Raw genomic sequence first — 57,671 nt, 5'->3', positions numbered from 1 at the left:
GACAACGTAACAGCTTATATAGATGGAAACGAGCAGCGTACGGAGGAAATCAAATTTAAAGCCGATTCCTTACAGAACATTACCATGAAGCTCCCCGCTGGCGTGGTTTTCCATAACGTAGATACAGGAGAAGCAAGTGCTGCCGGAGTCAGTATAAAATTATATGGTGGAACTACTTTTTACTTATCCGCACCGCTTGACCAGGCGGCAAAGGTAGCGGGATCCTGGAAGTCTACGATGAAAGGTTACATTACGAAAGACTTTTCGGCGTATAAAGTAACGACCGGTACCGATACCCAGAACCTTGCCCTGGTATTTGGTGAGGGCGTCGACGATGAAAAATTCATAGATTTTTCCGTCACCTGGCTTCAGCAGGCTACTATCGAGATCATCAAAAAAGATAGGGGCTCCAATGCCCTGTTAGCAGGTGCGGTCTATGGTGTCTATAGCGACGAGGCATGCCAGAACCTGATTACAGAAATGCCGCCAACGGATGCAAATGGCGTTTCTTCTGTGACAATTGACAAAACCCAGGATGTGGTTTACTTAAAAGAGATCACAGGTCCCTCTGGCTACCTTGTGGATGCTACCGCCCACGGCGTGTCACTTGTGATGGGAAGTAAAGTTACACAGGAGCTGTTTGACGATGAGAAAAAGGCTTCCCTTACCGTTTACAAAGAGGGTGAGGTATTAACAGGGGCAGATGTGACTGAGGAAAAGGTAACCTTCCGTTATGAAACAAGAAAACAAAAAGGAGCCGTGTATAACGTCTATGCAGGCGCTGACATTGTGGCAGCAGATGGCTCTACCGTTTATAAGAAGGGTGACCTTGTAAAAGAAGGTCTGATCACCGGGGAAGATGGAAGTGCAACCCTGGATAACTTAAATTTGGGAACCTATGTGGTAACCGAGACACAGGCACCGGACAAACTCATCTGCACTGGGGAATCCAAGACGGTAACATTATCCGCTGCTGGCGAAAACGAAGAAGTTTCTTTTAGTACCGTTACGTTTACCAATGACCGGCAGAAAGCTTCTGTATCCTTAGTAAAACAGGACGGGGACACCAAGCAGCCGTTACCTGGAGCCATCTTTGGCCTGTACGCGGGAAACGATATTGTATCAGAGGACGGTAGCGTGATCGTAAAGAAAGATACCCTGATCGAAAAGGTGGCAACTGCTGCGGATGGAACCGGGCATTTCAGCGCGGATCTTCCGGTGAATAACTCCTACTATGTAAAAGAGCTTCAGGCTCCGCAGATGTATGTGTTAAATGCAGCGGATGTTTATTCCTTTGCATTTAACTACGCTGGGGACAAAGAGGCAAACGTGGAATTTACCCATATCTTTACCGATGAGCGTGTACGTGTGAACCTCCATCTTTCCAAGGAAGACAGTGAAACAGGAAAGAGCGCACAGGGAGATGCCACTTTAGAAGGCGCGGTTTACGGACTGTATGCAAGGGAGGTGGTCACTCATCCGGATGGTGTCAGCGGTGTCCTGTATCCCAAAGATGCACAGGTGGCAACCCTGACAACAGATGCAGATGGAAATGCAAGTGTGTCCGATCTCTATCCTGGAAAATACTATGTAAAAGAGATTACCCCTCCTGAGGGCTACGTCCTTGACGAAAGAGAGCATGATGTAGAGGGCACCTATGAAGGTGACCAGGTAAAAGAAATCGAGTGTACCATCACGGTTACTGAGGATGTAAAGGAACAGCCGTTCCAGCTGATTAAAGCTGCGAACAATGGAAAAACAGATGCAGACCTGTTAAAGGGTGCCGGATTTTCAGCCTATCTGGTGAGCAGCTTAAATACAAAAGAGGATGGCTCCTATGATTTTGAAAATGCAGTTCCGGTCGTATTAACTGAAGATGGAAAGACGGAAATCTTTACGGATGAAAAAGGTTATGCCTGCACCATTCCCCTTCCCTATGGAACTTATATCGTAAGGGAAACCACTACCCCTCATAATTTCAAACCTGTTGATGATTTTACGGTTGTGATCAGCGAGAACAAGTCAGAACCCCAGGTTTGGAGAGTGTTATTGGACGATGAATTTTCAGCAAAATTAAAAATCATCAAACAAGACGATGAAACCAAGAAGCCGGTCCTTCTTGCAAACACCGAGTTTAAGATCTACGACCTGGATGCAGGAAAATATGTGGAGCAGACCACAACCTATCCAAGTACCGTAACCCATAAATCTTATTTCACCGATGAAAACGGTTATTTAATCCTGCCAAATGCTCTTAAATGCGGCAACTACCGGATTGAGGAAGTAACTGCCCCGGATGGGTATATCCAGAATACCAATTTCGTTGAGATTAAAGTAGACAGCAACACTGCTTACCAGATGGATTCCACAACTGGGGATGCGATCATCACGGTTGTCTATGAGAACCATCCGGCAAAAGGAAAGCTCATCATCCATAAATCTGGGGAAACCTTAAAATCTTTCAAAAAAGATTTTATCTACGAGGAAACTTCCCTTTCTGGTGCTGAGTTTGCGGTTTATGCCGCAGAGGATATTTATACCCCGGATCACCAGGTGGATGAAGCGGGCAACCGCACTGTCATTTACCCAAAAGATACGCTGATCCAGAAGGTTACCACAGATGAAAAAGGAGAGGCCATTCTAAATGATCTGCCCCTTGGTACCTACCGTGTTGTGGAAACCAAAGCACCAACCGGGTTTGTCATTAACTCGGACAGCCAGGAGCTTACCTTCCTGTATAAAGATCAGAACACTCCAGTTGTGGAAGAAACCGTGGAATTTTCCAATAAGCGCCAGAAGGTAGAACTTAAAGTGGTGAAAGAGGATGCCGAAACTGGTAAAAAGCTGGAAGGTGCCGAGTTTGGAATTTATAACAATAATGATATTTATTCCGGCGATAAGGTAATTGTAAAGGCAGATACCCTGCTTCAGAAGGTAAAGAGTGACAAAAATGGACTGGCACAGATTACCCTGGACCTGCCGCTTGGCAAGTATTATGTGAAAGAGCTTCAGGCACCGGATGGCTATGTTTCCTCGGATGAAATCCTGGAATTTGATGCCAGCTACCAGGGACAGGATGTAAAAGTAATCAAATTAAAAGCCACCAAGAAAAACCAGCCAACCACCGTGGAAATCACAAAGGCAGATGTAACGACCGGCGTGGAACTGGACGGAGCTTCCTTAATTATCCTAAATAAAAAAGGCGAAGTGGTAGATTCCTGGACATCTGTAAAAGACAAGCCGCATGTAATCAAAGGCTTAAAGGTTGGAGAAATCTATACTCTCAGGGAACAGATCGCACCATACGGCTATTTACGCACCACTGATATCAGCTTTCAGATTTCCGATACCGCAGAGGTACAGAAGGTAAAGATGGAAGATGATGTGCCGATTGCACGCCTGCTGGTAAATAAAAAAGGGGAGTTCATAGATGATGTTACCCTACTTGACAATGCAAAAGGTGTGGTAGAGCATTTCTTTAGTTATGTAACCGGAAGCCTGATGGATGTTTCCTTTAACGTGTACGCAGCTGAGGATATTAAAGCAGCGGATGGTGTCAGTGAAAATTACTATACAAAAGATCAGCTGGTGGGTACCATCACAACCGACGGAACAGGTATCGCAGAGCTTGACAATCTGCCTCTTGGTAAATATTACATTATCGAAAAAGAAACTTCCTATGGATATGTATTGGATGATGAGCCAAGATATGTAGACCTTACCTACCGCGACCAGGACACCCCGGTGGTAACCTATAGTGCAGACTGGCAGAACCGACGCCAGAAGGTGCAGGTAAATGTTCTGAAAAAAGAAAAGGACAGTGAAAAGGTTCTTTCCGGAGCCATTTTTGGACTGTTTGCAGCGGAAGATATTGTATCTGCAAGCGGCAAAATCCTGATTGAGAAGGATACCATCATTGAACTGAAGACCACAGATGAAAGCGGCTGGATCCACTTTATGGCAGACCTTCCAATCAGTGCAAAGTATTACCTCAAGGAAATCTATGCACCAAACGGGTATGTGCGTGGAACCGAAACACAGGAGTTTACCTTTGAGTACCAGGGAGATAAAACCACCCAGGCAGTCTATGAATTTACTTTTGAGGATGTGCAGACTTCTGTGGAGCTTTCCAAGGCGGATTTAACAGATGGAAAAGAACTTCCAGGCGCGTCCTTGCAGGTTTTAGATTCCAATGGAACTGTAGTAGAAGAATGGATTTCTACCGATGAGCCACATCTGATCCGTGGCCTGCTGGTAGGCGAAACCTACACCATGGTAGAAACCAAACCGGCAGATGGCTACACCACCGCAGAAAGTATTGAATTTAAGGTGGAAGATACGGCCGAGGTTCAAAAACACCAGATGCTGGATGATGTGACAAAAGTAGAAATTAGTAAAACGGACGTGACAGATTCCAAGGAAGTACCTGGCGCAAAATTAACCATCCTGGACAAAGATGGAAAAGTGGTGGAAAGCTGGGTATCAAAAAAAGATCCGCATATGGTGGAGAAGCTTCCAGTTGGAACCTATACCCTTCGGGAAGAACAGGCACCAGATGGTTACCTGGTTGCAGAAGAGGTATCTTTTGAGGTCAAAGATACTGGAGAAATCCAGAAGGTGGAAATGAAAGATGCCCGCCCAGTTGGAAAACTGGTTCTTAAGAAAACCGATGCAGAAGATGGCTCCCCTCTTGCTGGAGCAGAGTTTGAACTTCGGATCAAGAAATCCGGAAAAGTTGTGGCAACCCTTGTCACAGATGAAGAGGGCGTTGCTACAAGCGGAGATATTCCAATCGCTTCTTATAAAGATGGAAAGATGAAAAAAGAAATCGAGTATATCCTGGTTGAAACCAAAGCGCCGGATGGCTATGTGAGAAGCGAAAAAGAGGAATCCATTGTATTTACCTACCAGGACGATAAGACAAAAGAAATCGAGATCACAAAAGAACTTACCAATGAGCGGATCCCGACTGGTGACTATGTAAAATCCCCGAAAACAGGAGATGACACTAACATTTGGCTGCCAATCCTTCTTCTTGTTTTATCCGTTGGAGGAATAGCCGGAATCTTCTGGTACACCAAAAAGAAAAATCACGAGGAATAAGAAAAATGGACTGTCACGTTTGTGGCGGTCCTTTTTTCTTGCAAAAAAATTGGAAGTGGAGGAAATTTATGAAGCAGGTAAAAGAAATGGGGATTGTAGCGGTGTGCCTTTTGCTGCTTGGGTTTGGTATCTGTATGGGAGCTGGGACGTTTCTCATGTATAGGGACGGAGAGCAGGAATATGACACCCTGCGGGAATACGTTGCCGTGGAGGAGCCAAAAGAAAGGAAAGATGGAGAAACACCGGAGGAAAACCAGGAAGAAACGGTTACCGTGGATTTTGAAGCCCTAAAAAAAATAAATCCAGAGATCATTGCCTGGATACGGATCCCGGACACCAGGATTGATTATCCGGTTGTGCAGGGAACTGACAATGAATATTATCTGAAGCATACCTTTAAAAAGACGGAACATGTGGCAGGAAGTATTTTTCTGGATAAAGATAATAGTCCGGATTTTACCAACCGTAAAACTATTCTATACGGGCATAACATGAAAGATGGCAGCATGTTTCAGGGGCTGCATAAATATGAAAGTGAATCGTATTTACAGGAGCATAATAAGGTATATCTGTATTTACCAGATGGGGAAGCCTTAACCTATACCGTCATAAAATGTGGCTATGTAAAAGCGGATAGTGATACCTTCTGGCTGGGAGAACAGGTGGAGACCAGGACACTTTTGTTATCCACCTGCGGCTCTGATTCTTCAAAACGGCTGGTGCTTTTTTGTGAACTGCCAGAGAAAGGTGAAGAGTCAGAGACAAATGGTGAGGATATAAGTATAGAAGTCTTTTAATTGCAGGAAGTTAAAATGCCATCTTTGATAGCAAAATTATCAAAGATGGCATTGTTTAGAAAGTGAAACTTAATTCGAGTTATTATGGCGTTTCCATATTTGCAGAAAAGGAAGTTATGGTCTCTGATTGCTTTGTGTGAAATTTTAACTGATTTTCAATATCACGTCCAGCGTACATTACTCTAAGAATTGTTACGACTTTCTTATTGGAATCAGGAATATAAAATATCACATAATTATCTACAGGTAATACACGAAGTCCACGACTTTTCCATGGTTCATTTTCATATTTTCGATACCGTTCTGGCATAATATCCAGACTTAAAATCTGTTCTTCAAGACGATCAAGCTGTCCGCTTGCATTTTCAGGGGATTGCAATTCAAATGCAATATATTCAAAAATCCCTCTTAAATCGTTGTCAGCCTGTTCAGATAATTCAACCTCATAGATCATATGCCATAATCATTGCGGATATCTGCAAAGGCTTTTTTCGCATTTTTAGCCCGTCCAGCTTGCATATCCGAATATCCTTTCTCCAATTCTTCATTGAATTCTGTTTCAGATAATGTATGAATGTCAACTGGTCTTGAAGATGGTAATTTCACTTCAAATGGAAGTCCCCTCTGTAAAATAATCTGTTTATAAAACATATTAATAGCACTGGAAGCTGGAATTCCAAGCGTAGACAAAATGTTTTCTGCTTTTTCTTTTACATCTGGTTCGATTCGTGCATATAAATTTGCTGATTTTGCAGCCATATAGATCCGCTCCTTTCAAGAGAAATAAGATATCTATAGTTATTATACACAAATGTCAGTACAATAGCAATACAATCTTGGGATTGAATCAGGTATAAATGGTGAATAGCTACTGTTCTGGAGACGATAAGATATATAGCAGAATATCTTCTTGACTATGATATATATCGCGATATGTACTAAACATAGAAAAGGAGCTTTGCTATGATGACAGCAAAATTGTTTGAAGATGCAGTGCATAGTGCAATGGTGGAATCTGTTCATGCAGATTATATCATTACAAGAAATTTGAAAGATTTTACCAAAAGTAAAGTTATGGCATTTACACCAACCGAACTTTGGGCAAGAATTTGACTCTTGTGGTAAAAATGAAAAACATATTGTTTATAACACAAAATACAGAAAATGAATTGTTGACGCATACTATATCTTGTGTTATTATGATTTTGAGATTTGTATTTGTGCCTGTAAAACAGGTAAAAAAATTTGGTTTCGGAGAAGCCCGAAAGAAAAATATGAGGAACATGGTTCCTGCCTTTTGTGAGAAATTAGGTCATTTAGAATGAAACGTTCTAAGTGGCCTTTTTTTATTGCAAAAAAACAAATACGAATCAACATCTTGAAAGGAGGAAAAATAAAAAATCCAAAAGAAAGGAGACCGGAAGAACTGGTAAAAGAAGGAAAATGATAACGGACATTTGGGATTCATTCTGAATGTTTTTTGTTATCGAATCAAAAACAACAAGGAGTGTGCACATGAATAAGTCTATATTTATCGGACGGATGGCAACGGATCCAAAGGTGATGTCTTCAGCGGGAAAAAAGACAGTCGCGTATTTTCGGATTGCGGTTGAGCGAAATTTCAAGCAGGAAGGAGCTCCGAATGCTGATTACTTTAGCTGTGTCACATTTGGGGAAAGAGCTGAGTTTGTAGCAAAGTATTTTTATAAGGGCAAAAAAATCGCTTTAGAGGGCGAGATGCATAATGATAACTATACAGGTAATAGTGGCGAAAAAGTATATGGTATGAGACTTCTTGTAAACGACATTGAGTTTGTAGACAGTAAGGACGAAAGTGAAAATGTGAGCCAGAACGGACGTACCAATCGGAATTCCTCACAGCCCTCACGAAATAGTGGATCAAATTCCAATGGACGATCCAGCCAGAATCCAGGAAATTCCTATCAAAATTCGCCATACTACAAAAACACGAACCAGGGGAAAACAAACCGTACAGGAAGTAAACCACAAAGAGCCCAGTCTTCACGCCAGACTTCACAAAACCGCTACAACGTAGACGAGGAATTTATGAATATGGGAAATGAAGAGATGGGAGATTTTTGCTGATAACAAAGGAGAAAAAAATGGAACGAGTAAAAAAATGGTGCCAGGCACACCAAAAAGCCTGCCTGATAACTGGAATTATAGGAATGCTTTTGTCACCCTTTTTATGGCCACTGTTTTTAGCAGTGATTGTACAGAGCCTGACACTGGGCCTTCCAATTGCAGCAGGTATCTATTGTTACAAATATCTAAATGAAAAAAAGGAGAATCCGAATGAGAATGATGAACAAAAACACAGCCACCCTGAAACCAAGAAACCAGCTCCCGGTAAAGTACGCGGTCATGCTGAAGCGCCCGGTGGCGTTCAAAAGAGTCCGGATGAAACGCGGTCAGAACCGGTAAAACAGAGGAGAAAGCAAGGAAGAAAACAGGGAAGAAAAAGAGGCGTTTCCGGAGGTGATGGACCAAAATGAAATGTAAAGCAGTCCGGTGTATCTATTACAATGCAGGAAATGGATACACCGTTGCCTCCTATGTAACGGAAGAAACCCTTCCCAAGGAAGTAAGCAGCCAGAAAAATGGCAGATATGGCATGTTTATGGCAATTGGAAATGAGCTTCCGACTGAGGATGGCCTTGAAGTAGAACTGAACGGAACCTGGAAAGACGGAAAATTTGGAATGCAGTATAAGGTTTCTTCTTTTCAGATTGTATTACCCACGAGCACAGAAGGAATCAAGGCATACCTGGCCTCTGACCTTATTAAGGGAATCGGGCCAGTGCTTGCCGAGCGGATTGTAGACCGTTACCAGGAAAATACGTTTGAAGTTCTTGAAAAAAATCCTGAGAAGTTACTGGAAATCAAAGGCATTACCCGAAAAAAGCTCTCAGAGATTCTGGAAGGATACCGTGGCAGCGAGACTTTGCGGCAGTTAATGGTGACCTTATCTCCCTTTGGGGTGACACCAAGGAAGGTGGCGCAGATCCAGGAACACTTTGGAAATGCAGCCCCACTCATCATTCAGAACACGCCATTTCGTTTGTGCGAGATTCCTGGGTTTGGATTTCTAACGGTGGATCCGATTGCGGTAAAAGCAAAGAATTTTAAGCCAGATGAGCCTATGCGGATCAAAGCGGCGATCCTTCATATTATGTCGGAAGCAGAGGGCGAAGGCCATCTATACCTGACTTGTGAGGAAATCTTAAAGCGGACAGCCCTGCTTTTAAACCATAAAAAGGAAACCGGACTGGTGCCAGAAAGAGCCATCCGGGATGCCGGAAATGAAATGATCCGTAAGGATGGGACCCTGGTGTGTAGTGATGGCGGATTTTATTTAAAGAATAGTTTTCGTGCAGAACTTGGAGCCGCTGCATCTCTAGTTAAACTGATCCTGCGAGGTGGGACACAAAGTTATCAGGTGGACTCCATTATAAGCAGCATTCAGAAAAAAGAGAAGATTCTACTAAATGTCAGGCAAAAAGAAGGAATTTTAAGAGCATTTCAATATCCGGTTACCATCATTACCGGAGGACCTGGACGTGGAAAGACGACAGATATCAGCTTTATCATTGAGGTAGAGAAAATTCTTCATAAGAACGCGGAGATACTGTTATGTGCTCCAACTGGTCGTGCCAGACGAAGGATGAGTGATTGTACTGCTTATCCCGCTCTGACGATTCATAAAGCAATTGGGTTAAAAGGAGAAGCGGGTGAGGAAGAATGGGACGAAGAGAGTATGCTGGAGGCATCTCTTATCATTGTGGATGAGTGCAGTATGATCGACATGCCACTTATGGATAAGTTTTTGTCTCGGGTTCCTATTGGAACCCGCCTGGTATTCTTAGGCGATAAAGACCAGCTGGAATCAGTGGGACCGGGAAACGTATTTAAAGAGATGATCGAATCTGGTGTGATCCCAGTTACGATACTAACAGAGAGCTTCCGGCAGGAAGGAAAATCCACGATTATTCAGAATGCGGATAAGATAAACGAAAGGAAAACCAATCTGGTTTTTGATGATACATTCCAGTTTTATCCGGCAAAAGATGATGAAGAAGCTGCTGAAATTATCCAGAAACTCTACCGGGAAGAACTTCAAAAAAACGAAAACCGGGTAGAAGGGGTTCAGGTACTCTCCCCACTTCGAAAGGATACGAAGGTAGGTGCAGATGCATTAAATCCTGTTCTTCGGGATATCGTGAATCCGAAGCGGTACGGTTATCCGGAAATTAAGAATGGATCGACTACATATCGGGAGAGAGATCTCGTTATGCAGCTGAAAAATGAGGAAGATGTGGCAAACGGTGACGTGGGAGAAGTCCTAAATATCTATAAAGCAGATGGGAAAAGCAGGATGCGTGTAGATTTTGGGGATGGAAAAATCATGGAATATACCGAAGGGGATATATGGCCATTAAATCTGGCTTATTGTATCACAGTCCATAAGGCACAGGGTTCGGAATATCCAGTGGTGATTCTGCCAATGCTCACCTGTTTTTATCGGATGCTGCGGAAAAATCTTTTCTATACCGCAGTCACAAGAGCAAGGCGTGGGGTGAAAATAGTAGGAAGTAAAAAGGCAATGGTAATCGCAATCAAAAACGATACGGTAAGTAAACGAAATACCATGTTTGGTTACCGGATCAAAAAGATTTACAAAGCCTACCTGGAACAGGAAAAGAAATCAGCATAACAAACAAAGATCAGCAGGATATGAGACGCGAAATGCTCATACCCTGCTTTTCCATATGGAGGAATCAAAATGCCAGAAATCTGTTTTTATGAACCATAGACCTATCAATTGGCATTGCCAGAAAAAATTGAGGCATATTTAAAGTTTGCAAAGAAAAAAAGAATCAGCTATGAAGCGGAAGACTGCTCCAGATATAATACGCGGACAAATGGAAAATCTGCAAAGCTTCATCCGCCTACTTTGGCTGCTATTTTTAAGCTTTTTGGAATGAAAGAGAAAGAAGAAGGTGCTGCCGGAATTCAGCTGGCAGAAAAGTCTGTTCGTTATTTTTGCCTGGAATACCCGGTGGAGCAGGAACTTTGTGTCATGACGTACAATTATCAAAACGGAAGATTCTGTGGAATTAGAAAGAAAAATGATCCCGCAGGAGAAACAACAAAGATGCCTGGCGTTTTAAAGGGAAAATCTACCGGGGAAGAGTATCTTGCAATGCTTGTCCTTGCAAGTATAGTTCCCGAAAGCCAGTATTACGACGATGAGTTTCATACCTGCTTTGATGAACTGAAACGTGCTGTAAAAGCAGGACTGGCGGGGCAGGCGCTCAAAATGTCCTTTCGCTGCTGCGATAACCTGTATCTGCGGATGACTGCCACAACGGAGGATGCCATTTCTTTTGACCGGAACCAGTTTGCGGAAGGAAAACTGAAGGATAGTTTTCACCCCTTTGACCTGAACTCCGGAATTTATGCGCCAAATGCCTGTATAATTGGTACTTTTAAAGTGCTGGGAGTAAAAGGAAGGAAGAAAGGTGCTGCTATTTCGGAGTTAAAGATGGAGTATGCAGGACATTTTAACTGCCGGCATAGTGAAAAAGAGAGGATCCCCACGCTTCCAGAGGATTACATTGTGAGCCAGGAGGTGGAAGAAATCCTGGAAATGGTCGTTCATACCCCGGCAAGGCTTTTTATGATGACGGGGGAAGCGGGAACTGGAAAAACCACAGATGCCAGGATGATCGCACAGATATTAGGTCTTCCCTATTATGTATTTACCTGTGGGCCTGGTACAGATGAGCTGGAGCTTCTTGCAAGTACGGTACCAAACATGGGAACGAAAAAGAAAACGCTTCCAGTGCTTCCAGCCTTTTACGACCTTCAGATGGATCCAGCTTCCGCACTTTGTGTACTTAGCGGAACCTATGAAGAGGGCATTTCAGAAGAAGCTGCATTTGAAAAACTTTTGCGCCTTGCTTATGAAAAAGGATATGAAAGTGCAAGGGCAGAGAAGGATTTTTTGTTGCGGGAATCAGAGATCATAAAAGCGTGCCGTCTTCCTTCCGTTTTGGAAATTCAGGAGCCGTCCATGATTGAAAAACCAGGGACGCTTACAAGACTGAACTCTCTTTTTGATGATGGAGCGGTGACAGATCTGATTAATGGGGAAAAAATAAAGAGAAATAAAGATACCATTGTGATTATGACTACAAACCTGGATTATGTGGGCTGCGGAAATTTTAACCAGTCGGTCTTATCCCGTATGAGCCTGATCCAGCCCAAGCAAAATCTCACAGAAGAGGAAATGAAGCGGCGGGTTATTGCACGTACCGGATATGGGGATGAGAAAGGCTTAAACTTTATGGTTTCGGCCATTCAAAAAATCCATGCTTATCTGAAGGAAGAAGATCTTCAGGATGGTGTGTGCGGCTATCGGGAACTGGAAAACTGGGTGCGTACCTTTCAGGCAATTAAAGATGTCAGGCGCGCGGCACAGGTTGCGGTTATCAGTAAAGCCACAATGGATCCGGAGGAACAGGAACATCTGATGAAGACCTATGTGGAACCGTATTGTTAGAAACAGGAGAATCGAAATGAAGGATACTTATAGAGAGCGGATCAAGGAAGAACAAAAAAAGTTAAGCCCCAGTCAGGTCTTTTTTTCAGAAGGTTACCGGAAACTTTTTCGGGACCTTGCAAATGAAGTGGCAGGGGAAAAACTGGAGCAGCTGCTTTTGTACCAGAGTACAGAAGACGGACTGGCAGGCTGGAATGATGGGAAACGAATCGGCATCAACATTGGCAATCTCATCACAGGCAGCTTTTTAGAACTGGAACAAAAAAGTGACAGCCTGATCGGGATATTAGGACATGAATGCGGCCATGCCAGATTTACGGATTCTGTACTTCGGAAAGTCTATGTGCAGAACATGCTGGCAGGCGTCTGGTATCCGGATACACCAGAGCCGGAAAACGAGGACGAAGAAAAAGCCCTGAATGAGATGGATACCTGTCTGGCCGGGAAAAATCCAGTGGTGGTTCCCCTTCTGACAGAATGTGCGTCTTATATCAGCAACCTTTTAAATGATGTGTACATAGAGGAAAAGATGTGCAGCCTGTTTCCTGGAAGTATCAAAAAAGGAATTCTGATCAACCGGAGACGAAACGTGGAATGGATTCCCCAGTTAAAAGAACTGCTAGAGGGAAATTCAGATCCGGTTTCTGTTTTTTTAAAGGTACTTGTACAGTATGCCCTCCGGGGATATGCCAATTCCTGGAATATGGAAAGCTGCGAGATGCTGGATACCTTAAATGAAGTGAAGCAGTTTGTGGATCTGTCGGTGACAGCGGACAGTGATCTTATACGTTACCAGGCCACCAACCAGATCCTGCTTAAGATGTGGAAGTATTTTCGGAATCTTTTGGAAGAATTGAAGCAGGAATGTCAGGAACCAGAAGAAAACGAGGAAGAGCCGCCGCAGGAAGAAGAACCGTCGGAGGCAGAAATGCCTCAGGAAGAACGGTCAGAACAAGAGCCGCCAGAAGTGGACGAGTCACAGGAGAAACCGTCGCAGAAAGAACCACCGCAGGAAGAACCGGCAGAAGAAAAATCAGCAGAAGAAAAATCAGCAGGGGAAGAAAATTCTACAGAGGAAGATAGAAAAGAAGCATCCCAGGGAGAAGGGAAATCCGTGGGAGAAGATGAAGAGGAAGAAGAATCCCCCACAGAAGAAACGGAATCCAAAGGGGAAGCGGAACCCGTAAAAGAAAGGAATACTTCTGGGGATAACAACCGGGAAGCTTCTAAGCAGACCGGGGATGAGGAGTCTCCAAAATCTTCAGAGGAGGAAAATAAATCAGAAACGGTATCTGAGAAAGCTTCTTCAGAAGAGAAATCTAAGGAAGCTGTAGGCGGTAAAGAAGGTCCAAAAGATTTTTCTTCGGATTCCTCTGATGAGGATCTGCCGACAGATACATCCGGAGATAGTGGGGATGAGGCGAAAACAGGGAAACAAACAGAAGAGCTGACGGAAGAACAACTAAAAAAGATGGAAGCAGCCATGGGGGAGTATCTAAAAGAACTGACCGAAGATCTTCCAAAATTTATTCAGGAATCGGAAGTAGATGAGACTGCCTTACCGGAACTTGATAATGCCACTGTGGTCCAGGTTTCAAAAGAGAATAAGGAAGAAAGGGAAGGCGCAGATGAAAAATCCGATCTTATACTGCAAAAAATCCTTTTGGATTTAGTATCAGAAACCGTGGATCAGGACATGGGAATAGAAGCCCAAACCCGTCTGCAGGAGGAACTGGACGGGATGGAATTTGAAGCAGCCCATGACATGGTAAAAAAAGAGGTCCTGTATAAGAATACCTTCACAGAAACAGAAAAAAGCTGGCTGTCTGCATATGAAGCTTCGGCAAGAAAGGTAGAAAAAAGGCTTCGGACCAGGCTTCTTCCAATCCTGGAAAACCAGAAGGAACGGACGGAACGTCGGATGTATCTTGGAAAAAAGCTGGATATGCGTGCCATTGCTGATCCAGGCGGTGCCGTATATAAGCGGACATTTCCCGGAAAGAAAACAGATGCGGTGGTCTGCGTGTTAGTGGACAATTCTGGCTCCATGATAGGCCATCGTATAGAAGCAGCCAAGGTAGCAGCCCTCACCTTATACGATTTTTGCAGGAAAGCCGGAATCCCCATTCTGGTTTACGGGCACCATACGGATGGTTACGATCATCGTGATCCAAGTGAGGAAATCGTTTATTTTCACAGTTATGCAGAGTTCGAGGAAGACAGAAACGACCGTTTGCGGATCATCACTATGGAAAACGATGGCAGTAACCGGGACGGGGCAGCCCTTCTATTTATGGCAAATAAGCTTTTAAAACGTCCGGAAAAACAAAAACTGTTGTTCCTTATCAGTGACGGACTGCCAAATGCAACCCGTTATTTTGGAAGCTATGCCACAGCAGACTTAAAAAAGATTAAGGAAAAACTTGGAAAGAAAGGAATTTTGTTTCAGGCAGCAGCGATTGGATGGGATAAAGAAGCTATCCGGAAGATTTATGGAAATGCCTATCTTGATATATCAAGCTTAGAGCAGCTTCCCATCCGACTGACAAAGCAGCTGGCAAAATTACTTCGAAGAGTAAACTAAAAAAGGAGGAGCATGATGCAGCATAAAAAAAGAAAGAAGATTTATTCCGAACAGTTGTTACAGATCCATGAGGATGGCGGAAAACTGAATCCGGGAAAGGAAATCTATGCGACCGGGTACGTGATAGAGCTGAAAAAAGACTGTTATTTTGCAGGCTTTCAGGATGGAAAAATTCTGTGCCGCTCATTTGAGTATGCCCGTTATTTTTCTAACACCCACAGTGCGGAACAGTTTGTAAAAGAATATCTTGGATATGCAGGATTAAGATGCAATCTTTGCAAGGTGGCCTGGGGGCTTGCCGTTCATGGATTGGAGCCCGGATGGAAGGAAAACCTGAAGCCCTATAAAAATAAGGAGCAGATCCTTTATTTCTCGTCTTACCACGATGGCGTAAACTATCAAAAAGAAAACCATCTGGAACAGACGACCTATGTTCTGCCTCTTGTGGACAGGGAAAAAGAACTTTATATTGCAGCGTAACTTTTTGGGGGACAAGTCGTCCCCCTCCTTATTTAATAGGAAGAAATAATTTTAAATGGAGGCGATAACATGACCGTAAGGGAAGCTGGAAAAGGAATCGTAAGAAGCGGAGGTGGAACTTACCGGATTGGATATACCGACCTGTATGGAATGGAACAGGAAACGGAACTTAGTGCATTCGGGATGAAGGATCTAGAAGAACTGTGGAGCTCCTTGTGTCCAGAATTTGAATGCCGAAAAAACAGTATCTGCTATATAGAAAGAGCGTGAAAAGAATAAGGCAGGGCTTGGTGCCGGCAGAAATGGAGTGAAAAATATGGGAATGTATCATAAAAACCACCTGGTAGGACCTGGATTTAAAAGAATGGCAAAGCGCCAGACTTCGAAAGGCATGAGAAGGGCAGCGAAAAAAAGCTGTCAGGAACATTTTGAGGACAGTATTACACTGACCAGAAAAAGCCATAACCTGCATGGGATTGATGCATTTAAGTTTAGTTGAAAAAAGGAGAAGTAAAGAATGGAATGGAACATCTATAAAGACTGGCTGGATCCCGTCTTGTACCGGCAGATGGTGTCCATGATCTATCAGCTGTCCTCAAATGCGGACAAAGAAGCAGTTTTAAAACAGGAGAGAGAAAACAGCCTGTTTTATGGAATCTGTGAGCACAGCATGGATGAAGAATATAATCTTCATTATCCTGGAGAGGTATTAGAGCGTATGAAAGAGCGACGGACCATGACAAAACCCGTCTACCGGGCGCTTGGACTTGCACTTGCAGGAACATCCAGTATTCAGGAGCCGTGTATGTTTAATGGCACCCAAAAAAGCGGCTTCTGGAAACAGTTTGATAAGGCACTTGGGGAAAAGGATTTGTGTTACCTTGCAGTCCGGTGTCTGCTTGCAACAAAAGATCGCAAGCTCTGGGTGGATGCCCTGCACCAGTATCCATATGAAAAAGTGGAGGAAATGATCTTTATCCTTTCCGTTTTTCCAGAGTCGGATACGTTATGGCAGAAGTTAAAGGGAAAGATCGCGGCCTGCTTTGGACAGAAACGCAGCCTGTCTGTTTACGACGACTGGCATCTTTATGCCTGGATCGCCATGAAATATGGGAAACGGCTGAAAAATGACCGGACAAAAGAAACGGCGGTGTTAAAACATCTGGAAAAACTCTCCCGGACAAATGCGGCGAATGCAAATGGGGCGTTGGAGGATCAGCTTATAAAAAATGGATATACGAAAGAAGAGGTGATTTTTCTAAATGGCATCCTGAGTGGGGCACGAAAATACCTGGATCCGAACTCATTGACCGCGGAAAAGATTGCAGTAAGGGTATTGAAAACCTTTCTGCCGGGAGAAAAGATGTATCCGGATGTGGTGTATGAGTTATGTGAAACTCTTTTAAGAAAATACGACTGTTTCCCAGTGCGTCTTGGTGGACAGGAAAAAATTCAAAATTGTTTGTATGGAATGAAGGTGGAAAATGTCAGAACCTTCTTAACGTTGTTTCCTTTTCGGGAAAATGGGAGGAAAGAGTGGCATTATATTAATTTAAACCAGGAAAAATGGCACTGCCTGGCCACGCAGCTTAAGGAGGAAGAGTTTGAAAAGTGCGTAAAGGACACCCTGCGAAATGGGACATTTGAAAAAACAGAGCTGGAATCCTATCTTGTAGCCTATCAAAAGCTGACTGGGCGGGAATATGTGGAAGTCTTCTGGAAGAAAATGGATTACGATCTTCGTCATGTCTTTTATCTGTTAAGCGAAAATGGGATCCTGGATGCCGTCGGTCTTATGAAACAATTTCTAAAAGAGTATCAGGAGATGAGAAACAAAGAACCGGATCTGGATGCTTTTGAAACAGTCCCCTTTATCGGAGAGACTGATACCGTGGAGGATCCAATCGGGGAGGCAGAAAAAGTATTTGGGGAGAAATGGGATAGCATGCTGTATTACCTGAAAGCTGATATGCAAGATATAAATACCATGACCAGTTTTTCCATGTTAAAGCTTGTCATTACCCAAATTGGAATAGAGGGAATCCCAGGAATTCTGGAACCATGGAGCATGATCCAGAGATCATTTTCTTTGTATTCGTATGGAATTAGTCGTGGAGAATGCGAGATCTGCCGCCCGCTGTTGGAAAGAGGTGTACATCAGGAATTATTTATGTGGATCGAGGAACATCTGTTTTTAACAGATGTTGGAAACTACATCAGCTTTTTGAGGAGCATCCTGTTAAAAGACAGTACAGGACTTTGGATGGAACAAAAGGAAGCTATGCAGATGGCAAAAGAAATCCTTCCCTATCTGGAGGACAGTAGTGGGAAAGAAACGCTGCGAAGAAAATACATGTCAGAGGAAGAACTGCGAAGCCTTGAAATGGAAAAAGAGTGGAAACAGATACAGGAAACAAGGATGCGAAAGCTGGAAGAGGAAAAGAAGATCAAAAAGGAATTTAATCTTCTGCTTCGGAAAAATAAGGGGACAAATCAGCTTTTCGAACAGATCTATGACTTTTATTACTATGGAAGATATGCGGAAGATTCCTTACGTGCCAGGATCATTCTTTCCTATATGCGGGATTATCTGGACAGAAGAGGAAAAATTGTAACCAGCAAAGAGGAAATAAAATATCTGCTGTTGCTGTTTCAGAACCTGTATAAAAATGAAAAGATAGAGTTAGAGGGCATCAGGCAGATGGTAGATTTGATGGAGGTTGCATAATGATTGAAGTGATAAAAAGACATTTAGCGGAACGAAATATGCTAAAAACGGCGGGACTCTCTCTTTGTTACCTGGAAAAAAAGGGAGAAGAAAAATGTGTACGGGCAGCAGAAGCCATCATTCAAAATGAGGTTATGGATGTGATCCCGTCCTTGTGGGAACAGGTATGTTTGTACATGATGGAAGATCCGGAAACGATTACCTATCTTGGAAACCTGAAAAAAGAGGGATGTGAGCTGAATGCATACCGGTTCCAGCGGATCCTATTGGATGCAGGGATAGATAAAGTTTCAGATTTTTCCTATGAACAGGTAAAAGCCGTGTATTTTGATCCGCTGGTAACCGATGGAACCGCTTATTCTTATATGAAATATTATGGAGAGCAGAATGTAAGCAAAGAAGAAAAAGAACAGCTGGTAAAAAGTATTGCCATGTGTATGGATGTGCTGGACTTTGAGAAGGCAGGGGAAAAAGACCGTATGCTGCTTGTGAATCCGGTATTTTCTTCAGAGCTGCTGCTTGATCTATTGGAAAATGTAAACAACCTTAAAATTCTTCAAGATCAAGATCTGATGGAGCTTGTTAACACGCTTGCCGGGTATGAAGCTGAGATCCGGTCTCTAAATCAGAATCAGTTCGATCAGATGAAGGAAAGACCTGTTGAGATACTGGAAAAGTTAAGGATTGTGACCAGGTACATTGAAAAAGAGAATCTGACAGATGGATTAAACTTATGGCTGTGGAATGAAGCTCTGTATGAGGATTTGTGTAAACTGGAACGGGCATTTACAGATGGCGCGGATCCAGCCGAGGTATTTTCCAGCAAAGTGTCCTATGTGAATACCCTGTACCAGAATCCCGTATCAAAAATTTCCCTGTCCAGTCTAAGTGAAGAAAAGTCCGAGATTCTATTATATGCCATCACACAGAAAAAGAAGGCATTCTTAAATCTGATCAATGAGGAAGCGGAACTTTTTTATGATCTTCCAAATGCTTCCATGCTGTTAAAGAAAGAGGTGTACCAGGAGTATATAAACTTAAATACCCTTAATCGGAAGAATTTAAAAGATAGTGCGGATCTGATTTTATCGCGTGACAGATTTGAACTTTTGGCAAAACGGGAGCATACATTTGAAGAGTTAAAGCTTCTTTGTACTGCAAAAGAGGCAGTAATCGAGCTGTATGAACAGCTGACCTGCAAAAGTGATGAAAGACTTCTGGTTCTTCGGGAATTGATAAAACGGGAGTGTGTGCCGCATTCATTTTGGGAAGGCCAGATAGAACCACTTGTAGCTGCATTATCCAAAAAGCCGTTATCCAGATGGATCCGGGAGGACTTTCGGAACATTCCGGATTTAAGCTATGGAACGGCACTGTGGCTTCTTGTTTACCGCGAGCAGCTAAAAGGCATGGAAAAAGAGATCACCATGGAACAGCAGGCTCTCTTTTTACTAAAAGACCTGGCGCTGGTAAAAAAATGTAATTCGCTAAGTGAATTAAAAGAACAGCTGATTTTAGGGGATATTTCCTGGAGGCTGCTAAAAGAAAAACTGGCATTTTCAGAAGAATTTATACAGGAAAATGCCGCTCGAATCGGCAACTTTCTCTTTGTGGGCGGGGCTGAGATCATGGAAACTTTTCTGGAACGGCAGCCCTCCAAAATCGAAGAGATCCGGAGGCTGGTTACAGCAGAGCTTCTTGGAAAATTTGACGAACTGAAATATCCATCTGGGGATCTCATGCGTGAGATTGATTTTGAGGTATCCGAAGAAGCGGAAAAAGAATGGAAAATAGATCGGACTTTTACCAGCAAAAACTTGGTATTAAAAGAGGAAACCGGTCTTCTTCCAGTTATGCAGATCGGAGAGATCCCAAGCTATTCCTGCCTCTCCTACCGCTCAGGGTTAAACAGCGATTGCCTGTTATCCTGCTTTGATTCGAATAAAAAGTTTCTCTTTATCCGTAAAAATGGAAAGGTGGTATTTCGGGCCATGATACGATTGACAAAGGGATCCTATGTGGGTGACAGAATGCGAAAAAAGATCCAGTTTGCAGATCTGTCAGGAGCTGGGAAACCAAAAGAAGAGGAAGGGGAAGAACTGGTATTGTTCTTGGAGCGTTATTACGAGAAAAACCTGGCGTATGAGGAACAGGATCAGGCAGTATACCTTGCATTTGTGGCTGCAAAAGAAAAAGCCAAAAAGCTGGGAGCCAGGTTGGTTCTTAGCTGTTACTACCAGGATGATGTGAAAACAAAGGAATATATAAAGAGTAACTACTATTTATATATTTCCAAATCCAAAAACGGCAGCCAATACCTGGATAGCCTATACGGGGAAGCGTCAGTATCGGATTCCGGAGACTATAGCAGCAATATCTTTTTGCTGGAAAATAAAGATCAGGAGGTAGCTGCGTGAGCGTGCAGGAACTAAGAAAAGAAAGGGCGAAGAAGTTAAGATATAAAAAGCCCATTGCAAAAGGACTGAATTGGCAGGATATTTTAAGAAAAGATGAGCGAGGAAGTGTGTATGGCAAGGGCATTGTATGATTTATGTAGAAAGGACGGAACGGTGATGGTTTATTCCATCACCGGACCAGAAGTGGCAGCAGCAATCGGCTGTAAGCTGCAGGATGTTTATAATTCTGCGTGTTATGGACAATTGATCCAGCATACCTATTATGCGGAAGTGATTGACCGTCCGCTTAGCAGGCGAAAGGATATTACCCTCTTAACGGAGTATGACCGTGTCCGCAAGGTATTTTTACGAAAGTATGGAAGCGCATCGGAGAAAAGAGACGTGACAAGATAAAAAGAAAAGGGATAAGAGAGGAACCCATTTATGAGAAAAACCGAACAGAAAGAGTTTTGTGAAAGATATGACGCAAGAAGGACATTTTATAATTGTCAGCTGAAGGTGCCGCAGGTATCTTCTAAGCTGGAAACGCTGTTTGCAAACAGTAAAATCGAATGCAGGGAGCTCTATGAAAACCAGATGGAGAAGATCACTGATGCAAAGAAGCTGGCAGACTGGATCCGCGATACCTATATGCGTGTTAATAAAGAGCGTGGCGTGTTATATGCAAGAGCGTGCCTTACGGTGATGATGGCAGCTGGCTATTCAGTCCGCGGCATGCGTCTTCCACATAAGAACGAATGTGTGACAACCTGGTGGAAGTTAAAACATGTCATGAAAAGAAAAGAGCAGCTTATTGTAACCTATAGAAGTGCATTAGGTCCGCTCCAGAAGGAAAAGGCAGTTGTATTTGGAAGAGAGTAGGATTAGGGGGCTGAAAACAGCCCCCTTTGGTGGGAGAAAGTTATTGAAATGACCATATTAGAAATGTTATATATATAATTAATTTTTAAAAAATCTTTTAGAATGATTGACAAATTTATAGATAAATGTTATGATTTTGACAACAAATAAATAATAATGTGGTCGGCTCCTAAAGAGCCTGTTTAAGACAATCCAGTGGAAATCTGGAACTAAACCTTTGTGTTTACCTGTGTATAGCATTTTATATAAAGTGCTTAAGTCAGACCATACTACACGTTGGCGGAGACTCCTATATTTGTTTATGGAGACTTCGCTTTTGTTATCTAAATGTGATTTTTCATAGTCAGGATCTGAGCTATAGGCAGACTTGATTTGAAGAATAAAGAAACAGGAAGGAGGGTCACAGGTCGGATTAGCAACAAAATGATAACTAAAAATTATAAAAAGAAAAATGGTCTTAAATTGAAAGGAGACAACACCATGAAAAAGAATTTTAAACGAGTATCCGCTATTATCTTAGCAGCAGCAATGTCAATGAGCTCAAGCGTAATCGCTTCCGCAGCAAAGATGAATATTTATGTTAGAGATTACGATCAGAAAGTAACAAATATTTATCAGGAAACTTCAACTACCCCAACAATTGTACTTGATACAAATCCTGGTGAGTCTATCTATGAAGCTATTGCAAAAGGAAAAGTAGCAAGCGATTCTAATAATGCGTTAACAGCAAGCATTAGTTCTAATTGGAATAAAGTAACCAATAAAGATGGCTCAATTGACTGGTATTTGATTTCTATGGGAATTAATAACCGTGCTAAGACATCGTTTGCTACAAAAACAAATGACAATAACTATTCAGATTTGGAATACGATGATGAAGGCAATATCATTCATGGTGTATGGAGCGGACATTCTTGGATGTGGCTGGAAGGTGGTATGGAAAGTATTAACAGTACAGCGTATCCGGAATATACAATGAGTGATGCTGTGTGTCCGGCAAGTGATTTTTCAATCATCTTAAGCTATGATCATTCTGAATTAAAATGGTAAGTAGGTGACGGTGAGAGATGAAACGTAAACAATTTTTTTTCATTCTTTCTACTTGCTTAGCTTTATCTGCATATAGTCCAGTAAGTGCAGCAGAAGCTACATTTAGTAGTTTTGAAGAAGATGAGACATTTGTATCAGAAGATGAGGACTCTTTTCGGGATGAAAATTATGATATTATAGATGATGAAAATGATAGCTATAATTTCGTTGATTCTGAAGAATGTGGAGAGACTGAACAGGCTGAAATATTTGCTGATGAAGCTGATACAGGATATAAAATAGTAAAAAATGGGGTACCAATCGAGTTTAAATATGATGGGACAACATTATATTTTAGGCTAACAGAGGGTGCAACAGAAGGAAAATTACCAGATTGGGGATCTGTTGCTGGAGCAATGTGGTGTCGTGGCACGCTACAGACAAGTGCACAGAACGTAACGAAAATCGTTATCGGTGAAGGAATAACAGCTATTGGCAAGAATAATTTTTGCAAAGGCGGAAATAAGTTATTTGAAAACTTAACAGAGGTTGATGTGCCGTCAACACTTTCTGAAATCGGTTTCGGAGCATTTCAGAATGACACTAAATTAGTGAAGTTTGATTTTAATAATATAAAATCAATTGGTGATGTTGCGTTTGCTGGCACTGGATTTACTGACGTTACAATTCCTTTAGATGGTGTTATTCTTGGAAGCAATGCTTTTTATAATTGCAAGAATTTATCATCAGTTTCCATTGGTGATTCTGAATTATCAGATGGAATATTTTCTGATTGTAATTCTTTAGCTGATATTCATTATGCGAGTAAATTAGTGAATATTCCAGCAAATGCATTTCAACGAACTGCACTATCCTCTTTTAATTTTGATGGAGTTGAATCTATCGGTAAAACAGCATTTCAAGGAACAAAATTAGAAACAATTAGTCTGCCAAATGTAAAAGATATTAGTTCTTATGCATTCTTAGGATCATCGGTGAAAAAGATTTCTTTCGGCAATGCAGAAATAAATGTTGCTGAAGATGCATTCTCTGATTGTAATGATTTGACATCAATTTGTTATGCTGGAAGCAGAGAACAGTGGAAAAATCTAGCAATCAGCGCATCAGTTTCTGAGAATGTTCAAATTCATTGCAAGGCAGATAGTGTAGAACCTAAAGTTGCTACTTGTACCGAAACAGGATTGAAAGAAGTTGGTGTTTGCGAAGTATGCGGTGATCATTATTCATATGCAGACGATGAAAACGTACTTCCTGTAGACACTGTGAATGGACACAACTGGTCAGAGGATTATGTGGTGGATCAGGAAGCAACCTGCACAGAGCCAGGTTCCAAGAGTAAACATTGTACAAGAGAAGGTTGCAATGCAAAAGATGATAGCCAGGAGATTGAAGTTCTCGGACATGATTATGTTTCCAAAGTGACAAAAGAAGCAACCTGCACAGAGAAAGGAATTCTTACTAAGACCTGTAGCAGATGCAACGATGTTGTAACAGAGGAAATTCAGGCACTTGGTCATGATTTTGCGAAAGACTATAGTGTAGATGTAAAAGCTACCTGCACAACTGATGGTGAGCAGAGCAAGCATTGTTCCAGATGTGATGCGAAAGAAGATGTGCAGAAGATTGCAGCACTTGGACATGATTTTACATCTAAAGTTACCAAAGAAGCAACCTGTACATCTGATGGCGTGATTACCAAAACCTGCAGCAGATGTGGTGCAACTGAAACTGAAGCAATCAAAGCAACTGGACATAAGTTTGGTGACTGGAAAGTAACTGCTGAAGCAACTGTTTTCGCACCAGAGCAGCAGGAGAGAATCTGCGAGACTTGTGGAGAAAAGGAGACAAAGACAGTAGGTACTGCTTTAAAAGCGACTGCTACTGTAAACGCTTCCAGCGTAAAGCTGAAAGTAAAACAGTCCACATCTGGTCTTAAAGTTACTGGCCTTGCAAAGGGCGATTCTGTAAAGACATGGAAATCCACCAATACTAAGATCTTTACTGTAAAGGGATGTGCAAACGGTACCTGCAAGCTTACAGCAAAGAAGGCTGGTACTGCAAAACTTCAGATCACTCTTGCAAGCGGCCTGAAAAAGACTGTAACTGTGAAAGTGCAGAAAGCTGCTGTAAAGACTACAAAGGTTACCGTAGCAAATACAAAAGTAACAGTTAAGAAGGGCAAAAAAGTTACCCTGAAACCAGTGGTAACTCCATTTACCTCCAAACAGAAAGTTACTTACACAAGTTCAAATAAAAAAGTGGCAACGGTTTCCGCTAAGGGTGTTGTAACGGGAAAGAAAAAAGGAACAGCAAAAATCACAATTAAATCTGGTTCCAAATCAGTAAAAGTTACTGTTCGAGTAAAATAAGCATTAGGATCAAGGCTCTTCTTCCGTGAGGAAGGGGAGCCTTTTTTAGAAGGAGTGGCTGAAAAGAATGAAAAAAATAGGACTATGGAAAAAAATAGCCAGTTGGCTGCTTGTTTTTTTGTTGGTATTGCAAATCCCAGTAGATACATTTGCAGAAGAATGGATTAGCGGGAACGATATTTCTGTAGAAACAGATTTTACAGAAAATGAGAATTCAAATAATGAAGAGGAAGAAAACACTGATTTTTATAGTGATGGAAATATAGAAGAATCAGAAGGTGATAGTTTTACTGATTCAGATGAACTGCCAGAGGCAGATATTGTTTCTTTTAGTGATGGAACCAGTCTGTCCGAAGATACAGAGACACAGGAAATTCAGGTTACTGTGAGTGTAAGCAAAGACGGTAAATTTTTAAATGACAAAGACGGTAAGCCTATGGCTGGCCGTACCGTATTGCTTAGTGGCAAGGCGTCTTACACTATGGATGATGCCCTAAAACTGGCGCACGACTTATATTATCCAGGTGGTTCTGAAGCGGGATATGATTATCATGCAGATGATAGTGGTTTATATTATGGGCTTATTTACAAATTATGGGGAATTAATCGCGATGATGTTCCGTTTATAAAATCGGTATTAAACAATGATAGCGCAAATTATCAAACTTCTTTAAATAGATTGATTCATGACGGTGATGATCTTTGTTTCTTTATTCAAAAACGAAAAAGTGTGGATTCTTATGCATATTTTACAAGGAAAACACAAACGGTTTTTGCAGGGCAGGATATAACGTTACAGCTGAAAGAAACAAGTGATGCACATATTTATAGTAATTGCCAAAGCGCATCTATTTATATTGACGGAGAAAAGGCAGAAGGTTTAATTACAGATGAACAGGGTAAAGTAACTATATCAGGATTGGAATCACGGGAGAAACCATATTTTATTACGGCAGAGAAAATGGAAGAAACTGCTGATGGTGATAGAGCTACTTTAATATCAGCTGCTTATTCCTATATAACAGTTATTCCAAATGAAAGTGTTAAACAATCTTGCATAGATACAGTAACACTTCATTTTGAGACGGAAGAAAAAGAAAAAGATATTGCTCTTAGTGTATTAGATGGAAGCCAGGCATTTATTGTTCCAGCGGAAATGACATATGTAAATACGCATACTAACAAAACAGATATGTATGTTAACGTAGGCATGAAAGAAGCAGTGAGTGATGACTGTCATGTTTATGCTGTTTATACGAGTCCGCGAGATCAAGCGGAACATAGAGTTAGCTTAATCCAAAATAAATATGTATATTTAAGCCAGGCAATTTCTAAAGATGCTATATTGGATCAAGGAAAAGGATATAATTTGGCTATTCGATCAATACGGATAGAAGTAAGTAAGAATGGCAATGTTATTGATTCTTGCGATCTTGAAATTCGTTATCGTAATCATTTAAAAGAAATAAAAGTTATTGACCCCAAAAATCACGAAATCCCGTCCAATCTAGAAGACTCATTGGATAACCAAGAACTTATTGTCAATATGCCAGAGAATATTGAACATATTAATCTTGAACTAGAAGCATACGGATATAACTCTTCTCTTAAAGTAATGTTGGAGGAAGAGGAAATTAAACCGGATTATTTAGGCAAATACTGTATTGTACCAAATTGGGATAATAAAGAAGAGTATATAGCGACAATAGAAATTATTGAGAGTAGCGACGTATATTGTCAGGAAACAGCCAAATACTCTTTGATTATAAAAAAGAGTGGAATTGACTATACTCCAGATGTTACATTTAAAGAACCATTTACTAATATAAAAACATTACATTTGGGAGAGACACCTTTAACGATAAGTGTGCAAGCGTCAGTGCCAGGCAATGGAGAGGGAAAATTTACTTATCAATGGTATTATTTACAGAGTACAGAGCGGTATTTTAGAGCATGGAATTATCCAAAAACAGCTTGTAAAATCATAGAAGGGGCTACAGAACCTACTTATACTGTAGATACAAATGAAGCTAGTTCAGAAAAATGTTATTGCTGTGAAGTTACTTATGAACTGAATGGAAAAAAATATAGTGAATGGAGTTCGTTTGGTCAGTACGAAGTACTTCCGGAAACTGTTTCTTCCCCTGTAATAACAAAGCAACCTGAAAGTATTATATATGTAAAAGGTAAGCCGATAACTTATCAGCTCAAAATAGAGACGGAAAAATCGCAATGGTTTACAGAAGACACTTTATATCAATGGTATAAAAACACTGAAAATAATTCCGAAAATGGAACTTTGATTCCAGGTGCTACAAAAGATTCTTATATACCACCAATTCCAGACGATGGCACGATGTACTATTACTGTAAAGTAAAAACAAAAAGGCTGGAAAATTGGTTTGATTCGTTTTATAGTGAGGAAATCTGCTCTGATGTTGCAGCTATGACTGCAGTGGATGAACCATTTCCATGGGAAGGAAATGGCACTGAAGAATCTCCTTATCTAATTCAAAATCTGTCTGATCTGGAAGCTCTGCAAAAGAAAGTCAATGAAGACGGATTCGATTTTTATGGAAGCAATTTTTCTTTAAAAGAAGATATCAATCTTCCATCAGACTGGAAACCAATTGGTACAATCCAACCTGGAAACACCAGCACAGGGAATGGAAAATATATTTGGCCATTTTCTGGAATCTTAAATGGCGAAGGGCACACGGTCACAGTCGCGACAAATGGAAAGCCGCTGTTTAATTATGTCCGTGATGCAGTGATTGAAAATCTCAATCTTTTGGGAGAACAGATTAATGGATATGGTCTGGTTGACCGTTATACAGTTGATTATGGTCCTGACGGTATTTATAACACAGGATGTCCGGATGCAGTTACGATTCGGAATGTTACGTTAAAATCTGGCATGAGTACCAAAAAGGCAGGACTGATTGGAGGATATGCTTCCGGAGCCAACTCGATTGTAATTGAAAACTGCAAGGCAGAGAGTGGTGTTCTGATCGGATATACAGGTCAGGAATCCAGTATTGGAACTTTTGCTGGTACAATTAATGGAATTATTCGCAACTGTAGCAGTTCAGCAACTGTGAAAGGATTAAACAAAGTCGGAGGGTTAGCTGGAGCTAAAGGCCAGTCTATGGGCTCCTGTACCATTGAAAACAGCAGCTTCACTGGAACCGTAAATGCTACTGGCAAGTGGGTAGGAGGAATCCTGGGAAGCGGCTATGAGGCAGATTCTGCTCCGAATACTCCGGTTGCTTCCGTGAAAAACTGTTATGTAGCAGGAACCATCAGTGGTGTATCGAACGTTGGCGGTATCTTTGGCGGGGAACCAAGCTGCATGCAGTGTTGGGGAAATGGAAGTGGATCTATTTCTAACAACTTCTTCTACGGCACTGTTTCTGGAAAAACCAATGTAGGAGCCATTGTCGGATATTTAAAGAGCTTCGATAAATTCCAGGGAATTTCCAACAACTATTACCTGGACTCCTGTGGTGCTACCCAGGGAATCGGTGAAGTGGAAAACATCCTGACCGTGGAAAATGATCCTAAATGTGGAATCGACTACGAATTTAACCAGAACGATTACTGCTTTGCAAAGACCGCCGGGGAATTTGCCGACGGCACTGTAAAGGATGGCTTAAACAGCGGCAACTACCACAACTGGGAGCAGGGAGAGAATTATCCGGTTTATGGAACTGGCGCTTACCCGACAGGGCTTACCCTTACCGGAGATTACAAAACAGAGTATTATATCGGAGAAGAATTAGATCTTTCCGGCGGTACCTTTACCGTTACCTGGAGTGATGGAAGCAAGACCAATCCATCTTTTGAAGAAATCACAGTGATCGGTTATGATCCCCAGACCAGGGGCAGCCAGATGCTTCAGTTAAAGTATGGGGCGGTTGAAACAACCATTACGGTGAAGGTGCTGGTAAAAGCAGAAAAGATCACCGTTTCCTTTACACTCCTTGGAGATAAAGCCCATGACAGTGATACAGACGGTGAGGTACATACCTTAAAGGCAGGAAACCTGGAGACCTGGATCCAGGAGACCAGTGTAGATACTGACAGCAACGCAACGGTACTGGATGTACTGGAAAAAGTGCTTGCAGACAATCAGCTTGAATATAGCAATCCAAAAGGCAACTACATTGATTTCATCACCAAAGATGGGGAGAAGCTTGGAGAGTTTACCAATGGAAAGAATTCCGGCTGGATGTACACCTTAAACGGAATCCATTCCGATCTTGGTGTCAGTGAGCAGTTTTTAACAGATGGAGATGAAATTGTCTTCCATTATACCGATGATTACAAACAGGAGCATGACCATAAGTGGGTAGAAGGCTGGACTTCCGACGCAGAAGGCCACTGGCATGAATGCAAATCTGATTATGGAACCTGTGACATCACTGATAATACAAAAAAGGGCGGCTATCAGAAACATACCTATGGAGATGGCAAGATAATAACCGCAGCTACCTGTAAAGAAGAAGGAAAGAAGGAATTTACCTGTCTGGTGTGTGGCTATACAAAGACAGAAGTTATTCCAAAAACCAGCCAGCATTCCTATGACGCTGGAACCATCACTAAACAGGCGACCTACACTGCAGCCGGGGAAAAGGTTTATACCTGTACCGTATGTGGGACAACCAAAACAGAAGTGATCCCGATGCTTACTCACGAGCATAACTTCACCTGGACGGTCATTTCCAAAGCGACTGTTTTTTCACCAGAGAAACAGGAGGGAATCTGCTCCATCTGCGGTGCAAAACAGAGCCGTGATAACGGAAGCAAGCTGACCGCTACCATGAAGTTAAATGTAACCTCCATCAAGCTTCAGAAGAAACAGACTACTACAAAAGTAAAGGTTACCGGTCTGGCAAATGGGGATTCCGTGAAGTCCTGGACTTCCAGCAACAAAAAGATTGTGACCGTGGATAAAAACGGCAAGATCAAGGCTGGCAAGAAAACTGGAAGCGCAAAGATCACCATCACTTTAAAGAGTGGCAAGAAAGCAACCCTGAAGGTGAAGGTACAAAGCGCGAAGGTAAAAACAACTAAGATTACCGGATTAAAGACGAAGCTCACCCTGAAAAAGGGTAAGAGCCTTACCTTAAAGCCTGTTATTTCTCCAATCACCTCACAGGAGAAGGTGACTTACACCACCTCCAATAAGAAGGTAGCAACCGTTACGAAAAATGGTGTGATAAAAGCGAAGAAAAAAGGCACAGCAACCATTACAGTAAAATCCGGAAAGGTTACAAAGAAGGTTAAAGTAACTGTAAAATAAGAATCGGAACATCCACCAATGTCGGAGAAAAGTTCTCTGGCGTGGTGGATGTTTTTTCTGGTTAAAAGAAACTGGAAATCCAGATGACAGTCCCCTCAAACAATGCTACAATATCAGTAGAGAAAGAAAAAAGAAAGGGAAGCGTATGAACCAAAAACGAAAAAAGTGGTTGGCCCTATTATTAAGCCTGTTACTGCTTGTATGCGGCAGCGTGTTTACTGGCTGTGGGGGAGATTCCTCTTCCGGGGAGCCAGCGACCTGTACGATCGAGATCTCCTGTGCGACGGTTCTGGATCACATGGAAGAGTTAAAGGAAACCAAAAAAGAGTTTGTTCCGGAGGATGGACAGATCCTAAAAAAGACAACGGTCTCATTTACCACAGGGGAGAGTGTCTTTGATATTTTAAAAGCCATCTGTGGGGAAAAGGGGATTCAGATTTCTTCGAAATACACGCCACTCTATAACAGCTACTATGTGGAAGGAATTAACCAGCTCTATGAGCTGGACTGCGGAAAAAATTCCGGCTGGATGTACAGTGTCAATGGGACATTTCCAAATTATGGGGCATCTGCGTATAAGCCAAAAGACGGGGATGTGATCTTGTGGGTGTACACCTGCGACCTTGGAAACGATGTGGGAAATCCCTACCAGGGAGACGAAAAATAGCAAGGTAAGCCCACAAGGTTCTAAACCACTGATCATGCAAAAATATTCATAGATTGCCAAAATTTGACAGATGTCCTTTCAAATGCTATAATACTAATATTTGATATAGGTAGAAATATCAGAGAACGAAAAATCAAATAACCAGACATGGTTCAGCCAGATAAGGCTGATTTAGGAAAATTCGGTGCGATTCCGGAACCATAATCACTGTATGAAATCAGCGGTACATAACAGCGCATTTTAAGTCAGCATATTCCACTTGTCGTAAAGGACGGAGGCTCATCGAAGTAATGGGGCTCTGTTTTTGTTACACTAAAAAGCGGAGGAAAGAAAAGAATGCGTGTTTATAAGGATGAAGAAATGCGCTGGAGTATGTTGCGGTATGACAGCCGGACATTTACAGCACAGCAGGCAAAAATGTTAAAGGGGGATGTTACAAGGAAGGAGATCCCGGAAAAATATATCTACATTGACGATGGCTGTTTTCGGGCAGATGGACGGATGCGGGAAGTCATTCTCCCACCAAATTGTAAGATTATTGGACGGGAAGCCTTTTTCCAGTGCCAGATCCGAAAGGAAGTTGTTCTTCCTAAGACAATGAAGGAAATTAAACGGCGGGCGTTTTCAGAAAATCACAGTCTGCGTGCAGTCCATTTTCCAGCGTCTTTAAAAACCTTAGGACCAAAAGCTTACCGTGATTGTACCAATCTATTAAGAGCCGTGTTTGCAAAAGACTCAGAGTGCCGGGAAATCCAGGAGGGGGCATTTGATTCCTGTTCCAAGCTAAAAAGACTGGTTTTGCCAGACCACGTTGAAGTGATTGGAAGTAAAGCGTTCTTTCGGTGCAAGGAGTTAAAAAAGGTAATTTTCCCAGATACCTTGAAGGTAATCGAGGCAGAGGCGTTTCGGTTTACAGGCCTTGAGGAATTAAACCTTCCGGAAGGTTTAGTAGAACTTGGCGATAGTGCCTTTTTCAAATGCAACAACTTAAAACATGTCGTGATCCCGGAGAGTGTGGATGTGATCGAACGCTGGGTATTCCATGGCTGCAACCGTCTGGAAACCGTAGAAATCCGTCACGATCCGGAGTATGTCGGTCCGTGGATCGTGAATAAGAGCTGTACCATTCGCTGTTATAAAGGCAGCAAGATGGATGCCTATTGTGATGAGTATGAACTGAAGAGGGAGTATATCGGTGCCGAAAGCGTTGTCAATGAATAAAGAAAAAAACAACAGAACGTGTGCAAACCTTACGGTAATGGATACCTTTTCTGCCTGTCATCCTTTTTTGAATTTTTTCTATTTTACAGTGGTACTTTTTTTTACCATGTTCAATCAACACCCGGTGTTCATCGGGATCTCTTATGTGGGAGCATTTTCCTATTCGTTTTTATTAAACGGATGGGAAAAGACTCTGAAACATAGCTTTCTTCTTACTCTGCCAGGTCTTCTCATTGTGGCACTATTAAATCCCATGTTTAATCATTACGGGGTTACCATGCTGTATTATGTAAAAAGCAGCGGTAACTGGATCACCCTGGAAGCACTTGTGTATGGCGTGGTGCTTGGCGCTGTGATGTTCGTGGTCATCCAGTGGTTTTCCTGTTACAACAAGGTTATGACAACGGATAAATTTATCTATCTGTTTGGGCGGATCATTCCGGCGCTTTCCCTGATCTTATCCATGGCGCTTCGGTTTGTGCCAAGGTTTACTGCGCAGCTAAAAGTGATCCGAAACGGTCAGAAAGCCATGGGACGGGATGTATCAGAAGGGAGCCTTTTTGCGCGTATCCGCCATGGCCTTAACATGCTCTCCATCCTGGTTACCTGGGCGCTGGAAAATGCCATTGAGACCTCTGATTCCATGCGAAGCAGAGGATATGGTCTGAAGGGAAGGACTGCGTTTTCCATTTACCATTTTACAAGAAAAGATAAGTATGTCCTTGGAATCATGACCGGATTGTTTGCCATATTTACAGGGGGCTGTATCAAAGGGGCTGCCTATGCAAGTTATGATCCCAGGATCCTGTTAGCTGGCTTTACCATTCAGGGATACACGGCACCAGTGGCGGTTTCCCCGTTACTTGCGCTGCTTACCTATCTTTGTTTTGCAGCCTTTTGTTTTCTTCCGGTGCTGCTGGATGTGACAGAAACCATCCGCTTTTCCTATAGCAGGAGAAAAGAAACGACAGACCTTGAAATGACGTATCAAAAAATTTACCAGACGCTGGAACAGGAAGGAACAGACAGATGAATCTTGTAGAAATAAAGGATTTCGGGTTTTCCTATCCGGAAAGTTCCAGAAAAGTTCTGGAGCATGTAAACCTGAATATAAAAGAAGGAACCTTAAATGTCATCATGGGAAGGAGCGGCTGCGGAAAAAGCACCCTGCTTCGCCAGTTAAAAAGCGTGCTTGCACCAGCTGGAGAAAAAGAGGGGAAGATCCTTTACCGGAACATTCCGCTAGAAGATACCGACCACCGCACCCAGAGCCAGGAGATCGGATTTGTGATGCAGAACCCGGACAACCAGATCGTGACTGATAAGGTATGGCATGAGCTGGCGTTTGGACTGGAAAGCCTTGGGTATGACAATGCCACTATCCGCCTTCGGGTGGCAGAGATGGCAAGTTATTTTGGCATTCAGAAGTGGTTTTATAAAAATGTATCGGAATTGTCAGGCGGACAAAAACAGCTTTTAAACCTGGCTTCTGTGATGGCCATGCACCCGTCCTTACTGATCCTGGACGAGCCAACCTCCCAGCTGGATCCCATTGCAGCTTCCGATTTTTTGGAGACCGTGAAGAAGATCAACCGTGATATTGGGACTACCGTACTGCTCACCGAACACCGCCTGCAGGATATCATCCCGTATGCAGACCGGGTGTTTGTCATGGATGAGGGCACCCTGTTTTTGGAAGGGACACCCCGGGAGATTGGAACCAAATTAAAGGAACAGCACCACGGCATGTTTTTATCCATGCCAGTTCCCATGCAGATCTATGCAGGGACGGAGAGCGCCCTTACCTGTCCCCTTACTGTAAGTGAAGGCAGACAGTGGATCCGGGAATATATAAAAGAAAAAGGGATAAAAAAAGAGGAGATCCAGCAGGCAAACCAAAGGCTGGAAAAACAAGGGGAGAAAAACGAAAACGAAACGGCAGGCTTTTTCGGGCATCTAAAGCGCCAGAAAGAAACCACGCCCCCAGCCATCCAAATGAAGGATGTCTGGTTCCGGTATGAAAAGGACAGCCCCGATGTTATTCAGGATCTGTCCCTGGAAGTAAAAAAAGGAGAGTTCTATGCCCTGGTAGGGGGAAACGGAACCGGAAAGAGTACCACCTTATCCTTACTTGGACGAGTACACCAGCCGTACAGCGGCAGAATCTACCTGGATGGAAAAGATCTTCGTTCCTTTTCCGACCGGGAGTTATACTGTGGGTATCTTGGCGTTATGCCGCAGAATCCCCAGAGTATCTTTTTAAAAAAGACGGTACTAGAAGACCTTTATAGCGTGATCGGCGGAAAAAAAGAAAAACCTTCCAGTGAATATCCCATCTCCATGAAAAAGGAAAAAGCCATCGAGGGGATCGTAAGCCTTACCCATTTGGAAGGGTTGCTTAACCGCCATCCCTATGATTTAAGCGGCGGGGAGCAGCAGCGGCTTGCCCTTGCAAAAGTGCTTCTTCTTCGCCCGAAGATCCTTCTTATGGATGAACCGACCAAGGGAATGGATGCGGAATATAAAGAAGAGCTTGGAAGTATTTTAAAGAAGCTGCAATCCCATGGAATGACGATTTTCATGATCTCCCATGACGTGGAATTTGTAGCCGAGTATGCGGATACGACAGGCCTGTTTTTTGAGGGAAATGTGGTGACAAGCAAAAAGACAAGAGACTTTTTCGCTGGAAATAACTTTTATACCACTGCGGCAAACCGTATGGCAAGAGGGCTGTTTCCAGAGGCAGTTACCGGAAAGGATGTGGTGTCATGCTTGACGAATCCCAGTTAGATGAATTCCTGAATGAATTCTTTGGGGAAGAAGAACCAGCTTCGGATGCTGCACGTTTAAAGAACTCTGGAAAACAAAATCCTTTCCATCGAAAAGAAGTTCCTTCTGAAGAACTGGAAGAATACACCCTTCCGTCCGACGGAATGATTATCCGCCAGATGGAGCGCCAGGGAAAGGTAAGCCTCCGCACCTGGTTTGCATTTGCGGTCATGCTGATCGTGGTACCAATCCTTCTATTCTTCTCTGTGAAGATATGGGGAGGGCGAAAATACCTGCTCTGCAGCCTGATCGTAGTAATAGCAGCCATGCTTCCCTTTTTTATGATGTTTGAGGGCAGGAAGCCAAAGGCAAGGGAGATCATGGTGATCTCGGTATTAGCTGCCATTGGCGTAGCAGGACGTGCCGCCTTTTTCATGGTGCCTAGCTTCAAGCCTGTGGCTGCCATCGTGATCCTAACCGGGATTTCCTTTGGCGGCGAGGCTGGATTTTTAGTTGGCAGCCTTACCATGCTGATCTCCAACATGTTTATGGGGCAGGGCCCCTGGACACCCTGGCAGATGTTTGCCTTTGGCATGATCGGATTTCTGGCAGGGATCCTGTACCAGAAGGGGATTTTAAAAGCCAGGAAGTTCGATCTTTGTATCTATGGATTTTTGAGCGTGTTTTTAATTTATGGCGGCATTATGAATCCTGCCAGCATCCTGATGTCCTACGGGTACATTACAAAAAGCAGCCTGATCGCCTACTACATTTCAGGCGCCCCCGTGGATCTGGTACATGCAGCTTCCACCGTGATTTTCCTCTGGCTGCTTAGCCGCCCGCTTCTGGAAAAGCTGGAGCGGATCAAGGTAAAATATGGGCTGATACAAGAATCAGAGAAACGATGATAGAAAATAGATGTAAGTGGAATTTGATTTTTAAAAGAAGGAGAAACGAAAAATGTTAAATCCTAAAAAGAAAAGGACTGGATGCTATCTTGCCGGAATCCTGGCGGCGGCAGCTGTCAGCAGCCTGTTATCCGGCTGCGGTGGCGGTACCCCATCTTTAGAAGAAGCATTAAAGAAAACTGCTTCCTATGAACAGACAAGTATTCCCTCCCCGGCTTCTGATTCCCTCGGCGGTGAGTGGACGGTGATTGCACTGGCACGCTCCGGGGAAGAGGCAGAGGACGGCTATTACGAAAAATACAGGGCAAACTTAGAAAAGCGTGTCAAGGAGCAGGAAGGGGTATTAAGTGAAAACCGCTATACCGAGTATGCAAGGGCTGTTCTGGCTTGTAAGGCCATCGGGATCGATCCTTCCGATATTGGCGGGTATGACCTTGGAAAGCCCCTGGAAGATTTTGAGGCTGTAACCGCACAGGGGTTAAATGGAGCCGTGTATGCCCTTCTTGCCTTAAATGCGGACCGCTTGGAGATAGACGGGGAACTGGAGCAAAAGTATCTGACCTACATCGTGGAACAGGAAAAGCCATCCGGTGGATTTTCCTTAGATGACAGCTCTGATACCGCAGATGTGGATCTGACTGCCATGACCTTACAGTGCTTAGAGCCCTATGCAACAGAGGAAGAAATCAGTGCCATCATTGACAGAGGCGTGGAATTTTTAGCGGACGCGCAGGCAGAGGATGGCGGCTATGAGGCGTATGGGGATAAAAGCTCTGAGTCCGTTTCCCAGGTAATCCTTGCGCTTAGCACGTATGGGATTGACTGCAATAAAGATGAACGTTTCCAGAAAAAGGAAAAAGGGCTTTACGACAACCTGATGGAGTATTATAAAAAAGATGGAAGCTTTTCCCACATATTAGATGGGGACAGCGATCCCATGGCTACCGACCAGGCGTTTTGTGCAATGGCGGCATATAGCCGGTTTTTAAATGGCAAAACCAGTTTTTATGATATGAGCGATACCAATTGACACATAAGAAAAAGAATCTGGATCAGCCAGTGAAAAGGGCAGGAGGAAAGAAATGGCAGATAAGATCACACAGCTTCAGAGGGAGCTTGGAACCATTATAAAAGGAAAAAAAGAAGTTACGGATAAAATCATCATGGCAGTGCTGGCAAGAGGACATGTGCTTTTGGAAGACGTTCCTGGTGTTGGAAAGACAACCACAGCTTTGGCACTTTGCCGTCTTATGGGAATGGATTTTAACCGGATCCAGTTTACGCCGGATGTAGTTCCTTCCGATGTAACCGGATTTACCATGTACGAAAAACAGACGGGCAGATTCATCTACCGCCCAGGCGCGGTGATGTGCAACATGCTTCTGGCGGACGAGATCAACCGTACCTCCAGCAAAACCCAGGCAGCCCTTCTGGAAGTCATGGAAGAGGGAAAGGTAACGGTAGATAACGAGACACATCCGGTTCCGCAGCCCTTTGTAGTCATTGCTACAGAGAACCCTACCGGCTCTTCCGGAACCCAGATGCTGCCGGAATCCCAGTTAGACCGATTTATGATAAGCCTTTCCATGGGCTACCCGGATCACGAAAACCTGGTAGAGCTGCTTCGGGACCGGCAGACAAAAAATCCGTTGGAGAACGCGAAAGCTGTTATTACCAAAGAAGAAGTTGTTATGCTTCAGGATCAGGTACAAAAAGTATATATGGCAGATTCCATCCTGAACTATATTGCAACCCTTGCAGAGGCAACCAGAAACCATCCGATGATCACACTTGGTCTTAGCCCCCGTGGAACCCTGGCTTTATGCCGTATGACAAAGGCGGCAGCCTTCATGGAAGAACGGGATTATGTGATCCCGGAAGATGTAAAAAAAGTATTCACAGATGTAACCGCACACCGTATGATCCTGGATTCAAGAGCCAGATACCAGGAGCAGAGTGCGAAGGACATTCTGGAAGAAATTTTAAAAGATACATCGGCACCGAAGGTAGAGGGAGAATGAAAAACAGGATTTTACTACTTATATGGTTCATATTGCTTGCCCTGGCTGCGGTTTTTACCGGAGTCTGGGTATATGCCGTCCTTTTGCTTTTGTCCGCCCTTGCGGTAGTGGCGTTTTTGCTGCTTGGTTTCTTTTGCGGAAAAAAGATCACTATGAAGCTAAAGCTCCCCAAAGCTGCGGAACAGGATGGGATCTGGAAAGGAAAGCTTCAGATTGCAAATGAGTCTGTCCTTCCGGTATTTCTTGGAAAAGGCAGCCTGCATCTGGAAAATCATTTTACTGGGGAGCAGATGGAGCTTCCGTTTTCGTTTTCCCTTAAAGGAAGAGGGAAAAAAGCCATTGACTTCCAGGGAAAAAGCCAGTGGTGCGGTTGTATTTACGCCACCTTACACACCTGGCGCTCCTATGATTTCTTTGGTCTGGCAGGGCAAAAGAGGAAGGCGGGGCTGTCCGCTTGTACGGTGGTGATGCCCTGTGAGCAAAAGGAAGATTTTCAGTTTCTCACAAAAGAGGGCTTTGACATGGAGAGCTTCCGCTATTCGGGAGCCCGTCCTGGGGATGATCCGGGGGAGACCTTTGATATCCGGGAATACCAGGAGGGGGACAGCATTCGTCAGATCCACTGGAAGTTGACCGGCAAGTTAGATAAAATGATGATCCGCCAGAGAAGTTTCCCGGTGGATGATACGGTCCTGATCCTGGCAGAGCCCTATTTAAAGGAAAAAGCTCCAGCCGTAGCACAGACGCTTGGTGAAGTGTTTGCCGCAGTTTTAAATAGTTTTATGGAACAGGGCATTTCCTGTCAGGCAGGCGTGTTTGACCACAGCACCGGACATTTTTACATTGAAAAAATACGCACCCGCGAGGATTATGAAACTATTCTCTATTTATTCCTCCGCCACGGAGGGGAGGGGGAAAAGCCCTGCACCATCACAGAATATCTTCACACTCCGGGACAACAAAGATTTGCAAATTATATTTATATTACGGGCGCACCAGAGGAAGAAGACCTTAGAAGGCTTCGAACCCGGGGCGAGGTAACCGTTGTAAGCTGTGGAACCACAGCAGATAAAGGAGAAACCATCACATGGAAGTATGGATCACAAGACAAGAAGAAAAACATAGAAGATACCTGCCCGGTATCCTGCTGGAAAGTTTCCTGATTTTTCTGGTAAATGGCGTTGGTACCTTTGCGCTTTTGCATACCCTGATTCCGTCTGTGAATGGGATTCCTTTTTTGGTGAGCGTCACTGTGACCGCCCTTCTCTGTGCCGTTCTTTTCAGGCTTCGGGAACATTTGGTTGCTGCGGTTTTCTCGTTAAGTGCAGCTGCCGGGATCTGCCTGTTTGCGTTCTCTGGCATGCTTTTAAACGGATTTCTTTCACTCTGGAACCAACTTGCAGAAGTTCTTGGGAAAAAAGCAGGGATCTACCTTACCATCTACCAGCTGAAGGATTCTGGAAAAGCAAATGGGGAGCTGGCAGTTCTTATTTTCCTTGGCATTGCCTGTGGGCTGTTTGGCTTCTTAATCCTGAAGCTTCGGTGGTATGTGCTGCTCCTTCTTTTTGCGGCAGTCCTTCCGGTGGTTCTGGTAAAAACAGAACTGCTTCCAGATACCAGGCTTTGTCTTGGCTTTTACGCTGGAACCCTGTTAGAATTAAACTACATGACGAAAAATAAAGGGGGAAACTTAGGTAACGCTGTCGACGTGTCCGCATTTTTTGCCGGGGCATTTGGTCTTCTTCTGGTCTCCGTTTTCGGGGGCATGTTTCTTCAAAGCCTGGTGCCAAAGAATGAGTACCAGGACTCCCAGCTTGTGGCAAATGCCAAAGAAGAGGCATTAAGTGGACTTTCCAGGCTCCGCTACAAAGGGCAGGGGGCAAATTCCCTTCCAGATGGAAAGTTAAAGCAGACCGGAGCCTGGAGTGCGTCATCGGATACGGCACTTGAAATTACCATGGAGCATCCGGCTTCTTTGTATCTGCGTGGCTTTGTGGGAAGCGTTTATGACGGCTCTTCCTGGACGGAGATTTCCACGGAAGAGGCCTATGAAGAAAAAGACTTGTATTACTGGCTTCACCAGGAGGGCTTTTATGGAGAAACCCAGCTTCTAAATGCAAGAAATCTGATCCAGGACGATTCCCTCTCCAGTGAAAAAGGAATCATTTCGATAAATAATAAAACGGCAAGCAGTAAATACCTTTATACCCCGTATGAGCTCTCAGGTCTGCCAGACGGCTACACAGGCGAAAACGCCCAGGCGGACAGCACCCTGTACGCCAGAGGACTGTTTGGAGAAAGAACCTATCGTTTTTCCTCCCTTGGAAATCTGGTAAGTGATTTTACCACCCTTGGAGCAAAGGTCTATCAGACATTGACCGCTGGAAATAATGCAGGGGATGGCGGCGCGGATGCCGTCAGTTCCTACCGAAGCCAGGAGAGTTATTACAATACCTTTGTTTATCAGGAAGATACCGCTCTTCCAGCGTCCTTAAAAACCCTGTTTCAAAAGGAACTTGGAGACGGCGGAAACCGGGAGGAAGGACATACCGATTACTACACGGCAATCACCAGGATCCGCTCCTATCTGGAAAAGAACATGACCTACAGTTCCCAAACGGATGTCTTTTCTGAAGACGGGGATTTTACAGAGAATTTTTTAACCACCTCTAAGATCGGGCACAGCGTTCATTTTGCAACAGCGGCGACGCTTATGTTCCGCTATTATGGCATTCCCGCCCGGTACGTGGAAGGGTATCTGATCACCCCTCAAGATGTAGATGGGAAAACAGATGGCGAAACTATCGAAATCCCGGGAACTAACGGACATGCCTGGACAGAGATCTACATTGATGGACTTGGATGGGTTCCGCTTGAAATGACACCTTCCTATTACGGTATCATGGAAGAAGCCAATTTAAAAACAGGGCTGGAAGCAAAAGGAAAGCTGGCTGCTTCAATCCCAGAGACAGAATCACAGCCGCCAGTGGAAGAGAACATCCGTACCAATTTCAGCCTGAAGCTGGCATTGTTTGGAATCGAAAAATTCCTTCTTCTGTTTTTGATCGTATTTGATACGTTTATGTTTCTGTTTATCCTGACGGTGATATTCTTAAGAGCGTTTACAAACCGAAAGAGAAGAAAGTGCTTTGCCTCCCAGGACACCAAACTGGCAGTGAGGGCCATGGCTGGTTATGCTAGAGCGTTATACGAGCATGGCACACAGTATTCAGATGAGACCACATTACTCTATGAAAGAGTAAGAAAGATTGGACAAAAGGCAGCGTTTAGCCCCCATCCGGTATCGGCCTCCGAACGCCATGATACGGCAAGCTGTATCCGGCATTTAAAAAAGGAATTAAAAGCATCTGCAAGCTGGTATGACAGATGGATCATGAAATACATTGAAAGACTTTATTGACAGGAAAGGAGGCTGTTTATGAAAGAAAAAAAGAAAAGAAAAATACTGGCAGCGCTCATTCCTGTGGCAGTGCTTTTTCTGGCTGCTGTCGTTTTTGCACAGGGCGTATTAAAAAGTGAGCCCGAGGCAGTACCAAACCCGGTGCAGGGAATCAGTGCAGACAGCTCCTTAAAAGGGTATCTGGGAACCGGTTTTGCCTATGCAGGTTCTAAGAATGATGGAAACGGCGAGGAAATGGCAGAGCAGCAGGAACAGGCCCAGCTTCTTCCAGAAGAGACACCGACTCCTACGGTTACGCCGGAGCCGACAAAGGAACCAGTAATGCAGACGGTGACACCAACGCCTGAACCGGAGGAGAGCGTAACGCCCACCCCACAGGCAACTGTGACGGAAACGCCGCCAGAAAATAATAACAATACAAACCAAAATCAAGAGAATCAAAGTAATACGATTGAATATGATAACCAGGATGAACCAGACAATTCCGAACAGCCATCGGAAACACCAGATGCGGATGATAACCGGAACCAGGACGGGGCGCAGACTCCGGATGAGGATCTGCCACCTGTTACCCCGGCACCGGAAGAGCCGCAGATCACTGCGACACCTGCCCCTACGGAAAGTCCAGAGGAACCGGTAGAAGATAATTACCCGAAGATTGCCACAGACCTTACCGATGGGGAGACGGTCAATGCTTCTTACCGTACCTTTTACATCCAGGCAACCGACCATTATGGAAACAGTCTGGGCGCAGCTGCCCTTACGGTAACCGGAAATGGGGAACGGCTTTCCTGCCAGGGAGAACCGGCTGCTGGAATCCTGGCATATCGCCTGGAACTGGCAGAAGGTGCCAACACCATAGAAATCAAGGCGACAGACGAAGAAGGCTATGCCACTACCTTACCTCCTTTTACCCTGTATAAAGGAGAAGACGCAGGTCCACAGGTGGCAGGTTCTATCACCATCAGCATTGAAGCGGGTACGGTAGGGCTTGGAACCATCCTTCCGGCAACCTCTATTGAATATTACCAGGGAGAACAGTTATCCTCTGTGCTGCTGCGGCTTTTGCAGAACACAGGCTTTGACTGGAGAAACAATGGGGATGCCACCAGCGGCTTTTATTTAAAAGCAATCGGAAGGGGCGGCATTTCCGCAAATGCGGCTATTCCGGATGACCTGATGGCGCATTTGCAGGAAGTAAACTGTCAGTTATCCGATCACGATTCCAACTGGCTTGGAGAGTTTGATTTTACCATGGACTCTGGCTGGCTGTATTCCGTGAACGGTGAATACATGAGTGTTGGAATGTCTTCCTATTTCCCGGCGGACGGGGATGAGGTAAGGCTTCGATTTTCCCTTTATTCCGGTGCCGACGTAGGCGGCGGAGTAAACGGCGAGACATGGGGGGACTGGTAAATGAAAAAAAGATTGGTAATGGGAACCCTAACGGCAGCTCTGATTGCCGGAAGTGTTCCTTATGAGATACATGCACAGCAAGAAGTGATGATACAAAGCGAAGAAGGAGGACCAGAAGAGCCTTCGGAACCGGAACAGCCGGAGCCTGCTCCAAGTGAGGAACCACAGCCGACCATGGAGCCAGAGCCCACTGTGGCACCACAGCCGACCGTGGAGCCAGAGCCTACACAGGCACCAGCTCCAACTGAGACTCCACAAGAGCCGACTGCAACACCGGTTCCGGAGCCAACTACGGCACCAACAGAAACTCCGGCTCCAACCGAGATTCCACAGCCGACTGCGACTCCAACCCCGGCTTTGGTGAGCGTGGGACTTCAAATTGAGCCGGGAGATGCCAGTGTGGTGATCCTGGATGCAGAGGGAAACCCGGTTTCCGCAGAAGAAAATGGACGGTATTCTCTTTTACAGGGACAGGCGTATGAACTTTATGTCCGTAAAGAAGGGTACCAGGAATTCTACCAGAAGATCACGGCAGATCCTGCGGTGACGGAATATACTATCACCCTTCTTAGCGGCAACACAGCCTTAAAGGGCTTGTATGTTTCCAGTTCCGACAAGTACGGAAAAGGGATCTTAAAATTAAGCCCGGATCTGGCTCCAGATAAGGAAAAATTTGAGGCTTCCTACGATGGCGAACGGCAGAGCCTGAACATCTGGACAGAAGTAGAGGATGAAAAAGCTTCTGTTAAGGTTTATGCCATCAGCGGTATCAAGGCAGGAACTGTAGAAAAAGATGAGACCATCACGGGAACGAAAGACAACAAAGACCGCCTCTACTGGAAGATCTTTTTTGCCGACCAGGAAAAAGAGGCGAAGGTCCGCCTGGAGGTAAAAGCAGAGGACGGGACAACCAGAGACTATTATATTACCCTGAAACTTACCGATACTACAGCTCCGGTACTAAAAAAAATCAGTGCCAGCCGTATCTCCACGGACACTGCTTCTGCTGTCTATAAAACTTCCGAAAAGGGAACCTGTTATTACCAGGTGATTGAGGCAGGGGCAAAGGTACCCGCCCTAGATACAAGTGGGAAAGGAACAGAAGTATTAGCCGGAACCAATACCATTACCCTGACTGGATTATCCTCCGGGGAAAAAGACCTGGTGATCGTGGTAAAGGATGCAGCGGGAAATGTAAGTGATTCTTTAGTCATGGGGATCCCGGATATAAAAACAGCCGGTACCCCTGGAAACCTGGTACATGGCTCCGACCATGGCGGAAATAAGTCCCAGGCCACTATCCCAGGACAAAACGGCGAGGGTTCCTTATCCAATTTAAAACAGGTGGAGGGAAGCAAAGCTGGAGGCAAAGAGGGGGAGAAAACCACTGGGGAGATTAAGGCTTCCTTAAAGCTCCAGGGGGAGAAACAGACTTCTTTGTTTGGAAATATGAAGACAGCTGACACCAAAAAAAATGAGTCCCCGAAGTGGACAGACCGGACAGGGAAGAAATATGCAAAGGATTTAAAGCCTGGCTATACCATAGCAGGGGAGAAGGTGATGGAAAAAGCCACTCCCTCCCCGGTGGTAGAAGAAAAAAGTGAGGCGTCAGATGGTTTTACAGAAGAAACGAAAACCACAGTTACAAATACAACTGGAAAGAACCAGGCTCAGGAGGAATCTTTTGCAGGAAGTGTGACAAGAGGAATCCAAAAAGCAAGTCTGACAACAAAATTTCTTCTGGTGATTGCGGTATTGGAAACTGGTTTTGCTCTCTTTTTTGTAACGGCAAAGAAAAGGTTTAAAAAAGAAAGCAAGAAAAAGCCCAAAATAACGGCGTAAGCAAAGAAAAGAAGGGAGAACTGAATGAAACCAACAATGAAAAAATGGCTGACCGGACTTTTGTCTGCGGCCCTGTTAGCTGGAAATCTTCCGGTGTATGCGTTAAACACCGCTTATGCCGCAGAAGAGGATGGATTTTTTACAGATGAGACGGATTCTTTTGAGGGTGGTTCCCAGGAATCCGAAGACACACAAAGTGAGGATTCTTTTGCAAGCGTTTCTGAATTTACCGGGTTTACCTCCGGGGAAGCAGAAGAAGATTTTTCAGGAGAAGAGGACTTTGAAGCCTCTGATTCCCAGGAGGGATTTGAAGGGGAGACAGATCCTATCATCATGCCAGAAACCGATGCGCAGGATGAGGGTGGCTACCTTCAGAACTTGACCTTATATACCAGCCAGAGCGGTGCTTCTACCGTAGGATTAAAGCGTATGTCTGATCTTGACGCAGAGTTTGGCGGCAAGGTTTATGTGGCAGAATATGGTTCCAACATGGATTCCGCATCCTTCTGGATCACAGCGGATCTGGCAGGGAATGCACCGGAGGGATCCGTCCTTCAGCTGGAAACCACGGGACTGGACGGAGAAAAACAGAATGCGGAAATGTCAAAAAGCGGATACACAGATGGTACCCGTTACAATATAGCTGCCTCCGTTTTTGCAGCCGGAGAAAATGGCTCCAAAAGAGCACTTTATACTATCACCGCAGGAACAGAAGGGGACAAGCAGGTTTACCAGATCCTGGTAGAACGCCGTCTTGACCTTTCCGATCTCAAGGCCTGCCTGCCGGATGACAAGGACCTGGCAAAAAATATCCTTCCGAAATTTGACACGACAGGAACTACAAGGGACTACGAGGCAACGGTAGCAGTTTCTACTGCTTCTTTACAGGTGGTTCCAAAAGCGTTTTCCGGCAACTGGTATCAGCTTGCCATTTCCAGTGAAAATGTAACCACAGGCGAAGTAAAAGAGGTTCCGTTTTCTTCTACAGATACGGCTGTGAGCGTTCCACTGGCAGACACCGGTGATACCAAAGTGACGCTCTCCATGTCAGAGGCAAACACCTATGCGGATCCTGCCCTGGCAGAGAAAACCTATACCTCCACCGGCACCTACACCATCCTGGTTCATAAAAGCACAAGTGACAAAGTAAGTTTCCAGGTAACCCCGGAGGATGCGGTCATCAGCGTATATGACAAGGATGGGGAGCGCCTTACCCCTTCCGCCGATTCCCTGATGGTTTATGAGAACATCCTTCAAGGAGAAGCCTATACGTGGAATATTTCTAAATATGGCTATATTTCCCAGCAGGGCAGTTTTACCGGCGGCGAGGTTTCCGACATTAGTGCAGAACTGGTAAAACAGGATGCTACGCAGCCGGAGATCACGGACAATGACTGGATCAATTTTCGAAACAGTGAAACAAATAACGGCATTACCGGAAGCAGCACCCCAACCAGTGCGGATTCCACCCTGTTAAAATGGACCAAAAGGATCGGAGTGGGCTGGGAGGCAGCCATCACACCACCACTGATCCTGGGCGGAGCAGTTTATGTAGCGTCTGGACAGTTTATCTATAAGCTGGATAAAAACACAGGGGAAATCCTTCAGACCAGCGAACAGCTCTCTGGAAATATGCAGTATGCCATGATCCCCCTTACCTATGCAGAGGGAATGCTCTTTGCACAGATCGGCGGCGGTCAGATCCAGGCGGTCAGTGCTACTTCCTTAAAGTCCTTATGGATCAGTGAGTCCCTGGGAGGTCAGACACTTTCCCCGATCACTTACAAGGATGGTTATATCTATACCGGAACCTGGAATTCTGAGACTACAGCAGGCTCTTATTTCTGTCTGTCTGTTACAGACGAGGATCCATCCACAGGAACGGAGATTAAACACTGCACTTGGAAATACAACCATAAGGGCGGCTTTTACTGGGCTGGTTCTTATGCCTCATCCGATTACCTGATATTTGGTTCCGACGACGGTTCTTCAGAAGGAACAGATACCAACTCCGCCATCCTGTATTCCGTAAACACACATACCGGATTGCTCATGGATAAGATGACAAGCCATGGAGATATTCGTTCTACTATCGTTTATAATAATGGTTATGTATATTTCACCACCAAAGGCGGGTATCTGTACCGCGTGCAGATGAATGCAGACGGCACCTTTGGAACTGCCTGCAGCTATAACCTTGGCGGCATGGTAACTGCTTCCCCGGTTGTATATAAGGGGAGGATCTATGTAGGTGTCTGCGGAAATGGCGAACAGTTTAGTTCCGATGGCGGTCATCATTTTGCAGTCTTAACTGAAACCGCTTCCGGGATCTCTCTGGCATATAACGTATCCATCCCAGGCTATCCCCAGGCAGCGCCTCTTTTGTCTACGGCCTACGAAAACCAGGATTATAATGGGGATGGACAGGCAGATGGAAGAGTCTATCTGTACTTTACCTACAATGCAAAACCAGGCGGTATTTATATGCTGTCCGATGAACCGGGACAGACCTCCGGAACAGCCGTAGAGCTTTTCCGCCCGGCAAGTGACCAGCAGGAATACTGCATCAGTACCATCTGTGCAGACCGTGAGGGCACCCTTTATTACAAAAACGATTCCAACTATCTGATGGCTCTGGAAACAAATGGAGCCTATCTGGACAGCGTGACAGTCACAGCAGATACTGGAAAAGTGACCTGGCCTTCTGCTTTCCGAAAAGATACCTTAAAATATAATTTAACGGTAGCAGAGAATACCGGCAAAGTGACCTTTGATTTTAAAGCACCGGAAGGCTGCACCATAACTGTAAATGGACAGGCGTATGCAGGAAGTTTTGTAGCGGATGTAAGCGGCGGCTCCACAGATGTGAAGGTAACTGTAAGCGGTATGGGAAAGAGCAGGGAATATACTTTCCATATTTCCCAGGATATTTCCACTCCGGTTCTTGCGAACATGGCACTTAGCACCAGCAATACCTACTCCAATACGGCAAACCGGATTTCGCTGTCCCCGGAATTTAGCAGTGTAACAACCAGCTACCGGGCAATCTATAAAGAGAGCCGGGAATTTTTAAATATCTTTGCAGAACCGGCAGACAGCAGCGCATCGGTTACCGCTGTGGGAGTCCGTGGCACCAGCAAGGTAACGGTTCTTGGAAAAGTAACCGGAAGTGGTGCAGCACACAGAATTGCCATGTATTTTGATAAAACAAATCCAGAGGCAGAAGCAGAGGTAAAGGTTACCGTTACCACCAAATCCGGAAAGACAACCGACTATACCATTGTGGTACAGCGTACCGATACCCCATCCCCGACACCGACTGTAACTCCGGTTCCGGCTACCCCGACACCCGTTCCGCCGACTCCGACACCGACGGAAGTTCCGGAGGTATTTGGTCCTTGGACAACCGTATCGGGAGCAACGGTATTTGCCCCCGAAACACAGAAACGCACCAGCAACAAGGGAAGAACGGAAACCCGCACTGTAGGAAGTAAACTTACCCCAACCATCAAAGTAAATGCCACCAGTATAAAGCTGAAGGTAAAACAGTCTACCACAAAGGTGAAGGTGAGCGGTCTTGCAAATGGAGATTCCGTAAAATCCTGGACAACCAGCAACAAAAAGATTGTAACAGTGACAAGCAAGGGTACTATAAAAGGACTGAAAGCTGGAAAAGCAAAAGTCACCATCACACTTGCAAGCGGCAAAAAACAGGTGGTCAACGTTACGGTACAAAAGAAGGCGGTGAAGACAACCAAGATCATAGGCATTGCTTCTAAGGCAACCCTGAAAAAGGGCAAGAAACTGACATTAAAGCCAGTCATCAGCCCGATCACCTCCCTGCAGAAGGTAACCTATACCACTTCCAATAAGAAGGTGGCAACTGTTACCGCAAAAGGTGTGATCACTGCAAAGAAAAAAGGAACTGCCACCATTACGGTAAAATCCGGTTCCAAATCGAAAAAAATTAAGATCACAGTAAAATAAAAAAGATAGAACAGGCAGCAAAGCCTTAAAGGGCTCCTGCCTGTTCTGCCATTTAAAAGAGGCAGGAGCAGCTTCGCAAAAAAAGTGAGGAAAAAAATGATATATATTAGCCATTTAGTTTTAGATGATGACATGAAGGCTTTGGTAAAAGAGTATGGAACTGGGATCGAGAGCATTGATTTTTCTATTTCGGATAACCTGGATCAGCTTTCGGATTCAATCAAAACGTACTGGGAGAAAATGAAAGAGATAGGAACCAGGGATCTGATCCTTCACGGTCCGTTTCTGGATGTGAACCCCTGTGCATATGACAGTATGGTGCGGGAAGCTACCATGACAAGATTCAACCAGTGCTATGAGGCGGGGCTTCACCTTGGCGCTAAGAAGATTGTCTTTCACTCTGGCATGAACCCGTATGTTTACTACAAAGAATATTGGGCGGAGCAGGTTGCCAAATTCTGGCAGGAATTTATGAAAAACAAAACAGAACTTGAAGTCGTGCTGGAAAATGTATTTGATGATGATTGGCGGCTTCTTTTGGATGTTTATGAGAGGGTGAACCAGCCAAACTTCAAGCTGTGCCTGGACATCGGACACGCGCACTGTTATTCTTCTTTGGATGTCAGGGAGTGGGCGAAAAATCTGGCTCCCTATGTAAGCCATGTTCATATCCACGACAACTGCGGCGACCGGGATTCCCATATCGGACTTGGAAGCGGAAACCTTCCCTGGGAGGAAGTGCTTGGCTATCTGCCGGAAACAAAAGAACGCACCTGGACCATTGAGTGCATGCAAAAAGAGGACATAAAAAGATGCCTTGACAGTCTGGCTGAAAAATAAGTTGTGGAACAGCACTATTTCTGATCTGTAATTTATAAAAAAGTACAATTTGATAAAGCTTTATATCGTCAGGAGAATATGGAAATTATGATGAGATGAGGGATAAGCCCCCGATAGTATGGATCTTTGGAACTATGCTGTCGGGGGCTTTTGCTCTACGGCTACTTATAAAACGCCAAGACACAGATTATAAACGGATCCTGTTTGTGTGCCAAATTAGGGCTGGAGGTTTTGAGAATAAAATAAATTATTTTTAGCAAGGATGCAACGGATACCGAAATTTTACGTGATATATAGTGAAAAAGGAATAACGAAACTTTGGAGGGAGGGCTCTAAAAATTTTTATTTACAACTTATAGGGAAAAATTTAAGAAAACGAGGTAAAAAGGATGAGTGGATTAAAAAAGTGGATGGCAATTATTATGACAAGTGTTACAATTATGGGAAATATGGCAGGGCAGGGTATCCCTGTAATGGGTGCGGAAAATGAAGCGCAGGAAGTAATTTCCAGTGGAAACATTTATATGACAGAAACTGGTGCTAAGGAAAGAATTGTCAGAGTAAATGAAGATGGATCTTTTGTAACAGAACCGATTGAAGCGATTTCTTCCTATGCGACAAATGCGCCTTGTGAACATCCGGCGCGATATTTAGAAGCTGTTGGTAAAAAGACAGATTTTCGAACAGTTGGAACAGCTGGAATCTGTTACAAAGAACGGCTGATTATCTCAAACAAATGTAATAAATGCCATCGTAGGGGGATAAAAACTTACACTCCATGGACATATTGCAGTAAACATAGTTATCCGTTTTTGAAGAAGACCTGTAGTATTTGTGGATATAAAAAATAATCACGGTTAAGAGAAAGGAGCAGCATGATGAAACGAAAAAAGTTTTGGATTGGAGCGGCAGCGTGTATGCTGATTGGAACAGCTTCAGTGGCTGCCAGTTCTGGAGTTGAATTACATGAATTTTTCAATGCAAATGGAGAGAGGGTAATGTACCCGCTGGCCACATTTGACGAAGATCCAGATTTAAGCATCAACGGACCACAGGATCAGGTATCAGTGGGGCAGATTATTGAAACAGAAGACGGAAAAGAAATAGTTACTGCGGTAGATGGTCAGGGAGCTTATATGACAGAAGTAATTGACCAGTAAGTGGAAATGCAGAAAAGGAATTAGGAACGAAATATATTTCATTTCCTTTTCTGCAAAAAAAATAAAAAAAATACATTTTTCATGCGACCAATTGAAATAAAATACGTGATATAAGGTGAAAAGGGAGAACAGCGCAGGATGGATGATGCACAGATCATTAATTTGTATTTTGCCAGAGATGAAAATGCAATTGTAGAGACCAAAAATAAATATCAAAATATGTGTTATATAGTTGCACACAATATTTTATACAGCAGGGAGGATTCTGAAGAGTGTGTAAATGATACATGGCTTTTTACCTGGAACAGCATTCCTCCAAGAAGACCATCTATTTTGTCTTCCTTTGTTTCAAAAATAACAAGAAATACAGCAATCGACCGTTATCGGAAAAGAAATGCGCAGAAACGGGTGGATTCACATATGGAAGATATTGCTGGGGAAGTGGAAAAAATTGGAAGTGCAATTTCTTCTGATATTGAAATTTATTTAAAAAAGAAAGAACTTGTAAAATTATTTGACCACTTTTTATCAACGCTTTCGGAACGTGACCGGGATATTTTTATTAGACGCTACTGGTATATGGATCCTGTAAAAGCGATAGCAGACCGACATGCCTGTGGGGAAAGTAAGATCAAGTCAGTTTTGGCTCGTAGCAGGAAAAAACTTTATGGTTTATTAAAGGAGGCTGGCTATGAGGGATAATAAAGGATGGGATTTTTTAACGGCATTTGAGGATATAGATGAGAAATACATTTATCAGGCGGCGAAACCGTGGAAAGAAAATAAAATCGTAAGAGTCAAGCGTTACATACGGGTTGCAGCAGCCTGTATCATATTAGTGGCTGCTATTGGTGGTGGACTTACACATCAGAATGAGGTAAAAGCAGCCTGGTATAAAATGACTTCTCTTATTGGCCGGATTTTGGGAATTGAGAAGGAAACAGATGAATATGTGAAAACAATTCAAAAGACAATCGAAAAAAATGGAATTGCGGTTTCGTTAGAGGAAGTTGCAGCGGATGCAAAAAGCCTTTGGATTGCATATTCCCTGACGGATGAAAAAGGCGAAAATGATATTTCCATGAGCAGCATTCAGGTCGCAGTTGATGGCGAGTCATTAGCGTTAGAAAATCAATATTCGCTTGATAACAGTAGCGGATCAGAAAAAGTGACTTCCAAATACTTTGCAGCGAAATTTAATCGAAGTAGAGCTGATCATTCCCAGAAATTTGAAATTCAAATAGGAACCTTCCAAAATCAAAATGAGCAGGTTGAAGAAAGGGATGTATATAGTTTTTCATTTACAGCAGATCCAGAAGCACTGCAGGCAGACACAAAAGAAATTGACATTCAAGTGTCTATCCCAATTGAGAAGAATCAGACGTTTTTGATTTCAGAAATGAAATATAATATTTTCGGATGTACCATTTCTGGATCATATTCCGATATGACGGAGGACGACGAATTCTGGCTTCGCGGGAAGGACGATTTGGGAAATGAATATGTTTTTAATCTCACTTCCTATGATAAACCGAATCTAATTTTTGAATTACAAGATTGGAGAATTTTGGATCATGCAAAACAGTTAACGCTGCAGCTCTATCACTATTCAGGAACTACAGGAAAAACGGTTTCCTATGAGCAGAAGGAATCGGAAGATGCTTACATAGAAGAAATAGGAACAGTATATGATGAAGACCAGGCACCGGAAGACCTGGCGGTTCCAGTTGGAGATGGTATTACTGTTGATTTACAAAATTAAATCGGAAATGTAGTGGGAATGGGAAGGAGGGGAGAAAAGAATCCATTTCTCGATTTAAAAATAGGATAATTACAAAGAAGGCTCTTTATGAGAAAAATGAAAAGTTTGTTGTGTGTATTATTAACTATGATTATTTCCCTTGGTAGTATGGTGACGGTAAAGGCAGATACTGAAATCAAGCCATATGAAAATAAGGAAAATGCCGTTTTACTGAAAAGGGAATACATTGATCTTGATGAAGATACGGTGATTGAAATTGAGTCTTATGAAGAAAAAATTCCGTCTCTCGCAAGAGCTGGATGGAAAACCACATCAGCTATAAAGACTTACCGGGTAAAAGATAAAAATACGAATACGGTGTTTGTAAAATATATTTTGAAGGCTACTTTTAGATATAATGGAAAAAAGGCAGAGTGCACAAATGCAACTCCTGACTGCAAGATTCTTGTACCTAATGTTTATAAGGTGATTACAAAAGATGCTTCAAAAGCAGGTGATGTTGCGCTTGGATATTTTTATTGCCAGCACATAAAAACAGGAAAAGGTGCTGGAGGAACATTTTCAATTAAGTGTGCCGCAAACGGATCAGTCACTATTAGTTGACGCAGGAGAAAATAAATTTTGTTTCGCTGTTATATAAAAATATAATGAAACATGTAACGGAGAGAAAGGTGGTTGTCGTTAGCCATCTTTTTTTCTTTTATGATAAGAATGCTTTATGCAACTTCGGAAAAACACGAAGGCTACATTGCAATTACCACGCCGGATTCCAAATATCCATTAAAAAGTATTTTAACATTTATCCGTGAAGTGGTTGAAACAGATGAGAAACTGAAATGTGATAAATACTGCCATCTTGGAGTAATGCTGGTGAATAAGAGAGAATTTGGAGATGACAGATATGGGTATGGAATGATTTGTGAGAATCCGTAAACTTGTATGATATATTTTTCTATCAGCAATTGTTGCAATGTCATAATTATGGTATGATAATCCCATCAAAGGAGGCGCCTTATATGCCACAGATTATTCCGATTAAAGACTTGAAAAACACAGCAGAGATATCCGAACTTTGCCATAGAAGTGAGGAACCAGTTTATATAACCAAGAATGGATATGGCGATATGGTGATTATGAGTATTGAAAATTATGAAAGAGCCATGAAGAAGCTAAGAATGTATCAGGCGCTGGAAACTTCCGAAAGGCAGATTAAAGAGGAAAGCGTAAAAGATGCCAGAGAATCGCTTAGCGCAATGAGGGGGAAATATGGTTTATAAACTAATTGTTACAGAGCGTGCGGAAGAACAATTAGATGAATGCCTATATTATCTTGTATATCGGCTGGGGAATAATATAGCGGCAGAACATTTGCTGACATGTATAGAAAAAGCATATGATCGCCTGGAAGAGAACCCATATCAATTTCCAGAATGTCGGGACGCATATCTAAAATCCTTAAAATACAGGTAAGTTATTCTTACGGATATGTTCTACTTGATGATTGTCAAAGTAGTTGATTTGGAGGTATATATTATTGGGATATTTCTTCAACTGGAGGATTACCGGAATAAATTATCATAAAGAAAACATGTTTCGTGAAAAAAACTGATTCGTATTGGAATATATAGCAAATTTTGGGAAGTGTTGAAGAGATAGCACTTCCCTTTTTGGTGGAACATCAGAGTAAGCGCGTTATGAATTTTTTCCAGAAACATGTAAACCGGATGGAATTGATGGAAAACTTATGAAGGCAACTACTCTGGTTTATATGGCGGTGAAAGAAGTAATATGATTCCGTCCGAAAAATTGCAAGAAAGTCTTGCGCCATTATTGGTAGATTGATATTCTAATAGTAAGAGAAACAAATTTTCATAAAATAGACAGAACCGGAGGGCTGTTATGCAGGATTATAAAAGGAAAGAATACAAGGTATTTGAATTATTTGATAAGAAATGGGCGCTTGTGACAGCTGGGAATATACAGCATTATAACTGTTGTACGGTAAGCTGGGGAAGCCTTGGGAATATCTGGGGGACAGCTGGGAACAGTAGGTCTACGGTAACCGTATATGTCCATCCAGCCCGTTACACAAGTGAGGTATTAAAAGAAAGTGATATTTTTACTGTCAGTTTTTATCCGGAAACCAGCCGTAAGGCATTGGGATATCTTGGATCACACTCCGGACGGGATGAAAATAAAATAGAAGCAGTAGGTTTTACACCTGTAAAAATGGGACAGGGTGTCACGTTTGAGGAAGCAGAGTGTACATTTCTTTGCAAGAAGCTGTATCAGCACCAGTTCTCACGGGAAGATTTAGCCCCGGAAATCCAGGAATATTATGCGGCAAAACCAGAAGTTTATCCAGATTTTAAAGGCGGCTGGCAGCCACACTATGTATTTGTGGGTGAAATTATTGGCGAGCGGAAAAAAGAATAGATAGATTCTAAAAAAGGATGTGTGAGCATGGAACAGATTTCAAAGGTGATTACGGTAGAAGAACATTTTATGTCAGAGAAAGTAAATGGGGAATACCAAAAGCTCTTAGAGAAAAAGAATCTTACTCTGGCGCAAAAGGCAAAGGCCAACTTCATTCAGCAGTTTGTCGCGAAAGGAGAAATTACAGAGGTTGGGGAGAAACGTCTGGAATTTATGGAAACACATGGAATTGACTGCCAGATTTTAAGCTATGGAAACAATTCTCCCTCGTATCTGGATCCGAAACAGGCGGTTGTTCTTTGTCAGATGGCAAATGAGGAATTGGCAGGGTATTGTAAACAGTATCCAGGAAATTTTTATGGGTTTGCTGTTTTGCCGGTAGGAGATACAGGTGCTGCCCTGACAGAACTGGAACGCGCCGTAAAAACACTTGGATTAAAGGGGATTATTTTTAATGGTGCTTATCAGGAATCTTATTTTGATGAGGACCGTTTTTTCCCAATTTTTGAAATGGCACAGGAGTTAAAAGTTCCAGTTATGCTTCATCCAGGGGAAGTGCCAACAGAGGTTGCGAAGACTTATTATCAGGGAAGCTGGCCTGTGGCAGTGGCAAATGTTTTTGCGGGACACGGCATTGGCTGGCACTATGATGCCTGGGTGCAGTATATGAGGATGATACTATCCGGAATCTTTGACCGTCTTCCAAATTTGCAGTTGATCTGCGGACACTGGGGAGAACTGCTACCTTATTATTTTAACCGGATGGATGATATGCTCCCGGCTGCGTTTACAGGACTATTACATAATATTTCCTATTATTTTAAAAATAATATGTATATAACTCCAAGCGGGATGTTTTACGAGGATGATTTTTGTTTTGCCGGAACAAAGTGGGTGCAGAAAGGATCCTGTGGGCTACAGATTATCCATATTGTAAACCTGAAAATTCCAAAATGTATTTAGAAAAAATAAAGCTGCCATTTGAGGAAAAAGAAAAGATTGCTTATTTAAACGCCGAGAATCTGTTTGGAATATAAGGATGTATTGGCAAGTAACAAGAATTGACAACACATAAAAGAAATGTTATGAGGAAACAAACATGGTAAAAATTATTTCAGATAGTACCTGCGATCTTTCGCCAGAGTTATTAGCTCGGTATGAGATTGACATTCTTCCCCTTCATATTCTTTTGGGAGATCAGGAATTTGAAGATGGGAAAAATATTACTCCGGATCAGATTTATGCCTGGTCCGATGCAAATAAGACAACGCCCAAAACATCCGCTCCGGCCATGGCAGATGCCATAGAGCTTTTTCGCCCTTATGTTACGGCTGGAAGGGAAATTGTCTGCTTTTCTATTTCATCAAGTATGTCCACTTCTGGAAATGTGATGCGCCTTGCTGCCGAAGAACTGGGAGCTTCCGGGCAGATCACGGTGATTGATTCTGCAAATCTTTCTACAGGAATCGGGCTTCTTGTAGTGGAAGCTGCCATTATGGCAAAAAAGAACCGGACTGCTTCCGAAATCGTCTCTGAGATCGAAAAATTAAAGCCAAATGTGCGAGCAAGTTTTGTAGTGGATACACTTACTTATTTATATCGTGGAGGACGCTGTAATGCGGTAGCAGCCATGGCTGGAGGTGTTTTGAAGCTACATCCTAAAATTGTAGTGGAAGATGGGGCTATGAATGCTTCTAAAAAGTACCGGGGAAAAATTGCCTCTGTGATACTGTCCTATGTAAAAGATATGGAAAAGGATCTAAAAAATGCAAGACAGGAGCGCGTATTTATCACGCATTCAGGCTGTGACCGGGAAATCGTTGAGACTGTCCGGACTTATCTAAAAAATCTTGGCATCTTTGAGGAAATATTAGAAACCCGGGCAGGCGGCGTTGTATCAAGCCATTGTGGTCCGGGTACGCTTGGTGTTTTGTATATTTCCAAATAGAATGCGTGACACTATGAATTCCAGGGAAAATTGCAGTTAAAAAAATGGGAAAGTCAGAGAAAATGCAGGTATGTGTGGAAGATTCTATATAGATGAGGAAACCTATTTGGATATCCGGAACGTGGTATCAGAAGTGGATGCCTCTTTAAAGCGGATGCACGTAACAGGAGACATCCATCCAACGGAAACGGCTCCTGTGATTGTAAGTAACGATTTCAAAAATTTACAGCTTTGCAGCAAGGCCTGGGGATATCCTGGCTGGCAGAAAAAAGGCGTGATTTTCAATGCCCGTGTGGAATCGGTAATGGAAAAAAGAATGTTTCAAAATGGAATCCATTACCACCGGGCGGTGATTCCAGCTGCCGGATTCTATGAATGGAGCAGACAAAAAGAGAAAAATACATTTTACCGGAAAGATGGAAAGCCTCTTTATCTGGCTGGCTTTTATGATCGGTTTGATAAGGAAGACCGGTTTGTAATTTTGACTACCGTAGCAAACGCTTCCATGCGTCCGGTTCATGACCGGATGCCCCTTGTTCTGGAAAAAGACCAGATCAGATCCTGGCTATGGGAGGAAAAGCAGGCACAAGGAATGCTGCGTCAGATTCCTGTCCTTTTGGAACGGTATGTGCCTTATGAACAGCAGAACTTATTTGAATAGGAAAAGTGACAGAGGGCTGCTATGCTATGGAGAACCTGGCATAGCAGCCTTTTTCTATGTCGTCGCAGCTGTAAAAAGAAAGCCTTTGTCCGATATAGAGTGGGGTTCGTCCCGATATTTAGGACGAAAGGATTCCTGGGGAAGATTACCACTTTACATTTTTATTGAAAGTGTCTATAATAGACAAAAAAGAACAAATGTTCGAGAAAAGAGGCGAGAAGTGTGGCGCGTACAATACTGCACAGTGATGCGAATTGTTTTGTGTGACTTGAAAGTCACTACATTTATTGTCTTACCGTAAGGTGTAAGACCTGCTGTTCCGTCAGTTGAGT

General features: G+C 43.4%; 47 protein-coding genes (1 of these 47 running past the window's edge). 45 read left to right on the top strand and 2 right to left on the bottom strand.

What is annotated here, in order from left to right:
• Nucleotides 1-5,103, top strand: the 3' portion of a protein-coding gene (locus tag AB5642_RS08520) for a SpaA isopeptide-forming pilin-related protein (protein ID WP_330590250.1). 1,284 nt of this gene lie to the left of the window's left edge; only the last 5,103 of its 6,387 coding nucleotides appear in the window; its start codon lies off the left edge, out of view; its stop codon occupies nt 5,101-5,103.
• Between the two features lie 68 nt (nt 5,104-5,171).
• Nucleotides 5,172-5,900 carry a class B sortase gene (gene srtB / locus AB5642_RS08515; RefSeq protein ID WP_173718709.1) on the top strand — a complete coding sequence of 243 codons (729 nt, stop codon included), beginning with the start codon at nt 5,172-5,174 and terminating at the stop codon, nt 5,898-5,900.
• An 82-nt stretch (nt 5,901-5,982) separates the two neighbouring features.
• Here srtB and AB5642_RS08510 read toward each other — a convergent pair whose 3' ends face one another.
• Both AB5642_RS08510 and AB5642_RS08505 read right to left on the bottom strand, forming a co-directional pair.
• A complete protein-coding gene (locus AB5642_RS08510; protein ID WP_118580600.1) occupies nt 5,983-6,354 on the bottom strand; it encodes a type II toxin-antitoxin system RelE/ParE family toxin in 372 nt (123 codons plus the stop codon).
• On the bottom strand, nt 6,351-6,659 hold the full coding sequence (locus tag AB5642_RS08505; RefSeq protein WP_118580603.1) for a type II toxin-antitoxin system RelB/DinJ family antitoxin: 309 nt from the start codon (nt 6,657-6,659) through the stop codon (nt 6,351-6,353). Before AB5642_RS08505 ends, AB5642_RS08510 begins: the two co-directional genes overlap by 4 nt.
• Nucleotides 6,660-6,863: 204 nt before the next feature.
• Between AB5642_RS08505 and AB5642_RS08500 the strand changes: the two genes are divergently transcribed.
• The 43 genes from AB5642_RS08500 (at nt 6,864) to AB5642_RS08290 (ending at nt 57,339) form a co-directional block, all read left to right on the top strand.
• The gene (locus AB5642_RS08500; protein WP_237925509.1) at nt 6,864-7,013 is read left to right on the top strand and encodes a hypothetical protein; all 150 of its coding nucleotides are present in this window, start codon (nt 6,864-6,866) and stop codon (nt 7,011-7,013) included.
• A gap of 402 nt (nt 7,014-7,415) precedes the next feature.
• A complete protein-coding gene (locus AB5642_RS08495) occupies nt 7,416-8,006 on the top strand; it encodes a single-stranded DNA-binding protein (RefSeq protein WP_173718710.1) in 591 nt (196 codons plus the stop codon).
• A gap of 17 nt (nt 8,007-8,023) precedes the next feature.
• A complete protein-coding gene (locus AB5642_RS08490; protein WP_147422317.1) occupies nt 8,024-8,416 on the top strand; it encodes a DUF4870 domain-containing protein in 393 nt (130 codons plus the stop codon).
• Entirely contained in the window at nt 8,413-10,635 is a 2,223-nt protein-coding gene (locus tag AB5642_RS08485) for an ATP-dependent RecD-like DNA helicase (protein ID WP_173718711.1), read from the top strand. The genes AB5642_RS08490 and AB5642_RS08485 overlap by 4 nt, the downstream gene beginning before the upstream one ends.
• A gap of 108 nt (nt 10,636-10,743) precedes the next feature.
• Entirely contained in the window at nt 10,744-12,486 is a 1,743-nt protein-coding gene (locus AB5642_RS08480; RefSeq protein WP_173718712.1) for a hypothetical protein, read from the top strand.
• A gap of 16 nt (nt 12,487-12,502) precedes the next feature.
• Nucleotides 12,503-15,070, top strand: coding sequence for a hypothetical protein (locus AB5642_RS08475; RefSeq protein ID WP_173718713.1), 2,568 nt, complete (start codon nt 12,503-12,505; stop codon nt 15,068-15,070).
• A gap of 15 nt (nt 15,071-15,085) precedes the next feature.
• Entirely contained in the window at nt 15,086-15,550 is a 465-nt protein-coding gene (locus tag AB5642_RS08470) for a hypothetical protein (RefSeq protein WP_173718714.1), read from the top strand.
• A gap of 69 nt (nt 15,551-15,619) precedes the next feature.
• On the top strand, nt 15,620-15,820 hold the full coding sequence (locus AB5642_RS08465; RefSeq protein ID WP_173718715.1) for a hypothetical protein: 201 nt from the start codon (nt 15,620-15,622) through the stop codon (nt 15,818-15,820).
• A gap of 46 nt (nt 15,821-15,866) precedes the next feature.
• Complete coding sequence (locus AB5642_RS08460) at nt 15,867-16,049, top strand: hypothetical protein (protein ID WP_173718716.1); 183 nt, start codon at nt 15,867-15,869, stop codon at nt 16,047-16,049.
• Between the two features lie 18 nt (nt 16,050-16,067).
• Entirely contained in the window at nt 16,068-18,278 is a 2,211-nt protein-coding gene (locus tag AB5642_RS08455; RefSeq protein WP_173718717.1) for a hypothetical protein, read from the top strand.
• A complete protein-coding gene (locus tag AB5642_RS08450; protein ID WP_173718718.1) occupies nt 18,278-20,695 on the top strand; it encodes a hypothetical protein in 2,418 nt (805 codons plus the stop codon). The genes AB5642_RS08455 and AB5642_RS08450 overlap by 1 nt, the downstream gene beginning before the upstream one ends.
• Nucleotides 20,692-20,826 (top strand): hypothetical protein, encoded by a 135-nt coding sequence (locus AB5642_RS08445; protein WP_272105110.1) that lies wholly within the window; start codon nt 20,692-20,694, stop codon nt 20,824-20,826. Before AB5642_RS08450 ends, AB5642_RS08445 begins: the two co-directional genes overlap by 4 nt.
• Nucleotides 20,807-21,088 (top strand): hypothetical protein, encoded by a 282-nt coding sequence (locus AB5642_RS08440; RefSeq protein WP_173718719.1) that lies wholly within the window; start codon nt 20,807-20,809, stop codon nt 21,086-21,088. Before AB5642_RS08445 ends, AB5642_RS08440 begins: the two co-directional genes overlap by 20 nt.
• 30 nt (nt 21,089-21,118) lie before the next feature.
• The gene (locus AB5642_RS08435) at nt 21,119-21,556 is read left to right on the top strand and encodes a hypothetical protein (protein WP_173718720.1); all 438 of its coding nucleotides are present in this window, start codon (nt 21,119-21,121) and stop codon (nt 21,554-21,556) included.
• Nucleotides 21,557-21,928: 372 nt separating this feature from the next.
• The gene (locus AB5642_RS08430; RefSeq protein ID WP_173718721.1) at nt 21,929-22,606 is read left to right on the top strand and encodes a hypothetical protein; all 678 of its coding nucleotides are present in this window, start codon (nt 21,929-21,931) and stop codon (nt 22,604-22,606) included.
• Between the two features lie 17 nt (nt 22,607-22,623).
• Entirely contained in the window at nt 22,624-24,975 is a 2,352-nt protein-coding gene (locus AB5642_RS08425; RefSeq protein ID WP_368371541.1) for a leucine-rich repeat protein, read from the top strand.
• 67 nt (nt 24,976-25,042) lie between these two features.
• Entirely contained in the window at nt 25,043-30,280 is a 5,238-nt protein-coding gene (locus AB5642_RS08420; RefSeq protein WP_173718723.1) for a DUF4430 domain-containing protein, read from the top strand.
• A 145-nt stretch (nt 30,281-30,425) separates the two neighbouring features.
• Entirely contained in the window at nt 30,426-30,947 is a 522-nt protein-coding gene (locus tag AB5642_RS08415) for a DUF4430 domain-containing protein (RefSeq protein ID WP_173718724.1), read from the top strand.
• Nucleotides 30,948-31,283: 336 nt separating this feature from the next.
• Complete coding sequence (locus tag AB5642_RS08410; RefSeq protein WP_173718725.1) at nt 31,284-32,168, top strand: leucine-rich repeat domain-containing protein; 885 nt, start codon at nt 31,284-31,286, stop codon at nt 32,166-32,168.
• Nucleotides 32,161-33,201, top strand: coding sequence for an energy-coupling factor transporter transmembrane component T (locus AB5642_RS08405; protein WP_243252202.1), 1,041 nt, complete (start codon nt 32,161-32,163; stop codon nt 33,199-33,201). The genes AB5642_RS08410 and AB5642_RS08405 overlap by 8 nt, the downstream gene beginning before the upstream one ends.
• The gene (locus AB5642_RS08400) at nt 33,198-34,958 is read left to right on the top strand and encodes an ABC transporter ATP-binding protein (RefSeq protein WP_173718726.1); all 1,761 of its coding nucleotides are present in this window, start codon (nt 33,198-33,200) and stop codon (nt 34,956-34,958) included. The genes AB5642_RS08405 and AB5642_RS08400 overlap by 4 nt, the downstream gene beginning before the upstream one ends.
• Nucleotides 34,937-35,845: an ECF transporter S component gene (locus tag AB5642_RS08395; protein ID WP_243252203.1), complete on the top strand. Its 909-nt coding sequence runs from the start codon at nt 34,937-34,939 to the stop codon at nt 35,843-35,845. The genes AB5642_RS08400 and AB5642_RS08395 overlap by 22 nt, the downstream gene beginning before the upstream one ends.
• Before the next feature lie 52 nt (nt 35,846-35,897).
• Entirely contained in the window at nt 35,898-36,875 is a 978-nt protein-coding gene (locus AB5642_RS08390) for a prenyltransferase/squalene oxidase repeat-containing protein (protein WP_368371540.1), read from the top strand.
• Nucleotides 36,876-36,927: 52 nt separating this feature from the next.
• A complete protein-coding gene (locus AB5642_RS08385) occupies nt 36,928-37,866 on the top strand; it encodes a MoxR family ATPase (RefSeq protein WP_173718728.1) in 939 nt (312 codons plus the stop codon).
• A complete protein-coding gene (locus tag AB5642_RS08380) occupies nt 37,863-39,029 on the top strand; it encodes a DUF58 domain-containing protein (RefSeq protein WP_173718729.1) in 1,167 nt (388 codons plus the stop codon). Before AB5642_RS08385 ends, AB5642_RS08380 begins: the two co-directional genes overlap by 4 nt.
• Nucleotides 38,954-41,287: a transglutaminase-like domain-containing protein gene (locus tag AB5642_RS08375; RefSeq protein ID WP_173718730.1), complete on the top strand. Its 2,334-nt coding sequence runs from the start codon at nt 38,954-38,956 to the stop codon at nt 41,285-41,287. The genes AB5642_RS08380 and AB5642_RS08375 overlap by 76 nt, the downstream gene beginning before the upstream one ends.
• An 18-nt stretch (nt 41,288-41,305) precedes the next feature.
• Complete coding sequence (locus tag AB5642_RS08370; RefSeq protein ID WP_173718731.1) at nt 41,306-42,703, top strand: DUF4430 domain-containing protein; 1,398 nt, start codon at nt 41,306-41,308, stop codon at nt 42,701-42,703.
• A complete protein-coding gene (locus AB5642_RS08365) occupies nt 42,704-44,545 on the top strand; it encodes a hypothetical protein (RefSeq protein ID WP_173718732.1) in 1,842 nt (613 codons plus the stop codon).
• Between the two features lie 24 nt (nt 44,546-44,569).
• Nucleotides 44,570-48,532, top strand: a complete 3,963-nt coding sequence (locus AB5642_RS08360) for a cadherin-like beta sandwich domain-containing protein (RefSeq protein ID WP_173718733.1) — start codon at nt 44,570-44,572, stop codon at nt 48,530-48,532.
• 96 nt (nt 48,533-48,628) lie between these two features.
• Nucleotides 48,629-49,372: a sugar phosphate isomerase/epimerase gene (locus AB5642_RS08355; protein WP_118580687.1), complete on the top strand. Its 744-nt coding sequence runs from the start codon at nt 48,629-48,631 to the stop codon at nt 49,370-49,372.
• A gap of 389 nt (nt 49,373-49,761) precedes the next feature.
• Complete coding sequence (locus tag AB5642_RS08350) at nt 49,762-50,223, top strand: hypothetical protein (RefSeq protein WP_173718734.1); 462 nt, start codon at nt 49,762-49,764, stop codon at nt 50,221-50,223.
• Nucleotides 50,224-50,247: 24 nt separating this feature from the next.
• Nucleotides 50,248-50,532 carry a hypothetical protein gene (locus AB5642_RS08345; protein ID WP_173718735.1) on the top strand — a complete coding sequence of 95 codons (285 nt, stop codon included), beginning with the start codon at nt 50,248-50,250 and terminating at the stop codon, nt 50,530-50,532.
• 138 nt (nt 50,533-50,670) lie between these two features.
• On the top strand, nt 50,671-51,234 hold the full coding sequence (locus AB5642_RS08340) for an RNA polymerase sigma factor (RefSeq protein ID WP_118580693.1): 564 nt from the start codon (nt 50,671-50,673) through the stop codon (nt 51,232-51,234).
• A complete protein-coding gene (locus tag AB5642_RS08335) occupies nt 51,224-52,294 on the top strand; it encodes a DUF4179 domain-containing protein (protein WP_173718736.1) in 1,071 nt (356 codons plus the stop codon). Before AB5642_RS08340 ends, AB5642_RS08335 begins: the two co-directional genes overlap by 11 nt.
• Nucleotides 52,295-52,381: 87 nt before the next feature.
• Entirely contained in the window at nt 52,382-52,897 is a 516-nt protein-coding gene (locus tag AB5642_RS08330) for a hypothetical protein (RefSeq protein WP_173718737.1), read from the top strand.
• 72 nt (nt 52,898-52,969) lie between these two features.
• Complete coding sequence (locus tag AB5642_RS08325) at nt 52,970-53,227, top strand: hypothetical protein (protein ID WP_173718738.1); 258 nt, start codon at nt 52,970-52,972, stop codon at nt 53,225-53,227.
• Nucleotides 53,228-53,310: 83 nt separating this feature from the next.
• A complete protein-coding gene (locus AB5642_RS08320; RefSeq protein ID WP_173718739.1) occupies nt 53,311-53,571 on the top strand; it encodes a type II toxin-antitoxin system Phd/YefM family antitoxin in 261 nt (86 codons plus the stop codon).
• Nucleotides 53,561-53,764: a type II toxin-antitoxin system RelE/ParE family toxin gene (locus tag AB5642_RS08315; protein WP_173718740.1), complete on the top strand. Its 204-nt coding sequence runs from the start codon at nt 53,561-53,563 to the stop codon at nt 53,762-53,764. The genes AB5642_RS08320 and AB5642_RS08315 overlap by 11 nt, the downstream gene beginning before the upstream one ends.
• A gap of 429 nt (nt 53,765-54,193) precedes the next feature.
• Complete coding sequence (locus AB5642_RS08310) at nt 54,194-54,730, top strand: flavin reductase (protein WP_173718741.1); 537 nt, start codon at nt 54,194-54,196, stop codon at nt 54,728-54,730.
• Nucleotides 54,731-54,757: 27 nt separating this feature from the next.
• Nucleotides 54,758-55,693: an amidohydrolase family protein gene (locus tag AB5642_RS08305; protein WP_368371539.1), complete on the top strand. Its 936-nt coding sequence runs from the start codon at nt 54,758-54,760 to the stop codon at nt 55,691-55,693.
• Nucleotides 55,636-55,767 carry an amidohydrolase family protein gene (locus AB5642_RS08300; RefSeq protein ID WP_368371542.1) on the top strand — a complete coding sequence of 44 codons (132 nt, stop codon included), beginning with the start codon at nt 55,636-55,638 and terminating at the stop codon, nt 55,765-55,767. Before AB5642_RS08305 ends, AB5642_RS08300 begins: the two co-directional genes overlap by 58 nt.
• A gap of 62 nt (nt 55,768-55,829) precedes the next feature.
• Entirely contained in the window at nt 55,830-56,678 is an 849-nt protein-coding gene (locus tag AB5642_RS08295; protein ID WP_173718743.1) for a DegV family protein, read from the top strand.
• A 70-nt stretch (nt 56,679-56,748) separates the two neighbouring features.
• Nucleotides 56,749-57,339 carry an SOS response-associated peptidase gene (locus tag AB5642_RS08290; RefSeq protein WP_173718744.1) on the top strand — a complete coding sequence of 197 codons (591 nt, stop codon included), beginning with the start codon at nt 56,749-56,751 and terminating at the stop codon, nt 57,337-57,339.
• The last annotated feature ends 332 nt before the right edge of the window (nt 57,340-57,671 follow it).

This window comes from Ruminococcus sp. 1001136sp1_2201st1_G3_2201SCRN_220225, assembly GCF_040924365.1.
Lineage (GTDB): Bacteria > Bacillota > Clostridia > Lachnospirales > Lachnospiraceae > Blautia_A > Blautia_A faecis.
The sequence above is the reverse complement of the archived record's forward strand: the minus strand, read 5'-3'. Positions and strand labels throughout refer to the sequence as shown.

Bases quoted from the DNA above. Each gene is read 5' to 3' on its own strand.
- AB5642_RS08305 (WP_368371539.1), top strand. From the start codon at position 54,758: ATGGAACAGATTTCAAAGGTGATTACGGTAGAAGAACATTTTATGTCA.
- AB5642_RS08350 (WP_173718734.1), top strand. From the start codon at position 49,762: ATGAGTGGATTAAAAAAGTGGATGGCAATTATTATGACAAGTGTTACA.
- AB5642_RS08405 (WP_243252202.1), top strand. From the start codon at position 32,161: ATGAATAAAGAAAAAAACAACAGAACGTGTGCAAACCTTACGGTAATG.
- AB5642_RS08465 (WP_173718715.1), top strand. From the start codon at position 15,620: ATGACCGTAAGGGAAGCTGGAAAAGGAATCGTAAGAAGCGGAGGTGGA.
- AB5642_RS08500 (WP_237925509.1), top strand. From the start codon at position 6,864: ATGATGACAGCAAAATTGTTTGAAGATGCAGTGCATAGTGCAATGGTG.
- AB5642_RS08345 (WP_173718735.1), top strand. From the start codon at position 50,248: ATGATGAAACGAAAAAAGTTTTGGATTGGAGCGGCAGCGTGTATGCTG.
- AB5642_RS08290 (WP_173718744.1), top strand. From the start codon at position 56,749: ATGTGTGGAAGATTCTATATAGATGAGGAAACCTATTTGGATATCCGG.
- AB5642_RS08310 (WP_173718741.1), top strand. From the start codon at position 54,194: ATGCAGGATTATAAAAGGAAAGAATACAAGGTATTTGAATTATTTGAT.
- AB5642_RS08385 (WP_173718728.1), top strand. From the start codon at position 36,928: ATGGCAGATAAGATCACACAGCTTCAGAGGGAGCTTGGAACCATTATA.
- AB5642_RS08340 (WP_118580693.1), top strand. From the start codon at position 50,671: ATGGATGATGCACAGATCATTAATTTGTATTTTGCCAGAGATGAAAAT.
- AB5642_RS08495 (WP_173718710.1), top strand. From the start codon at position 7,416: ATGAATAAGTCTATATTTATCGGACGGATGGCAACGGATCCAAAGGTG.
- AB5642_RS08330 (WP_173718737.1), top strand. From the start codon at position 52,382: ATGAGAAAAATGAAAAGTTTGTTGTGTGTATTATTAACTATGATTATT.
- AB5642_RS08320 (WP_173718739.1), top strand. From the start codon at position 53,311: ATGCCACAGATTATTCCGATTAAAGACTTGAAAAACACAGCAGAGATA.
- AB5642_RS08390 (WP_368371540.1), top strand. From the start codon at position 35,898: ATGTTAAATCCTAAAAAGAAAAGGACTGGATGCTATCTTGCCGGAATC.
- AB5642_RS08425 (WP_368371541.1), top strand. From the start codon at position 22,624: ATGAAACGTAAACAATTTTTTTTCATTCTTTCTACTTGCTTAGCTTTA.
- AB5642_RS08415 (WP_173718724.1), top strand. From the start codon at position 30,426: ATGAACCAAAAACGAAAAAAGTGGTTGGCCCTATTATTAAGCCTGTTA.
- AB5642_RS08355 (WP_118580687.1), top strand. From the start codon at position 48,629: ATGATATATATTAGCCATTTAGTTTTAGATGATGACATGAAGGCTTTG.
- AB5642_RS08475 (WP_173718713.1), top strand. From the start codon at position 12,503: ATGAAGGATACTTATAGAGAGCGGATCAAGGAAGAACAAAAAAAGTTA.
- AB5642_RS08410 (WP_173718725.1), top strand. From the start codon at position 31,284: ATGCGTGTTTATAAGGATGAAGAAATGCGCTGGAGTATGTTGCGGTAT.
- AB5642_RS08450 (WP_173718718.1), top strand. From the start codon at position 18,278: ATGATTGAAGTGATAAAAAGACATTTAGCGGAACGAAATATGCTAAAA.
- AB5642_RS08370 (WP_173718731.1), top strand. From the start codon at position 41,306: ATGAAAGAAAAAAAGAAAAGAAAAATACTGGCAGCGCTCATTCCTGTG.
- AB5642_RS08455 (WP_173718717.1), top strand. From the start codon at position 16,068: ATGGAATGGAACATCTATAAAGACTGGCTGGATCCCGTCTTGTACCGG.
- AB5642_RS08315 (WP_173718740.1), top strand. From the start codon at position 53,561: ATGGTTTATAAACTAATTGTTACAGAGCGTGCGGAAGAACAATTAGAT.
- AB5642_RS08395 (WP_243252203.1), top strand. From the start codon at position 34,937: ATGCTTGACGAATCCCAGTTAGATGAATTCCTGAATGAATTCTTTGGG.
- AB5642_RS08490 (WP_147422317.1), top strand. From the start codon at position 8,024: ATGGAACGAGTAAAAAAATGGTGCCAGGCACACCAAAAAGCCTGCCTG.
- AB5642_RS08400 (WP_173718726.1), top strand. From the start codon at position 33,198: ATGAATCTTGTAGAAATAAAGGATTTCGGGTTTTCCTATCCGGAAAGT.
- AB5642_RS08375 (WP_173718730.1), top strand. From the start codon at position 38,954: ATGGAAGTATGGATCACAAGACAAGAAGAAAAACATAGAAGATACCTG.
- AB5642_RS08435 (WP_173718720.1), top strand. From the start codon at position 21,119: ATGAGAAAAACCGAACAGAAAGAGTTTTGTGAAAGATATGACGCAAGA.
- srtB (WP_173718709.1), top strand. From the start codon at position 5,172: ATGAAGCAGGTAAAAGAAATGGGGATTGTAGCGGTGTGCCTTTTGCTG.
- AB5642_RS08510 (WP_118580600.1), bottom strand. From the start codon at position 6,354: ATGATCTATGAGGTTGAATTATCTGAACAGGCTGACAACGATTTAAGA.
- AB5642_RS08460 (WP_173718716.1), top strand. From the start codon at position 15,867: ATGGGAATGTATCATAAAAACCACCTGGTAGGACCTGGATTTAAAAGA.
- AB5642_RS08505 (WP_118580603.1), bottom strand. From the start codon at position 6,659: ATGGCTGCAAAATCAGCAAATTTATATGCACGAATCGAACCAGATGTA.
- AB5642_RS08470 (WP_173718714.1), top strand. From the start codon at position 15,086: ATGCAGCATAAAAAAAGAAAGAAGATTTATTCCGAACAGTTGTTACAG.
- AB5642_RS08485 (WP_173718711.1), top strand. From the start codon at position 8,413: ATGAAATGTAAAGCAGTCCGGTGTATCTATTACAATGCAGGAAATGGA.
- AB5642_RS08295 (WP_173718743.1), top strand. From the start codon at position 55,830: ATGGTAAAAATTATTTCAGATAGTACCTGCGATCTTTCGCCAGAGTTA.
- AB5642_RS08365 (WP_173718732.1), top strand. From the start codon at position 42,704: ATGAAAAAAAGATTGGTAATGGGAACCCTAACGGCAGCTCTGATTGCC.
- AB5642_RS08360 (WP_173718733.1), top strand. From the start codon at position 44,570: ATGAAACCAACAATGAAAAAATGGCTGACCGGACTTTTGTCTGCGGCC.
- AB5642_RS08335 (WP_173718736.1), top strand. From the start codon at position 51,224: ATGAGGGATAATAAAGGATGGGATTTTTTAACGGCATTTGAGGATATA.
- AB5642_RS08380 (WP_173718729.1), top strand. From the start codon at position 37,863: ATGAAAAACAGGATTTTACTACTTATATGGTTCATATTGCTTGCCCTG.
- AB5642_RS08420 (WP_173718723.1), top strand. From the start codon at position 25,043: ATGAAAAAAATAGGACTATGGAAAAAAATAGCCAGTTGGCTGCTTGTT.
- AB5642_RS08440 (WP_173718719.1), top strand. From the start codon at position 20,807: ATGGCAAGGGCATTGTATGATTTATGTAGAAAGGACGGAACGGTGATG.